The following is a 44,971-nucleotide window of genomic DNA, read 5'->3' on the forward strand; positions in this document are numbered from 1 at the left end:
ATTTGGGTTAACGGTGCTGTTGCTACTGGCTGTGATGCCTACTTAGAGTTATTACCCCATTTTCCACCCTCAGTACAGAATTTTGCCCGTCATCAACCTTTATTTTGGGATGAACGGATACGTCCTCGTGTCCGGCGTTTGCAACCACAACAGCGTGCAACCGTGGGTAAGTATCCCTGTATTATCGTCACCGACTCTACAACTGACCTGAGTCAGTACATGCAACCCGATACAGGTCCCTGGCTGATTCTCTTGCCAGAAAAAACTGACATAAAAATTAATCATGAGCAGTTTCCCGGAATTGTCACTGTTGAAAGCTATCTACTTGCCCAACATAGTGATGGCCCTGGTACTACCCAACTAATTCATAATTTGCGACCCCAGCATGTCATTTTTGTTCATGCTTCTCCTACCTATTTGGCAGACTTGACTAGCTTGGAGGAATTACAAAATCGTTACCACGTGCATTCTCCAGCAGTAGGGACATTGGTAGAATTACTGATTGGTGAAACATTTTTACAACCAGCTGCACCAGAGACGAATTATGAAGGTGAACTCACGGAGCTAGAAACGGTTGTAACGATTGCCCTTCCCGATGCGATTACAGCCGACCCCCGTTGGCAACAATTTGCTGATACAGGTTTAATAGAAGCCCGCTGGCAAGGAGAAGAACTCGTATTGCGGGGGTTGTCACAACGAGAACTTCTTAATCAAAGTAGCGATCGCTATGTGTGGTCTGATGTAGACTGCTGTGGAACCTGCCGACATCAAAGGGGACAACGGTGCTGGAATCCCGCGTCCCCTTTATATAACTTCAAAGTAACCCTTGATGGTTACTGTCCGGCTTTTGAGCGTCTAAGTGATAGTCAATAGTACTTAGTTATTGGTTAGTAGTTAGTAGGTCTACTAACCACTAACCACTAGACCCTTAGTCTGGATTAGAATCTGTGTAACGATTGCGGATACGTTCTACTTCTGGACAGTCTTCGGTCAAAAGAGGTTCAACATTGCCACGTGGCACGGAAGCTAATTTCTGGGTTATGGCACCAATACTTTCAAGGCGAACCATCTCCTCCCAAGAGCAGATTTCCTCATCTTCTTCTGTTTCATAGCGTAGGGTCACTAAATCTCCCTCTATATCGATGATGCGGGCGCGTTCAATCCAGCGTTGCTGGTCCCGCAAGAACACACATACCTCCCGCCCATCGCAACACAGTTGATAAATCTTGCGGTGTAGCATCTACTGCTTCTGCCTTTTTAAATCTAGGTAAATCTGTTAACATCTGGGTTTTATTCCCCAATTTATAGCATTCTTTTCGAGTTGATAAAATTAACCCTTTTAAAGATGCTCTGTTTGACCCGAACCCAAGACTTGCTTGTGGTTATCAACCAATGGAAATTTTAGATCATCAATTTAAAGTTGGCTTGTATTTATTTCACCAACTTAACCCCACCTGTTGAGGGCATCCAGGGAATGTTCACCTCATAGAAGTCACATAATTCAGGATTTGACCTGACCAGGTCGATAGTATTCGCTGGTGAGTCCTTAGTATCATCATGTAATAAAAGATACTCAAAAACAAGCTTAGGTTGCTGTTGTCGAAGTTGCCTAATTGTATTCATTGGCATTGCTGGGAAGTCTGGGGACTCGGCTTTACTTTTATCCCTACGTAATTGATCTTAGCTTATTCTCTAGTAACCTTCATGCTTTTAAACAACTAATGATTAATAAAAAGTCAAAAGCTATAAAGTGAGCCTTTACGGTGACGAGGCAGCATCCTACAGTACGGGTTGACAGTGCTAATTTGCGTTTTAAGAGCATTGTAGCACTTGGCTTACAGTTGTAGCGACAGTCGTTCATGCTTACAGGTTAAGAGTTTCCCTGAGTTTTGTTTATTAGTTTCTTTTGTAGTATTTGGGGCATTCCATGACCAAATTTGAAGAAGCTTCTCGCTTAATACGACCTGCGCGAACAGCATCTAATAATGTTGAAAGGGCGGCTAAATCCTCTGGCTGATAGCTTTTTGTCGCCAGCATTTGATGAAGAAGACCCTCGGATTCAACACTAAGATATCCTGTTTCAAAGGCAGATTCAATAAGTGCGCGGATCATTGTGATTAGAGCATAATTTGGCAATTATTTCTTCTACTGTGGAATAAATTCATTTTGATTGAGTTGATACAGATCGGCAAATATAAGTGATTGGAGTTGAGATTTGATGTGATTTTAATCACAGCTATTTTCTACCCATTGCTTGCCGCTTCTAAGACAGGGGTTTTATATATGTTAGTCTGATTAAAATTTTCCCATATTTGACATATATTCCTTCTATTTTGGTAATTTATAATACCGATAAGTAGATACTGATGCTATGGTAAAGACTTTATTAAACTACTAAAATATTCAAAACTCTTAATTCTATACATCCTGAGGGTGTGATGAACAGATAAGGCTACACCTAGTTCATCGAATAAACAAGCGGAAATCCTCATCTTGTTGACTTAATTGTACCCAATCAAGATTTAAGTTACGGAACTTATGCACCAGACGATCGCAAGCAGGACGTTCGGTAGCATAATGACCAGCATCAACTAAAATTAGACCGCGATCGCGGCTTTCTTGAAACTGATGAAACTTACAATCAGAAGTGAGATAGACTTGAGCACCAGTTTTAACGACAGCCGAGATAAAACTTGCTCCCGAACCCCCTAAGACCGCTACTTTGTCAATTTTTTGCTGCAAATCTGCTGTGGGAGAAACAATTAGAGAGGGAGGATTTAGTCGAGATTGAATTTTTGTGACTAAATCCTGCAATACTAAAGCAGGTTGCAAAACACCAACACGCCCATAACCCAAACCTGCTTGTGTAGGTACTATTGGAGAAACTTGTTCCAGTTCCAAGATTTGCGCCAAAACATCAGCAGTACCATCTTGAACTTGATCAAAATTAGTGTGGGCAGTGTAAATACCAATATTGTGGGTAAAAGCTAACCGTGCCATTTCCGCAATGGGGTTCCCACTGCACAAAGACTTTGGCGGATTAAAGATGAGGGGATGGTGGGCAAAAATTAGATTTACAGAGATACCAGCTTTTTGATAGGCGATCGCTTCCTCCATTACTGCCAAAGTCGGCGTCAGACAAACTAGAATCTTTGCTTGTTCCTGTAACACACCCGGTTCAATCTGCCAACCACAATTATCCCAGCTTTCTTGCCAAGCTGGATTTGCCCATTCTTCAAACCAAGCTATTAAATCAGCGATTTTCATTTGTCAATGGTCTTGTCATTGGTCATTGGTCATTTGTTACTATTTATTCTCCTCCCACTCCCCCCACTCCTCATACTCCCCCCACCTCCCCATCACCCCATCACCCCACTGCCCCTAATCCCCAGAGGGGGCCCCGAGTTCCCCACTTGGCTACCCAGAAATATGAACTACTAATTCCCTATTGTGACTATGTTGGCGATGTTCCCAAATGTAAATCCCTTGCCAAGTTCCTAAAACTAAGTGTCCTCTGTTAATGGGGATGGTTTCTGATGTGTGAGTAAGGGCGGTACGTATATGTGCTGGCATGTCGTCTGGGCCTTCAGTATCGTGAATATACTGAGCTGATTCTGGCACGAGTTTTGCCATAAAATTTGCTAAATCTCTAAGTACATCTGGATCAGCGTTTTCTTGAATCAGCAAACTAGCAGAAGTATGGCGCAAAAACAAAGTGCAAAGTCCCGTTTCAACTCCTGACTCTGCGACTATAGCTTCAATTTTCGTGGTGATGTTGTGCAAAGATTTACCGGTGGTGGAAATTCTGAGCAACTTTTGGTAGTGAGCCATTTGAAATTATGAATTCTCGGCTTGTACTAGAGGAACAATAATCTGCTAACTCTAATTTATCATTCATAATTTTCCTCAAGTTCTGATTAAAGACTTTTAGAAAGTGCACATGAATACGGTAATTACTTATTGAGTATCTGTGCATTGTTACATACTAGTGGAAATTACGGTTGTTCTGTTGTTGCCCGCTAGTTAAACTGGGGGTAATTAGTGAGTGATTATGCTCACTTTTGGCATCAACAGATTCATCAGGGACATCTACGAATAAAATTCCTCTGCCCTGTAAGAGCGGAGGATTTTTAATATTAATTGGTTATTTGTTCGTGGTTAGTGGTTAGTGGTTAGTAGTTAGTAGTGAGTTATTCCAAACAACCATCAACAATTAACCATCAACCACCAAAAAAACTTAAAACCTCATGGGCAATTGCTTCATTACCATCCTTTGCAATGGGTTCTGAAGAAAGTGGTTGTTGCAGTGGTTGCAGTAAAAAATCCCAATTACCATCAAAAAATTCTGATGGTGTCAGGATTTGATGCTGATTGTACTGAGAAATTCCTGCTAACAGAAAGGCTGCTTCTGCAAAATCATTACGGGTAATAGATACAATCGGTACACCTAAGCGAGTGGCTTCTGCAAAAGTACTGAAACCAGGCTTAGAAACAACTCGCCCACAAATAGGCATAAAATCCACAGGGCGGTATTTATGATCTTTAATTTTTATGATATTGGACAAGTCTGGAGCAGATTGGTCAAAGGTAATAAATTGCCAGTCTGGAAATTTTTGCAGATGCTTGTAAGGAATTTGTTGTAAGCCCAAACCACCAAAAGTAAGTAAGATAGTTTTTTCTTTAGGTGCAGTAATCCCCCAAATGGCTCGAATTTGCTCGTCAGAGTAATGGGGAGAGCCACCTGTTAAACCAACATCAGTAATATTGCTGAATGCTTCCATTGGTTCATAAAAAGGAAGACGAAATAAGCGATCGCATTGACCATAGCAATCACTAATCCAATCAGCAACCTCACTAAAGATCTCACCCCAACTCCGATAAATAAAATCAAAGCCGAAATTACTCATCATCCAGCAGGGAACGCCAGCAGCTTTGGCAAATTTTGTCGCTAAAAAGGGAATATCTGCCAAAATTAACTGCACACGATTTTGGCGAATAAAGTTGACTTCTGAAGCAATAATAGAGTTTTGATTCTTTTTAATCTCTAGCAACTTTTCTAATGTCGTTGCTTTATCCATAGCCAAGCTATCTTTTTGCACCACACCTACATCAAATCCACGGGGACGATGAATAAAATCACCTTCAATGTAAGACTCTAGTAACCACCGTGGAGCAGTTGACACAATAATTAGCAAGATGTCTGGACATAACTTTTGGATAGTGGCTGCAACCGCTGCGCTGCGAGTCGCATGACCAAAACCGTGATTGGTAATTGCTATGTATAAAATTGGACGTTTCATCGAAGATTGGGGATTGGAGATCTGGGACAAGGGAGGTAGGGGGAGTGTGAGGAGTGTGTAGACGCGTAGCAGCTTTCTGTAAGGGTGGAGTACTAAATAACCACTATTGTACAGACGCGAGGAACATCGCGTCTCTACGCACTAACCAACAACCACTAACCACTAACCACTAACTACTAACCATTCCTCAATTCCTTCAATTAGTTGGTCGATTTCCAACTCAAGTGTAAAGTAGTGGACGCAAGCACGTACACAACTGGGGTCAGCAATTGTGCGAGTGAATATTTTTCTTGATTGTAAGAACTCTACTAATTGTCGATGGGCTTGGGGAGTGTTTTGGGTGAGTTGAAACGAGACTAAACCACTCTCAGGAGGTGAAGTGCGCAAAGGAATAACATGAGGTAATGCTCCTAAGCGTCGCCATAGGTATTCGCTGTGATTACAAATTTGCTGATAGCGTTCTTGTGCTGTTCCCCATTGCTGATGAATAGCGATCGCTTGCTTCAACCCTGCGTAAAGCGGATAATTAGAAGTCGCAACTTCATAACGTTTTCCGTCTGAATGCCAATCTACAGGCTTACCTTGACTGTCTGTGAGAATGCTACGCCAACCGATAAATGTGGGTTTTAAACTATCTCTCACTTCTGGTCGCACGTATAAACCGCCCACACCGCCAGGCCCGCACAACCACTTGTGACCAGTGAATGCATAAAAATCTACCTCTAATTCAGTTAAATTTAATGGCAATGAACCAACAGACTGGGCAGCGTCTACTAAAAGTCTAGTTTGATTATCTATGCATAATTTGGATATTTTGTCAAGTGGTAAAACTTGACCAGTATTCCAGAGGATATGACTTAAAACTAGCAAACGGGTATTTGAGCGTAAGTGTTGGTCAATAACTGCTACTGGATCACCCTGATTTAACGTTGCCATCAAAGGACAAATGGTAACTTCAACTGCGAATCTGCGTCCGATTTCTTGCGCTATAGCCACAATACCTGGATGTTCACAATCTGTTAATAACAAGTGATCTCCTGGGTTCCAGTCGATACCCCACATAGCAATATTGCAACCAACGGTGACATTCTCAGTAATTGTAATGGTTGCGGGAGGTACATGTAACTCAGCAGCGATCGCCACTTTAATAGCTTTTGTTTCCTCATCAATCCAACTACCTACCTCAGTACCAAAAGGTCCGATTTCCTGTATATGAACTTGAGATTGACTAATCGCATCCATTGCCACTTGGGGCATCGGGCCTTGACCACCGTAGTTAAAATAAGTTTTATTCTCTAAAGCTGGAAACTGCTGTCGATAAAGATGCAACCTGTTCATAGTCAATAGTTAATAGTCAATGGTCAATAGTCATTTTCTCCCCACACTCCCACACTCCCACACTCCCGATTCCACTTCACTGCAAACGTAACACCCAGAAATTGTGTAGAATTTCTGGGTGTTACTAGTAGGCTTTTAGATTTCCTACCTTAGTTTTTGAAGTTATATCTATGTTCTCACAAGCTGATTTTATCCAATACGCCCAATGGTCAGGTATTGCCACCTTGGTCTTTGCTGCTTTGACATTTTTGGGTTTTATTTTTAAATGGGGCCTGCGCTTTCGGCTAGTGGGTACAACAGGCTTTATGCTGGTGCTGACAGTTGGTTTATTTTCTCTTTCCCTAGCACCTCTAACACGCACAGTCATTCCGGGAGCAGTACGGTACAATTTGGTGTACGATAATGGTTCAACACAAACTGTAATTGCTATCCCCCCTCAGATTAGTCCCACGCAATTAGAAGCTACTTTACGTCAAGCAGCCAGTGATTTATATTCTTATGGTCGCTTAGGGAGACCTGGTGACAACCAGTTGACTATTCGCGCCCGTACAATCATACACCCGGAAGCAGGAGTGTCAATACCACTTTATTTAGGTCAAATCAAGCGATCGCTTGCTAGTCGTGAAGATCCCCAAATGGCAATCGACATTTACCAGGATAAATTTGCCCAACTGCCAAAATCCAACACCTCATCATAAGAATGGGAAGTGTAATTCAGTTATCAGTTATCAGTTATCAGTTATCAAATTCTATTACTTACTACGGCTGGTACTGAATTCTAACCACTAACAACCAACCACTATTGTACAGACCCGATGTTCCTTGCGTCTCTACTAACAACTAACCACTAACCACTAACTACATATATTGTGGAATTTGGCTTAAAGTTCGCCAAGTAGCTTCATCAATAATGCCGGTGTCAGGGAGATTATTACGTACTTGCCAGCCTTGCACGGCTGACTCTGTAATTGCTCCAAACTCACCGTCAACGTAGCCTATGTAGTCTTGAGTAGATTTCAGAATACGTTGTACCTTCTTCACTAATTCTCCCCGGCTGCCTTTTTTCAATTCCGGTAAATTAACTGGCCCGCCTGTGTATAATGCTTGCCAAGTATTATCGTCAACAATGCCATTTTCTGGCAAAAAAACTCGGCGCTGAAATTGTTTGACGCTTTCTTGTGTAATTTCTTCAAAAACGCCATCAATTTTACCAGTATAAATACCTAAACTAGTTAAAAGTTGTTGTAGCTCCTCCACCGCTGCACCATTGGAACCTAATTGTAACTCTGGTTTATTTAGCTTGGGCTGTAATATGTTTGGTATGCTGTTACCGCTATCACTTGTCAATTGCATATTCCTACTCCTTGGGAGCGGTATTTATTACAGTGTAATTTTTTAAGCATCAACTTGCATCACTCAAGTGGGGTACTAATACCCTCTATCAAACTATCTACCCAAGGTGGTGCTGAGTTCTCTTTAAGAATGGTATTTTTTTGTGTCTTATAATACATAATTAATTATTATTTGGTTAAGATATTAATCTACCTATCAAAACTGCTACAAAACTTTTAATTAGGGCAGGTTGTAAAACCTGCCTTTACGGTAGTAGGCAGTTTGAAAGATTATGAACAGTGTTTTATATTTAAAAGTTTTCCAAAATATCTAGAAATGTTACTGTTAATTCATTAGTTATATGCCTATTCATTTTTCAGAAAAGTTGTCTACTCAAACTCCTGCTTTGTTAATGCTGCTAACGGTAGCACCAGCAAAAGTGATTCGTGGCTCTCAAATCTTGACACAGGTATCCAACGAAATCACCCGCCTGGGTCATCGTCCATTGATTGTAACTGGGAATCACACCCAAAAAGCTATCCAACCCCATCTGCAACCACTGTTAGAACATCAGCAGTTACAATTTGCCCTTGCTGAGTATACTCCAGACTGTAGCGAAGCGAGCTTAAAATCCTTAAGAAAAGCTGCAAAGGAACATCAAGCTGATGTAATTATCGGCATAGGTGGCGGAAAAGCGCTGGATACAGCAAAATTACTCGCGCATCAGTTGCATTTACCAGTGGTAACAATTCCAACTTCAGCAGCTACCTGTGCCGCTTGGACTGCCCTGTCCAACGTATATTCTGAACAGGGGGCTTTTTTATATGATGTGGCGTTGGATCGCTGTCCCGATTTATTGATTCTTGATTATGATTTGATTCTGACTGCACCACCACGCACTCTAGTAGCGGGTATTGGAGATGCGATCGCAAAGTGGTATGAAGCTTCAGTTAGTAGTGGAAACTCAGACCAAACTTTAATTATTGCCGCTGTGCAACAAGCACGGGTATTGCGAGATATCCTCTTGCAAAAGTCTGCTGCTGCTCTCCAACAACCCGGAAGCGAAGTTTGGCAACAAGTCGTAGACGCCACTGTTTTATTAGCTGGGGTGATTGGTGGTGTCGGTGGCGCTCAATGTCGCACTGTCGCCGCTCATGCTGTACACAATGGTTTAACGCATATTTGCAAAAGTGGCAGTATTCACGGTGAAAAAGTTGCTTATGGTATTTTAGTACAACTGCGTTTAGAAGAAATGATCCAAGGCAATCAACTAGCAGCAGCAGCACGACAACAATTATTAAAATTTTATGGCGAAATTGGACTGCCGCAGACATTCAGTGATCTAGGCTTGGATTGTGTCACTTTGGGCGAGTTGCAAAAAGCCGCAGAAATTGCCCTCGCTCCCAATTCTGACATTCATAGGCTGCCGTTTAAAGTCACATTGGAGCAATTGATGGCGGCAATGGTTTCTACCACTGCACCAGTAGATAACAAAGACTCTATTCATCGTGTCTCAACGAGAGAAATGAATGAACAAGTTGAACACTGAATTGGGGATCGGGGAGATGGGGGATGGAGAGATTGGCAGATGGGGAAGTATTAGGAGTATGAGGAGTAGTAAATAACCCTTAACCACTAACCATTAACCACTAACCATTAACCACTAACCATTAACCACTAACCACCAACAACCAACAACCACTAACTAATCAATTAACTGCATCGGAACTACATCAATGAACTTGCATTGGATCGCCCCAGCCGAACGCATACAAAAATTACCAGCCTATCCATTTGCCCGTTTGGATGAACTGAAAAATAAAGCGCGGGAACAAGGGCTGGATTTAATTGATTTGGGCATGGGCAACCCAGATGGCGCAACACCGCAGCCAGTTATAGAAGCTGCTGTCACTGCTTTGCATAATCCCAGTAATCACGGCTATCCTCCTTTTGAAGGGACTGCAAGTTTCCGCCGTGCCATCACTAGTTGGTATCAACGTCGTTATGGAGTTGTTTTAGATTCAGACAGCGAAGCTTTACCACTACTGGGCTCCAAGGAAGGATTAGCGCATTTGGCATTGGCATACATCAATCCCGGTGATGTGGTATTAGTACCTTCACCCTCCTATCCGGTTCATTTTCGGGGCCCGGTGATTGCTGGGGGAAATGTCCACAGTTTGGTTCTCAAACCAGAAAATGATTGGTTAATAGATTTGACAGCAATTCCTGACACTGTTGCTCAACAGGCAAAAATACTTTATTTTAATTACCCCAGCAACCCCACCGCCGCAACTGCACCTCGCGAATTTTTTGAAGAAATCGTTGCCTTTGCCAGAAAATACGAAATTCTTTTGGTACATGATTTGTGTTATGCCGAGTTAGCTTTTGATGGTTATCAACCAACCAGCTTGTTAGAAATTTCTGGTGCGAAAGATATTGGTGTGGAGTTCCACACTATGTCTAAAACCTACAATATGGCGGGTTGGCGTGTGGGGTTTGTGGTGGGCAATCGCCATGTCATTCAAGGTTTACGAACACTGAAAACTAACCTGGATTACGGTATTTTCGCAGCCTTGCAAGCAGCTGCCGAAACTGCTTTACAACTACCAGATTCTTATTTACAAGAAGTTCAAACTCGCTATCGTACCCGCCGTGATTTTCTCATTCAAGGTTTGACAGAATTAGGTTGGAATATCCCTAAAACCAAAGCAACGATGTATTTGTGGGTTCCTTGTTCTGAGGGAATGAGTTCCACAGACTTCGCCTTGTGGATTTTACAACAAACTGGTGTAGTTGTCACTCCTGGTAATGCTTTTGGTAGTGGCGGTGAAGGGTATGTGCGAATTAGTTTAATTGCAGATTGCGATCGCTTAGGTGAAGTCTTACGCAGATTCCAACAAGCTAATATCCGTTATCAAGCCGAGGCTGTCGTTTCTAGTTCAAAATAGAAAAGGCATACCTATAACCTGCTTGTGATTAATGCAAACCCCCTCTGCTATCCCTAATACGATTATTTCTGGCTTTCATGCTTTATCCGAACCATTACGGGTAAAGGTGTTGGAATTGCTACGAAATCGTGAACTGTGTGTATGTGATTTGTGCGATGCTTTGGGGGTAAGTCAATCCAAGCTATCCTTTCACCTCAAGACTCTCAAGGAAGCAGATTTAGTCCTCTCCCGTCAGGAAGGACGTTGGATTTATTACAGTCTAAATTTGCCTCAGTTCGCTGTGTTAGAAGAGTATTTAGCAGATTACAGTCGTTTGCAGCAGATATTGCCAGCACGTCGTTGCCAAGACCAATCTTAGGGGTCTGTTGACCTAAGTTTGAGGAGTTAAATAAAAAACCGCAGAGGAAGAGAAGGAGAGGAAGAGAAGGAGAGGATAAAACTAGAAATTGGTTCATCCAGCCAATTTGACTTGCCAAATAGTATTCTGTCAAGTTTTATTCGCGTAGGGAACCCAGATTAGAACCCCACAGGCAGAGCGTACCACCCGTTACAAATGAAAAAACAAGTCAAACTCTCTTGCCTTCTGCCTCCTTGAAAGTAACCTCACCCCGTCAAGAGAGGACACCCCTCTCCTTACCAAGGAGAGGGGAACTCGGGGCCCCCACTCCCCCAAGGGAGTGGGGATTAGGGGCAGGGGGTGAGGTTTTTTCATGCCTGGCGGTGAAATTTTTTCATCGGGACTGCCTTGTTTTTTCTGTTAAGATAGTGCCTCCCGCAACACTGTTAGCTTCTCCGGTAAAATCCGGTAGTAGATCAAATTCCCGCGTCGCTCTTTTGCCAGTAAACCCGCCTCATACATGACTTTGAGGTGATGACTCACTGTCGGTTGCGAAATTCCTAACGGGGAAGCTAACTCACAAGCACAAACCTCTCGATTTGGCTGTGCTGCTATCAAATTCAGCATTTGTAACCGGACAGGTTCACCCAAGATACGGAAAATTGAGGCTAGATGCATCGCCTCATCAGGAGTGAGACGACCAGTAAGCAAGGGAGAGCAACAAGATACGACAGGTTTAGATAACTTCATACTTTTTATATTGACATATATCAATATACATGAATAGCATATTGATATAGATAAATATTGACGTAAATAAATATAAGGAGTTACTGAATTATGCCTCGTCTGCAACTAGCGCTAAATGTGAGTAACATTGATGCAGCTGTCGATTTCTACAGCAAACTATTTGGAACTGAACCAGCAAAGCGCCGTCCAGGGTACGCTAACTTTGCAATTGCTGAGCCACCTTTAAAATTAGTGTTGTTTGAAAATCCTTCAGCTACTGGCAAATTGAACCATTTGGGAATTGAAGTGGAGTCATCAGCACAGGTTGAACAAGCAAGCGACCGCTTGCAGCAAGCCAATCTGACGGTCAGGTCTGAAAACAACACAACTTGCTGCTATGCCTTGCAAGATAAAATTTGGGTTACAGATCCAGATGGTGATGAGTGGGAAGTCTATACTGTTCTGAAAGATTCTGCAACGTTTGCTTGTAAGTAGGGAACAGGGGAAAATCGGACATCCCTGTGTCCGAGTTCGAGGCAGTTCTCGTGAAGTTTTTTCATTGGGACTGCCTGTGTTTGGTAATTCCTCTGGAAAACATATCAAGAAAAATTGATATGTTTTGTAAAATGTAGTCTAGTTATCATTGACAAATCAACTTTTTTTGAAATGATAGGAAGTATAACTATCACAAGAAGCTATGAGGTGAAACATGAGCGCGACAGGAGAGAAATTAGCGATCGCGCTTGGGATGTTGGTATTAGCTACTAGTTGCACGACAAAATTCAATACATCTGCGCAAAGTTCTCCATCGGCAAATGTCACTGAAGTTACTAGTTCACAAACAGTTGCAGCAATAACAATAGATGGTTCCAGTACCGTTTATCCAATTACCCAAGCAATAGCAAAACAGTTTCAAGCAGAATCCCAGGATCAAACCCAAGTAAAAGTGGACATTTCCGGTACTAGCGGTGGGTTTGAAAAATTTTGTGCTGGAAAGACAGATATTAATAATGCCTCACGACCAATTCTCAGTGCGGAGATGAAAGTATGTAATAAAAATGGCGTGAGGTTTATAGAACTGCCTGTAGCTTTTGATGCTCTGACTATTGCTGTCAACCCTCAAAACACCTGGGCAAAAGACATTACCACCACAGAACTAAAAAAAATGTGGGAACCAGAAGCCCAAAAGAAAATTACCAAATGGAACCAGGTACGTGCATCTTGGCCGGATCGCCCACTGAATTTGTATGGTGCTGGTAACAAGTCTGGTACATTTGACTACTTCACAGAAGCAATAGTTGGTAAAGTCGGAGCCAGTCGCACTGATTATACAGCCAGTGAAGATGATCAAGTCTTAGTAGATGGCATAAGTAAAGATCCGAATGCTTTAGGATACTTTGGCTTTGCCTACCTAGAAGAAAATCAAAACAAGTTAAAAGCATTACCTGTTGATAGCGGCAAAGGTAAAGGTGCAGTAGTGCCTTCTCGAGAAACAGTGGAAAAAATTCAATATCAACCTCTGTCTCGACCACTATTTATTTATGTTAATGCTCAGTCTGCTCAAAAGAAACGAGCAGTTAAAGATTTTGTTGATTTCTATATTCAGAAAGCACCAACAACAGTAGCTTCTGTGGGGTATGTACCTTTACCAGAAGAAGGTTATCACCTTGATAAAGTTCACTTTACCAGAGGCAAGGTAGGAACAGTTTTTGAAGGGGAAGCAGAGGTGAACCTCAGCATTGGCGAGTTGTTAAGAAAACAAGCCAAGTTTTAAGAATTAGCATTTTATTTGAGAGTGATACTGATGGGAACAAATCGTTCGCAAGCTAGTACAGTGCGTGTGCAAGCAGGGAGTAATCTCAGTTTTTTTGAAAAATACCTCACAGTTTGGGTAGTTTTGTGTATTTTGGCAGGAATTGCTCTGGGTAGATTATTTCCAGGGATTGCGATCGCACTAGATGCAATGAGTGTGTATCAAGTGTCCATTCCCATCGCAGTTTGTTTGTTTTTCATGATGTACCCCATTATGGTGAAGATTGACTTCACTCAAGCAGCAAATGCCATCCGTGCGCCCAAACCTGTTATTCTCACCTTAGTAGTGAACTGGTTAATTAAGCCATTTACAATGGTGGCATTTGCCCAGTTTTTCTTAGGATGGTTATTTCGTCCTTTGATAGCAGGGACTGAGATCATTCGTGGCAGTGAAGTAACATTAGCGAACTCCTACATTGCTGGCACAATTTTATTAGGAATTGCCCCTTGTACTGCGATGGTGCTGATGTGGGGATATCTTTCCTACGGTAATCAGGGACATACGCTAGTGATGGTGGCGGTGAATTCCCTCGCAATGTTGTTTTTGTATGCACCGTTGGGTAGATGGTTACTAGCAGCGAATGATTTAACAGTACCTTGGCAAACAATTGTATTGTCAGTGCTGATTTATGTAGGCTTACCGTTAGTAGCGGGAATGTACAGCCGTTACTGGATTTTAAAATATAAAGGTAGAGAGTGGTTTGAACGAAAATTTTTAAAGTATCTCACTCCAGTTGCCATTACCGCCCTACTACTGACTTTAGTATTGCTGTTTGCCTTCAAGGGAGAATTAATAGTTAACAATCCCTTGCACATCTTGTTAATAGCCGTACCTTTATTTATCCAAACAAATTTCATTTTCCTAATTGGTTATGTAGCGGCTTTGAAAATGAATTTATCTTATGAAGATGCTGCACCTGCTGCATTAATTGGGGCTAGTAATCATTTTGAAGTAGCCATTGCTACTGCTGTTATGCTATTTGGTTTAAACTCAGGTGCTGCACTCGCCACAGTGGTAGGAGTTTTAATCGAAGTACCGGTGATGTTGATGCTGGTTGAGTTTTGCAAGCGCACCGCAGCTTGGTTTCCACGGGAACCAGAAAAAGCAACATTGCCAGATCCACGTTGTATTAGTCCTTTTAGTTAAAAATTTGCTGGGGAAGCTAATACCCTAACAAGATTTTGGATTTTGGATTGCTAAAAGCTTCAAACCACAGAGGCGCTGAGGACACAGAGGAAATGAAGACCTTTGACCATCCACCGAGAATATTGTTTTTATATGGCTCTTTGCGAGAGCGTTCCTATAGTCGTTTATTAGCAGAAGAAGCTGCACGCATTATTGAAGGTTTTGGTGCTGAGATTAAGTTATCGGAGTTCATAAAAGTTTTCACCAGTAAGTAAGTCGGCACAAATAAAGCTAATTAGTAGGGGGTCGTCATTTGTCATTGTTAAGAGCTTCAAATATACCAACAATCAACAATTAACAATCAATCAAACCATGAAAAAAATAATGTTTGTTTGCAAAAAAAATTCTCGTCGCTCCCAAATGGCAGAAGGATTTACTCGTACATTAGGGCAAGAAAAAGTTGCCGTCACAAGCTCAGGTTTAGAAGCTTCTCATGTCGATCCAATGACAGTCCAAGTCATGTCAGAAATTGGCATTGATATTAGTAATCAAACTTCTAAACCTCTCAGTGATTTTAATCCAGAAGATTACGATGTTGTGATTTCTTTGTGTGGCTGTGGAGTGAATTTGCCAGAGGAGTGGGTGATTAGAGAAGTATTTGAAGACTGGCAATTAGAAGATCCAGAAGGAGGATCAATCGAAACCTTCCGCCGTGTCCGCGATCAAGTCAAAGAACGAGTAGTAAAATTGCTCGCAGAAATCAGCTAAAAAAATAATAATTATTTAAAGTTTGTAGTCGATGCTGAAATGCTCACTACAAACTTTTTGTTTTATGTCTCAAGAAAGATGTAATTAACAAAGTTTAAAACTTAATATACTAAATCAGTATAATTTTCAGTTTCTTGTTAACTGTGATTAATCAAAATCAAGAAAATATAATTAACTCATCAATTGAAACTCCTTCTAGTAATAGATATACATTTAGTTGGTTTGACTGGTTTTGCTTATGGTATCCTCCCGGTTGGCTAATTTTATTTAATCGCCATTGGCAGCATTACCATTGCGATCCTGATGGTTGGAATTGGCTAGAATACATCTTATTTTTAATTCCTGGTGGTTTCTATTTAGCAATATTTATTCGTTGGTTGCGTCTTGGATGTCGAACACCACGACAAGAAGTTAGTGAATTTGATCCTAATTATCAACAGCTTTTTAGTCAGGAAATCTTGGCTCCTATCGTTGAACATTATTTTCATGGTGAATTATATCAATTAGAAAACTTACCAAATACAAAACCAATTCTGGTAGCCATGAATCATGCCGGAATGTGTTTTCCTTGGGATTTTTTATCCTTGTGTTATTTATTAGGTAAAGAGCGAGGATGGATCTTAAAAACTTTAGCTGGTGTATCTCTATTTGATCATGCTTGGATGATTTGGTGGTTGCCGCCTAGATGGTCAACAGTTTTAGGTGGTGTGAGAGCGGAGCTAAATGAATTTAGCACAGCTTTGCAAGATCAAACAATTCTTTTATATGCACCAGAAGGCTTACGCGGGCCAAGAAAAGGTTGGCAAAAACGTTATAAATTAGAAAAATTTGATGTGAGTTTTATACAATTGAGCCAACGTTTGCAAATCCCAATTTTACCTGTTATTTGTATTGGCAATGAAAATCTTCATCCTTGGTCTACTAACCTGCAAAAACTACAGAGATTATTCAAATTACCATTTTTACCTTTATCGCCTTTGATGTTGGCATTCATTCTGTTTCCATCCATGGGTGTTTGGGCAGCTAAAAGTCATCTACGTTACTTTATTCAACCTTTAGAAACAACTCATCTACAACAAAATGATAAAAATAGTTCAGTTAATAAACGTGCAGTAAGTTATCAACAAGCACAAGCATTACGAGACAAAATGCAAAATCAAATTAATAAACTGATTAAAAAATAAGTAGCCGTCATGAACTGCGTATACCAAAAATAATGAAAAATGATTAACAATTACCAGTTACCTATTACCTATTACCTATTACCGACCCCAACGGATAATACAAGTATTCAAGCTGACATGATATTAGTTATCTAAATCGATAAAATTAAGATAGACATTTCCTATTCTACACAATCAATTAGCTTGATACTTAATTTAAGTGATACATACATTCATGTTAAATTCTTGGAAGAAAAGCTTGTTTCAATTTTGACATTAAAAATTTTATGTTTGTAAAGAGCATGTGCTATTCATGCCAATCATACAAAAACTTCAAAGACTAGTAATAGGTTTGTACAATTTATAACGAAATGTGAGTACTCAGAAATGCCAAGATTGTAGCAGAAACATATTTCAATTCTTATGCCAGAACTACGCCAATCTTCTATTGCTCAGCACTACCACGAACGTACTAAGTATGAGCCTCAAACTATTGCTTTTAAAAGTAGGGGTTTAGACTGGGCAAAGCAACCAGTGCCGTTTAAAGAGTATAAAATAGGTTCTACCTTTGACCTTAAGCCCTATATTCAAAATCAGCCAGAAGCTTTTACCAATAATCCACAAGCACAATGGTGGCAAAGATTATCACGGCTTTTGTTTTGCAGTTATGGATTAACTGCGAGAATGCCTTCAATGGGAAGCGCAGTATATCTCCGTGCTGCGCCTAGTGCTGGTGGGTTATATCCAGCGGAAGTGTATGTAGTTTCTCGTGGTGCGTCGTTGTTACCTCCAGGACTGTATAACTATCAGTGTCGGAGTCATTCTTTGATGCATTTTTGGGACAGTGACGTTTGGCAAGCTTTACAAGAAGCTTGTTTGTGGCATCCGGCTTTAGAGAGTACTCAACTGGCAATTATTATTACTGCGGTTTTTTATCGTTCTGCATGGCGCTATGAGGATAGGGCATACCGTCGTATTTTTTTAGATACGGGACATTTATTAGGTAATATCGAGTTAGCTGGTAGTATTACAGACTATCGTCCTCACTTAATTGGTGGCTTTGTGGATGAGGCGGTAAACGAGTTGCTTTATATTGATTCTCTACAAGAAGGAGCGATCGCAGTTCTGCCTTTAGCAGATATGCTAGATATTCAGCAGAACTTACCAACATGGCGAACTGCTTTACCTTCTGCTACAGAAACTAATTATCCTAAAATTCCCGATGGCGAGTTACTAAAATATTTCCATCAAGCAACCCAAATCCAACCAGGAACTGCTGGTAAGCTCAATTTACCTGAGGTTAAGCAAGAAAAATCATTAGAGGATAAATACAATTTTCCTTTTTGTCAAAAAATTTCTACTGTAACAGCGCCAGTGAACTGGGGTGAAAAGCTAATAGATTTAGAAAGTACGATTCTCAAGCGTCGTTCTACTCGTGCTTATACGGGTGAAGATTTAACATTTGACGAATTAAAAGCCTTACTCGATTTTACTTACCAACCTCAAAATTATATCGACCAAGGCTTTGATATTTCTCCAGACTACTTTGATCTCAATTTAATTGAAACATTTATTGCTGTTTCTGGAGTTAATGGACTAGAGTCTGGTTGTTATTATTACGCACCCAAAGCACAAGAATTACGTCAAATTCGCTTCAAAAATTTCCGGCGTGAGTTACATTTCCTCTGTTTAGGACAAGATTTAGGACGAGATGCAGCAGTGGTATTATTTCATACAGCTGATCTCAAAGCAGCCATTGCCCAGTATGGCGATCGCGTTTATCGTTACTTACATATGGATGCTGGTCATTTAGGTCAAAGACTCAATCTAGCAGCTATTCACCTCGGCTTAGGCGTTAGCGGTATTGGTGGCTTCTTTGATGACTTAGTAAATGATGTTTTAGGTATTCCTGCGGAAGAAGCAGTTTTGTATGTAACTACTTTAGGAAGACCAAGGTAGCTGTTTATCAACTTTAAATTGATGGATAAAAAAGTAGCCCACAATCTCACCCTCAAATAAATTTAGGGCAAAAACCCTAAGTTAGCTGAAAGCTAAGTTGGCTAGGAGTTTGGGCTTATTGCTGTGAACTTTAGTTTTTAGATTTCCTACTTGGTGACTTTGTGCCTTGGTGGTGTAAAAAATTGAACCACTAAGACACCAAGACACAAAGAAAAGTAGTTTACTACTTTCTGATATCGGCGATCGCTCCTTTAGTCATGGCTGCGATCGCTTTATCTGTAGCTTTGGGCAAGTGATAATATTTACCTCCCGCTGTTTTGGCTATTTCTTTGGCAAAGCCAGTGGAAACAAATTTACTTTCGGTATCAATCACCAGCAGTTGCATTCCTAAAGCCCGGATTCTCGCAGCAATATCCAACAACTCGGCTTTGATATCTGGCTTTTCTCCCGGTTCTTGCGGTTCACCCAAAGAACGCGATAAAGGAATGTTACCTCGCCCATCAGTAATTGCCACGAGTACGACTTGCCCGATATCTCCACTCATTTGGGCATTCAAGCCGACGCGGACGGCTTGCGTCAAACCATGTGCTAGCGGGGAACCGCCACCACAGGGTAATCTTTCCAGGCGGTTTCGGGCTAAGGCGATCGAACGTGTCGGTGGTAATAATACTTCTGCTTGCTCTCCCCGGAAAGGAATTAAGGCTACTTGATCACGATTTTGGTATGCTTCTGTCAATAGTTGCATCACCGCGCCTTTGGCAGATTGCATTCGATTTAATGCCATCGAACCAGAAGCATCGACGATGAATATTACCAATGCTCCGGCTTTGCGAGCCAAGCGCTTGGAACGAATATCACCTTGTTCAATATATACCCGCTTTTGTGTATCTCCTTGATGACGAGCGCGTCGTGCTTTTTGATACGGTGCTGCGGCTCTCATTGTGGCATCTACGGCAATGCGGCGGACTTTGCCTTTGGGTAGCATTGGTTTGATGTAACGCCCGCGGTCTTCGGAGAAGATTAAACTACGACTACCGGATTTACCGTGTCGCTGTGCCATTTGAGCAAAATAAAGCACACTTTGATCAAGAACAACTCCTTCCGGGTCAAAGATAAATTCTTCGGGAATGCTGGGGGGTTCTTGTTGTTCTTCGTTATCTTCCTCTTCTTCTTGTTCTTGATTTTCGTCGTCGGGTTCTTGTTCGTCTTGGGGTGGCGGTGGCGGTGGTGGGGGCTGCTGTTGGTCGGGTGGGGGCATCTGGATCTGAGTTGCGCGTGGGACTATGACTAATTCCACTGCGCGACGCAAATCATCAGCATTAACTTGGGTGCGTCCATCCAACGCTGCTGAGGCTTTGGCAACACGGACTGCGAATAATTCCGCCCGATGTCCTTGGACTCCGCCCCGGATTGCTTCTTCTACCAAGTAGGTGATTTGGTCGTGGGTAATGCAGACATCTTTTAGCCATTCCCGCGCAAAGATAATTTGGGTTTTAAGGGCGTCGATATCTTCACTGTATTGCTGGAGAAATTCTTGGGGAGATTTGGAGTAGGCGATCGCAACTTCGACTGCTTGCACTCTTTGGTCTAGACCCAAGACTCCATCAGCGGAAAGAACAATGGCAATTCTATCGAGTAAATGTTCTCGTAACGCCCCTTCTTCTGGGTTGTAAGTGGCAATAAATAATGGTTTACAGGGATGTTGAAAACTTATACCTTCCCGCTCAATTTGGTTACGTCCCTCGGATAATACTGTTAACAGTTGGTTGCTAATTTGGTCATCTAATAAATTGATTTCATCGACATACAGGACGCCTCGATGAGCGGCGGCGAGTAGTCCTGGTTGAAAAATAGTTTCCCCTTGTTTCACCGACTGTTCCACATCCACAGAACCGATGAGTCTATCTTCGGTTACTCCCAGAGGAATTTGGACAAAGGGTGCAGGGATAACTTCAGTTCCTATTCCGTCAATTGGGAGAGAGGGGTACTCTGCTAGTAGCTTATCATCCCATTCTTCTGGGTGATTGGGGTCGCAATTGCTGATCGAACCTTTGACCACTTCAATTGGTGGTAGTAGGGCGTGGATCGCACGCGCCATGACAGATTTTGCTGTACCGCGACGACCTGCGATCGCTACTCCCCCCAACCCCGGATCGACTGCTGCTAAGAGTAAGGCTAGTTTGATAGCTTCTTGACCGACAACAGCGGCCAAGGGAAAGGTGGTAGTTGTAGGAGTGATAGTAGGCGCAGGCATAGTTTTTATAATGGTTTATCTAGGTTTTTAGCTTACCAAATCTGGGACATGTGCGGAGGTGGGGAGATTAGAATAATTAGCGTTCGCCTAACTGAATGTCGTGGTTGGACTGAGCAGCAGTGAGACTATTGTTGACAAAAGCCAGACTTTTATCACCCATTTTGACTAACTTGTGGTGAAGTCAATTCATTAGTTACCTGTCAATACAAATCAGACTGAGATCAATTATGTTGATGTTTGTGTTAATTACAACGAATTTCGCAGCAAGATAAACTATAAAAATGCACAAACTACTCATATTTAACAATGATAAACTTCTACGCCGCGCCCTAACCCATCGTTCCTACGTCCATGAAAACCCAACAGAAGGCGAACACAACGAACGCTTGGAATTTCTCGGTGACGCTTTACTCAATTTCCTCAGTGGTGAGTATCTTTATCGCCGTTATCCTGATAAAGGAGAAGATGAATTAACGCGGCGGCGATCAGCGTTGGTAGATGAGAAGCAATTAGCCAAGTTTGCGATCGAGGTAGGTTTAGATTTACGAATGCGGTTAGGTAAAGGTGCAATTCTCGATGGCGGTTTTCAAAATCCGAATTTACTCAGTAGTACCTTTGAAGCGGTAGTTGGTGCTTACTATTTAGATAATAATTCTGATATCGAGGCGATTCGGAAAGTTGTAGAACCACTGTTTGATGCTGTACCAGAAAATATTGTTGAAATTCGTGCTAGTGTTGACTCGAAAAATCGCTTTCAAGAATGGGTGCAAAAGAACATTACCCCTACTCCACCTAAGTATGTCACAGAACAGGTAGGGGGTTCTTCGCACGCGCCTGAGTTCGTTGCTAAGGTATTTGTGGGTGAAAAAGTTTATGGAGTAGGTAGGGGACGCAGCAAAAAAGATGCAGAGAAGACTGCTGCGGAAGATGCTTTGGCGAAGGTGAAGGAAACCTCAAAAAATCTACTCTAATTTTTGGAAATCACGCTGCACCTCATTCCACAAAGCTTTATTGTGGGGGTCTGTTTTGAGGGCTTTTTTCAAATATATTTTGGCTTTGAGTGGCTGATTTTCTTTGATTAACACCCTTCCCCAAATTTGATAAGCGATCGCTTGCCATTGACGTACTTCTGCGTCTTCTGGTAAACGTGCTGCTAAAGCTTCTGCTAAGGCGATCGCTTGCGGAAACCTTCTTTGTTTCAAAAATATTTGCAATTGTTCGTAAGTTTGCCACTTCAATTGTTGTTCTTTTTCCGACACTTGAGGCGGTTGTGGCGTCGGTTTAGTTTTTGGTGTGGTTTTCGGCTTTTCTGTAACAGTAGGTTCTGGGCGAGTTACAGTTGCTGTCTGAGTGGGCTGGGACACTATTTCCTGTGGATTTACCACCTGCAATAGTAACCTGTATGCCTCAGTCAAGGCAATAAACTTATCTTTGGCTTTGTTGTCATCTGGATTGATATCGGGATGATACTGCTGCGCCAATCGTCGATAAGACGCTTTAATGTCAGCAAAAGAAGCACCCGACCTTAAACCCAATAAACGGTAGCAATCTCCAAGATCCATCGTGATCTACAAGAAGCATTAGTATCAGCTATCAGCATATAGCTTAATCCTGGAAGTACCCAATCATAAAGACCAAATTGCCATTTTTAGGGAAGGGGAGATGGGGAGGTGGGGAGATGGGGAGAGTGTGGGGAGTGGGGGGAGTGTGAGGAGTGTGAGGAGAATAATATAGTAACTAATTCTCCGTGTCTTCCTTGTCCTCCTTGTCCCTAGTTCCCGATCACCAATCCCCGATCTCTAATTCGGGCGTTCCTCAATTACTTTGTCAATCAAGCCATATTCTTTTGCTTCCGCAGCAGACATGAAAAAGTCTCTTTCGGAGTCTTTTTCGATTCTCTCTAGCGGTTGACCAGTATTTTGGGCGTAAATTTCGTTCATCTGCCGACGGATACGCAGAATTTCTCTAGCTTCAATTTCAATATCACTTGCTTGTCCGCGCATACCACCAGGAAGCAAGGGTTGGTGAATCATGATCCGGGAGTGGGGTAAAGCTAGGCGTTTGCCTTTTGTACCACCTGCCAGGAGAAAAGAACCCATGGAAGCAGCTAAACCTACGCAAATTGTCACCACATCAGATTTAATGTGTTGCATAGTGTCGTAAACTGCCAAGCCAGAGTCGATCGCACCACCAGGAGAATTTATATATAAATAAATATCTTTGCCTGGATCTTCGGAATCCAGATATAACATGATGGCGATAATCTCATTGGCGAGTTTATCATCAATTTCTTCCCCTAAAAAGATGATGCGATCGCGGGCAAGACGACTGTAAATGTGAATCCACTGCGTGAATTGTTCACCCGGCAATCTGTAGGGGACACTTGGATAGCCAATCGGCATATTTTACTCCGTTTGTCAATATTAATTGGTTAGTTGTTGGTGGCTGGTGGTTGATTGGGAAGAACAAACAACAAACAACAATCAACAAACAACTATTTAGAGAATTCCAGCAGTTGTTGCTGGGGTGGTAGTGATTTCGGATTTTTCAAAAACTCGGTCTATCAACCCATATTCCACAGCTTGCTGGGGAGTCATATAAAAGTGGCGATCCATATCCTTCACGATTTTTTCTTTGGGTTGTCCCGTGTTACGTGAAAGAATGTCTACCATTGCCTCTTTATTTGTGATGACCTCTTTAGCCTGGATCTGAATATCCGTTGCTTGTCCTTGGGCATAGCTTCTGGGCTGGTGTAAGACAATGCTGGAATGGGCCAAACTAGCACGACAACCTTTAGTACCAGCACTCAGAAGTACCGCTGCCATACCGACTGCTTTACCGATACAGATAGTATGGATAGGGGGCTTAATGTACTTCATCGTGTCATAGATGGCGAAAGCTTCGGTTTCAAAACCAAATAGCCGTGCCATTTGACCGGAACTGCCATCGGAAGTACCCGTAGAATTAATGTAAATTTTAATAGGCTTATCTGGGTCTTCAGACTGCAAATACAGCAGTTCGGCAATGATGAGTTTTGTCACCTCTGCAAATAGGGGAGTTCCCAGGTAGACAATTCGCTCCTTTAATAGTAGAGAGGGCAAATCTGGTGGCGGCGTGCGGTAGAAGTTATCGCCGTAGTAGGGGGCTTGCACAGCCTTGATGGGAGAAACGTCCATAGGAACTGTTGCTTGAAATAATGCCGTTAACTGTAATACATCCTAACGCGATGCTAGCCTTGTTGGAGGTGTGGATTTCTCACTAAGTTAGTTATTAGTCCTTATTGTTGTTTGGAATGACCACCAACTACCAAACACTAACAAATAACTATTTTGCTAAATATCTTTTCCGTAGAGGGGATATTGTCCCCTGAAGTTATTTATAAATATGTATATCCTGGATGGAAACCTGAGGTTATGAAGGTTAGTTTGCTGCCGACACTAAATGATGGCAATTTGGATGCCAATCAAATGAACAGCCAACGTCAGTTGGCAATTTCCCTATCTGCGATCGCAGAAGCTAGTGATCGTAATGTACCACTGAATTTATGCCTAATCCTTGATCATAGTGGTTCGATGAGTGGGCGACCGCTAGAAACTGTCAAGAAAGCGGCTAACCAAATTGTTGATCGCCTTAAGGAGGGCGATCGCCTGAGTGTGGTTGTTTTTGATCACCGCGCTAAAGTATTAGTACCTAATCAAATTGTTAGTGACCGAGAAGCTATTAAACAGAAAATCAATCGCCTAGCTGCGGATGGTGGTACTGCGATTGATGAAGGATTACGTTTGGGTATTGAGGAACTAGCAAAGGGCAAAAAAGAAACTGTTTCTCAAGCCTTTTTATTAACAGATGGCGAAAATGAACATGGAGACAACAAACGTTGTTTGAAATTTGCTCAGTTAGCCGCAGGCTACAATTTAACTTTGAATACTTTGGGATTTGGTGACAATTGGAACCAAGATATTCTCGAAAAAATTGCCGATGCTGGTGGTGGAACTTTATCTTATATTCAACGGCCAGAACAAGCTGTAGATGAGTTTGCTAGGCTTTTTAATCGGGTTCAAGCTGTGGCATTAACTAATGCTTATTTGCTGTTTTCTTTCATGCCAAAAGTGCGGCTAGCAGAACTCAAACCTGTAGCTCAAGTGTCTCCAGATACGATTGAATTACCAGTACAACAAGAAGCTGATGGGCGTTTTGCTGTGCGTTTGGGAGACTTGATGAAGGACACGGAAAGAGTGGTTTTAGCCAACATGTATTTGGGACAGTTCCCTGCTGGTAAACATATAATTGCTCGTGTGCAGGTACGCTATGATGATCCCGCACAAAATCAGACTGGGTTACTTTCAGAAAATATACCTGTGGAGGTGAGTGTGGTTCCAGCTTATCAAGGTGAAGCGAATCCAGAGGTACAACAGCATATTTTGGCGTTAGCTAAGTATCGGCAAACACAGTTGGCTGAGGCAAAATTACAACAAGGCGATCGCGCTGGGGCTGCAACGATGTTGCAAACTGCTGCTAAAACGGCTTTGCAAATGGGAGATGTGGGTGCAGCGACGGTGTTACAAACTTCTGCGACGAGGTTACAATCCGGGGAAGAGTTATCGGAAAGCGATCGCAAGAAAACTAGGATTGTCTCGAAGACGGTTTTGCAGGATTAGTTGTTTATGGGGGTGGGCTTTTTGCCTACCCTATATGAGAAACAAATGAACCGCGAAGACGCTAAGTGCGCGAAGAGAAGAAGATGAAGAGTAGAGGGTTTGATCATGTGGCGATTATTTGTTCTGATTATGAATGTTCTAAGAGGTTTTATACGGAAGTTTTAGGTTTTCCTATTATTAATGAGAGTTTTCGGAGGGAGAGGAATTCTTATAAGTTAGATTTACGGGTGGGGGAGAATTATCAAATTGAGTTATTTTCTTTTGCTAATCCTCCGCAAAGAGTTAGTCAGCCGGAGGCTTGTGGTTTAAGACATTTAGCTTTTCAAGTGGAGAATATTGAGGAAGTTGTCAGTGAGTTAAAAGCTAAGGGTGTTGAAGTTGAAGAGATTAGAATTGATGAGATTACAGGGAAGAAATTTACTTTTTTTCAAGACCCCGATGCTTTACCTTTAGAGATATATGAACGTTAGAAATATAGTAATTTTATCAATATTCATCTGTGTTAATCTGTGTCCATCTGTGTTCGTTTTTTCTCCTCTCTTGGACTAAATTACAAACCTCTACTACCGCTTTTTATTAGCCTTCCATGTCCCACCATAAACATAAAATGGGTTATTTTCACTCACAGAAAACCAACATTGAGGACAAACAAACACCCATTCACCGCCTTCTTTGTGTTTGATACGATAAAGAACTGATGCGGGTTGATTGCATTGGGAACATAGTTTGATTCGATGCGATCGCGCCATCGTTTTATTCTCTATATAGCAGGTCGGCTTTGAGACCATTCAGAAATATCTGCACTATTCCCTCATCCCCGTTCCACTCACCCCCTAAATATTTTGCTAAAGACTGACAAATATCTGCTTTTACTTTCTGTTCGGATATGCTTTCAGGGGATGTTTCTTCAACTATGGGAGTAGTATCGCTACTTTTTTCAACTTCGGTAATACTAGAAATAATCTCAAATTTCTCATCTATGTAACAAATAGAGTCTTTGTATTCGATCAAAGTTTGCAGATAAGCTGTTTGCAAAGCTGTTTGCCATCTGCTGCCAAATTCCTGAATAATGGATTGACCAAAGTACTGTTCCCAGTTTTTGAGAAAGCCTGAGTCTTCTCGGAGTTTTGTAAGTCTTTTATACTCTAAGTCTCTAATTTGATACTTAATCCCCAGCCGAATTACATCAGCTACACTCAGACCTGTTTCTCTAGCTACTTGTTTTAATAATTCATCTTCTTCTTCTGTGAGTCTAATTCTATATTGCTTTACTCTTTTCATTTGGCTATCCAATGGATATCTTTTATGATTTCTACTATAGCTTTAAACTATCAAAGCAGTTAATCTAACGTAGATGGCGATTAGTGTTAAATAACCACTAACCAACAACTACCAACCACCAACAAATAACAATGTCGCTTGTCATCTTCCTAATTTCACTGGTGTCACGTACTTTAGCAATTACTGCTTCTCTTAATACTGATGAGAGATTATGGATTTATCGTGGTAGTCAGTTTATTAGACGTTTGTTTGAGGGAGATTTAACTCATACAATTCTCAAGCATCATCCAGGGGTTCCCAATATGTGGCTAACTGGTAGTGGGATGTTGGTGAATTGTTGGCTAAACAATTTTTTTCCTGGGTTTCTGGGTGTGGATTTACCTCTGGATGTTGGGGGTTGTCTGAATTTAGAACAATTTCCGATTAATTTGTATATTATTCCTCGTTTAGTACAAGCAGTGGTGACTTCTGCTTGTATGGTGTGTATATATTTACTTATAAGGCGGTTGTTAGGGCAAGCGATCGCTTTGTACACGATTATTATTTTATTATTAGAACCGTTCTTTTTGGCATATCAGCGTTTTATTACTACTGATGCGCTACAGGCTGATTTTGCTATTCTGGCTGTGCTGTTATTTCTACTTTATTTGCAAAAAGATGGGAAACGGAAATTTGCTTTAGCTTCGGGGGTATTTCTAGGACTAGCAACGGCGGCAAAAATCACAGCATTGTTTTTATTACCTGCGATTGCAATTATTATCGGATTGATTGAGTTAGGAGTTTGGCAAGAAACTTTTCCTTCAAGAGGCTGGAAACAGCAGTTGCGAGGTTTTCGACTTTGGCTGGCGACAATTTTAGTTACATTTATCCTGATTTTTCCAGCCATGTGGGTTTCACCTGGATATGTTCTTGACAGGATACGTGATGGTGTTTTGCAAGAGTCAGATCGGGGATTTCTGTTTTTCTTAGGACAACTTACCCACTCCCCAGGAATTTTATTTTATCCCCTAGTGCTGGTATATCGTCTTTCACCAATATTGCAATTTGGTTTGGTGGCTAAAAGTCTAGTATTGCTGATACCCAAGCTACGGCGTCGGCAAAAAAATATGCCTGCTATCGCTGCGATCGCCTTAATATCTATCTGGGTGGTACTGATATTGTCAGCCAGTGACAACAAAATCGACCGTTACATCAATCTTTGTTTACCAATGTTGGCGATACTTGCGGCGGTTGGTTGGTTGGAAATCATTGCTGGGGTGACAGTTTGGCTAAATAAACTCTCTGTTTCAATGGAAAAGAGTAGGGAGTGGGGTTGTCTAATGATCTTTGCGTTGCAACTAGTCTTACTTTTCCCCTACCATCCCCACTACTTGACTTACTACAATCCTTTGTTTGGTGGTGCAGTGGCAGCCCAAAATATATTTATGATTGGTCAAGGGGAGGGTTTGGAACAAGCCGCCCAATGGTTGAACCAGTCTCCCAATGTCAAGGAAATTACAGTAGCGAGTTGGTATAGTCGCTATTTTTCTAGTTATTTTCACGGTCCAGTTTTACCAATAGACAAGCGTATTCCCTCTGGAATTCAACCTTGGACACAGGCTAATCGAGTAGTATTCTACAAGAACCAATTGCAACGTCAATTGCCAGAACCCAAGATGTTAGCTTATTTTGCTAAGCAGCAACCTTTATATACCGTACGGCTGCAAGATATTGACTACGCATGGGTTTATCCTGGACCATTAGCTTTAGCTGAAGATGTAAAGCGCATCCAATTTCCCTTATCTTTGTCTTTTGGCGAACAAGTACGCTTGTTAGGTTACGACTTAAATAAAACTAAAATATCTGCCAATGATGAATTGATAGTCACATTCTACTGGCAATTTTTTGCACCACCGCCAGCAGATGTTTCCATTAAAATAAGTTTGCGCGATCGCCAAAATCATATTTCCAATTTTTCCAGCACACCCCTAATAGATGGGTACATAACTCCAGAAAAGATCACCGCAGGTACAACAATACGAGATGTCCATAAGCTGAAAATTTCTCCCAGTACATCACCGCAACACTATCAGCTACAGGTGGAGGGGTTCTCCTTCAACAAAGGACAAGTGATTGGTGAAGTTGAAGTGGTGAAGTGATGGAGAGGTATGAGGAGTATGAGGAGTATGAGGAGTAGTGAACAACTACTAACTACTAACCACTACTATTGAGTGACTATTTTTTGCCAATCAGCAGATGATAAGCGATAAATTGTCGTGACAACTCTTCCATAATTAGAAAAAGTTTTTACAGGCTGATATCGTTCTTGCCAATAACTTTGGTCTTTATCTAATATTTTTTTGTTACCATTTTGAGGATTTTTTATAAATATTATGTAGATATCACCAGGAACTTTGTCATTATATGGATGTAATTCTATATTTTTATAATTTTTCGGAATATAATATCGTGTGATACTTGGCTTTTCATTAGTAATAAAGTAACCATTTCTGCCCGTATTTTCTAAAAATGAGCCTACTTTTTCCCAATGCCTATAATAGGGAAATCCAAATAAACTTTGTCTACTTTGTCTTTTTATTTCTAAAAATAAGACCCTTTTATTTTCCCAAGGATATTCTTTCTTGTTATCTATAAATAATACATGAGATAGTAAAAAGGACGGTACATATAACAAAGTTAAGCAAAAACTCTTAATATATCGAGATTTTGCAGGAAATTTATTGTAGATAAAACTTTGAAAAACTTCCAGCCCAAAAGCCATTAAAACAGAGAAAGGCAAAATATAGGTATAGATATGCGTACCAGGATTACTAACTAGAGTTTCCAAAACTAAGAGAGGAAACAATAACCACAAGACTACTGGAAAATTTTGTTTAATTTTCAATAGACCTAATAAACCCAAAACAGCATATACATATATAATAAACAACGGATTATAAGTCATAAATGTTCGGGTAGAACTAACCGATTGCTTGCTTATTCTTTCCAACCAGTAAGCCTTAGTAGATTCTGATACGGAGAAAAAGAAGGGTAGATAAAATATAGATATTGATACTAAAAAAATAGTCCCTGCTAAAACTAAATACAGGAGTTGCTTATTTTTATGGGAAGGCTCACAATCAAGATACCATCTGTAAATTAAGTAAATTACAAATGGTGTAATAAATATACCATCGTAGTGTGCAAGAATAGAAATTACCCAGCAAAACATACCTAAATACAAACCATAAATTCTCCATCTTGTAAACTTTGTGGACAAACTGATTAGATATAAAGTCAACACAGAAAATAAGATTACAAATGATTGATACTGAACAATTCTTGTCAAAGCTATAAATAATCCATTAATTGCAATAAATAAAGATGAATAAAGAGCTATTCTCTTATTAAATTCTAGTTTGATAAACTTGTAAAAAAAATAAATAGCCAATATACCCGCTATGGCAAAAGGTAGCCTAAGTAGAAATTCATTATCATACTCAGGATTAAAAATACTCATAATATATGTAATCAAAAATTGAATTGGTCCTTTTCTTTGATTGAGTAAAAAATCAATCATATTTTGCCCTACTTGTGGTCTATATAGTGCTTTAATTTCATCACCTTGATAATTCGAGTAACCTAAATTAATCAACCTCAACCATAAACTCACAAATATTAAACACACCACAGGAAGAATATTACTTACTTTTTTCATTTTGCTAAGCCAAAAACTTGAAAACTTAACTTGCATTATTATGGCCGACAAGATAACCATCTTACAAGCCGTTGCAATACTTTTGGTATGACAAAAAACCCAGCTTTTAAACCGGGGTAGTATAAATAATTTAACTAAACTCCTAGCAAACACTCTACAAACAAACTCTGCGTAACTCTGCGCCTACTCCGCGAACCTCTGCGTTTAAAAACACTACTTAACTTCCCTACTCTTCTTCCTTCTCATTCACATTTCTTACATAATGATTAGGACGTTTCCCTGAATTACGCACATTCACAATTTTATTCAGTAAATCAAACCAAAATGGCGCACCCATTGCAATAGCAATACCACTAAGTAACCAGCCAGGAATCAAAGCTAAAATTTTGAGATAGGGGAAAGTAGTTTTTGATTGGCGTGTCCATCTAATTTGTTGCTCTAAGTTAGCATCACCCCAACCAAGTGGTAAAGAAATATTTGTTAAAACTTCGTCTGCTTCTTGCCTAAGTTGATCTAAATCAACTGTACTATTCCGTAGTACTATTTCTCCAGCACTATTGGTAATAGTATCCCGGAGAGCAGAATCTTTCGATAATCTGCTTATCATATGAATTGCATCTGCATTTGCAGTGATAGCGATCGCTAAACCTATTAAAATCGCTGCTCCTTTAGCATTACGTTTATATACTCCAGATGCTCTTTCCATTGAACTATCAAATGTATGTTCAATTTCTAAACGCAATGCATTCATTCCTTCTTCTGTGTTTTTAACTCTTGCTTGAGCGCGCTTTGCTAAAACGGCAAGATTTTGAACAACAGATGGTGGTAAATTTTCAATGACTGTAGTTTCAATTGTCTGGAATGCCTTCTTAACTCCCTGGTGCGTTTCGCTGTCTTGATCTTGAATTGCTGCTTTGATTTCTTTATATATATCGCTAGTTTGGTCAATTGTTTGTACAACTTCATTAATATTTGGTTGTAACCCTCCTAGTAATATTGCTTGCTCAATATCATCAAAAATATCTTTTTTTAAAAACTTTAGTCTTCGTAAAGCTTTTCCACATAAATCATACTCAGGCATCTCTGCTTGAAAAGATTCTATATATCTATCAAAACTTTCCGCCATACGATTCAGGCTTGTTTGCAAGCTAGCTTTTTTTTGGTGAAAGTTCCAACAAGTTTTTTCAAATTCTGAACGGAGTTCCGCAAATTCCTTATAAATATTACTAAAAAAATTGGCAAGGCTTTCATCACCACTTGTTTGTTCTTGTAATTTAATAATAATTTCTTCGATTTCAGCTAGTCTTTCTTCTTTAAATTTTTTCAACCTGGATTCTGTTAGTTTTTGCACCAATGCTGGTATTTGTAGTGTTTCCACAAGAGTTGTTGCAAAAATATCAGCAGGAATATAAGAAGGACCACTATGTTTCTTTTCTCCAAAAATACTTGTGCTTTTATCTGTCCCGGGTCTAGGTTTTTTCACCATCCGATATAGTGAACCAATTGCCCAAGTAATCTTACGAGGTATGGTGACAAATAATCCTTTTGCTTCTTGATTAATATTTTTAACCAAGGGATTATCATATATTCTATTTGCAAGTTGGATGACATGAGCTTCTTCTGCACTTTCAACATCGCCCGCTAATAAAATTTCAATTGATTTTTTTAAGTGTTCAGCACGCCATTGAAACACAGTAGCAATTAGTTCTTGTATTTCTGAGGCTAATAAACTCAAAATTAAGTAAATAAAGATTAAACCAATTGCTACATCTAAAATAAAAGGTAGATTCATTTATTTTCTCCGCGCTCACCAAATCAAGATTTATAGCTAGTGTTTTTCGTGTCAAATTTTTTTCAATCAATGCTCTTGAAATCAATTTAAGAGTAACGTCAGAAAAGTTGTCAAAAAATATTATGATTAATTAGCAAAAATTGAGTTAATTTAAAAACAAGGAGGAACTTCAGACTCTATTTGTTGCAAAATGGCAACACACAAAGATGCACAAACATCTTTTTGTTATCGAACCAGCAAGCTAAATTATTATCCTAGAATATGCAAGAAGGAAGCTTTACTTGGGGTCGTCTAGAAAAGCAATATCGATCGCTAAACAAATGGATTGATTGGACATGGATAATAGTGCTACTGGTAGCAGCTGTATTACTTTTTACCATAAATCTAGGCGGATTACCGCTACGAGACTGGGATGAAGGAACCGTGGCACAGGTTGCCAAAGAGATTTTGCACGCCCCTGCTGGCTCAATGAGTTGGCTTTACCCAACTCTGGGAGGTGAACCGTACCACAACAAACCACCGTTAATGCATTTGCTGATTGCTGGGGCTTACTGCTTGGGTGGCGTAAACGAGTGGACAGCGCGCTTACCAGGATCAATTTTAACAGCACTATCAGTACCATTGCTGTATTGTGTGGGTAGAGAAATATTTCGTCAACGTTCTTGTGCTGTTTATAGCGCTCTAGTTTACTTAACAATGCTGCCAGTGGTGCGTCATGGGCGCTTAGCCATGTTGGATGGGGCAGTGGTATGTTTTTTTATATTAATGATGTTGTGTGTGTTGCGATCGCGCCGCGATTTACGCTATTGCCTTGGTGTGGGTATCGCTTTCGGCTTAATCTGCCTCACTAAGGGTATGTTAGGTCTACTGTTAGCTGCTGTCGTAGTCGCATTTCTGTTTTGGGATACACCACGACTGCTGACTAGTGGTTATATGTGGGTAGGAATTCTCATAGGTAGTTTACCCGTGGCTTTTTGGTATCTAGCTCAATGGTGGGAGTATGGTCGCACCTTTACCAATGTTGGTATGTTCAGCCAATCTCTCAATCGCATTTGGTCATCGGTTGAAGGCCATTCCGGCCCACCCTGGTATTATCTATTGGAAATTCTTAAATATACTTGGCCGTGGTTAATTTTTTTACCGTCCAGCTTGCATTTAGCCAGAGAAAACCGTAACCTCAGTTGGGCAAAACTTGTGTTGGTATGGATGGGAGTTTATTTAGTTACTATTTCTCTGATGGAAACAAAACTTCCTTGGTATGTATTTCCTATTTATCCTAGTCTCGCCTTGGTAATCGGAGCGAAACTAGGGGAAATTGAAGATTTACCTGTGCTATTGTCTTACCCACGATTTTGGGTAGTAAGTTTAACTTTGCTAGCTTTGGTCGCGACTGCTGGTAGTATTTATTTCAGTTTCGTACCAACAGCAAAATCTGAATTACAGTTACAGCTGATTTTTGCAGCGGTAGCGATGACAATGGCTCTCGCAGCGATTTTGGCAGAACGAGGCGATCGCCAATTTCTCAAAGTTTTGTTTTGGGGGTCTTATGTTTCCCTATTCTTATTTATGAAATCTAATTACTGGGTTTGGGAATTGGCAGAACGTTATCCAGTTCAACCAGTGGCCAACATGATCCGCGAAGCAACACCATCCGGCGCCAAAATTTATACATCTAACCCTGAACACCGTCCCTCATTGAATTTTTATAGCGATCGCAATATTGTTCCTGCTTCTTTTAAAGAACTGCAAGATTATTGGCACAATCAAAAACAACCTTATTTATTGCTTGACAAGTCCGCCGTTTATGCTCTTCAACTTGATTCACTCAAGGTTATTGACCAAGCAGAAGGGTGGAAACTAGTGACAAAAGATATTAAATAGTTGTTTGTTGCTTGGTTGTTGTTTGGTGTTGGTGAGTCCAGCCCACTACCAAAGGCAGTTCCCGTTACGTAGACGCACTCATAGGCTTGTTGTAGAGTAGGGTTTTTCCAAACAACAATCAACAACCAACTACCAACAATCATCAAGTATATTTTTTGATATATTCATACTGAAAACTGTGGAAGAGGATATGCATCCCAGGGACATCATTCACTGGGATTTTCTTCCCTCCTCTATTTCTATTTTTGGTGACGAGGTGTCACTGTTACGATTTTGCTGATACATAGAAATCATACCAAAAACAATAGCGCTTCCTACAACCACAGCTAGCAAAGGACTTTTGAAGACAAAAAAATCCCGAATGATCCTGGCTAGAGGTCGGCTTTGACGGCGTAATGTCGAGGAAACCATTATCTGTCTTAAGGTGAACGGATCACGGACATAGTGACCACTTTTACAAACAACTAGCCTTTGGTGACAATACGGGCAGCTAAACAATCCAACATAACTTTTAACTGGGGTAGGCGTAGAATTCTGGCAAATGGGGCAAGTTAAATAATGATTATCAAAAGTGTGTGTATTCATCTACCTCGTCCGCTTAGTCCACTTACTGTCTTCATAACAATAGCTATATTGAATTCCTGCTGAAAAAGTGTGTAGATTTCCCCGACCATAATTCTCTCTCATTTAAGCATTATCGCCACATTAATGTTGCACACTAAAAAATTTTTAACCAAAGCTTTGTAAATTTCTCAAACATATGTAGATACTCTGCCCAAATTGACTTTTTCCAGTAGTAGGGTAAAGGTGAAGGGGGAATGGTAAAAGTCATTATTTGTACTTTTAATCTTTTTCCTTTTTCCTTGACCCCATTTCGTGACTTGTCTGGTTGCTAAATGATCACTCACAATGAAAAGTAAGACATAAAAATTTAAATTTTTTATTAGATTTACTCCTCACTCAATGACTCTCCTGCCTCCGACAGAACTCAGGAAGGTGACTGAAAAACCCACCTTTGGTTTCCCTTCCTTCCGTTTAACCTATTTAGTTAATCGTTTTCAACCATCCCCAGAAACAGTTGTGTTACTTCTGGCCTTGCTTATTGGCAGTGGTAGTGGTATGGGTGTGGTAACTTTTCATTATTTAATCGGGCTGATCCATCATTTGATGCTGGAAAATCTAATGAGTGTGATCGGTGTTTGGGGTGCTTGGACTTTAGCTTGCGTTCCTATTTTAGGTGGACTAATTGTTGGTTTAATGCGCTGGCGAACCCAAGACTTTGGCCCTGGACTTTCATCATTGATTGCTGCTTCTCAAAAGGGAGAAATCAAACGACAGTTGCGTCCAGTTACCAAAATGTTAGCAGCAGCTGTCTCCTTGGGAAGTGGTGCTTCTTTGGGGCCAGAAGGGCCTAGTGTAGAAATTGGTGCCAATTTTGGGATGCTGCTGTCTGTGGTGTTACAAGTATCACAAGAACGTCAGCGTCTATTATTAGGTGCTGGTGCAGCTGCTGGTTTAGCAGCTGGATTTAATGCCCCGATCGCAGGTGTTTTTTTTGCATTAGAAGTTGTATTGGGAGCAACATCATTCGCTACTTCTGCGGTAAGTGTAGTGCTACTAGCAGCAGTAGTCGCAGCTTTAATTTCTCATATTGGTTTGGGAGGACAACCGGCTTTTGCCTTACCTGTTTACCAAGTCCGTAGTCCATTAGAATTACCACTCTATCTTGGTTTGGGTTTATGGGCGAGTTTGGTGTCTTTGACTTATACGCAATTAATTCGCCTGGCAAAAGCTTGCTTTGCAGGTAAAGCTCCTGGTTTTTCTATATTGGGAAAAATACCATTACCTATTCATCCTATTATCGGTGGACTGATTGTTGGTGTTACCGCTTTATATTTACCGCAAATTTTAGGTATTGGTTATGAAACAGTAGAAGCGATGCTGCAAGATGTGGAGTTTTCATTGCAGCTGTTAATTTTGTTGTTGCTAGTAAAACTGGTTATCACAGCAATTAGTGTTGGCAGTGGTTTTGTTGGTGGTGTATTTGCACCAGCAATGTTTTTGGGTGCTTCTTTAGGTTCTGCCTATGCAAAAATTTTGGCAAATGTAGCACCTGCAATCAGTGGTTTTATGGCAGCCCCCCCTGCTTATGCAACGGTAGGAATGGCTGCCGTACTTGCTGCTAGTGTCAGAGCGCCATTAACAGCAATTTTATTGTTATTTGAATTAACGCGGGACTACCGCATTGTGTTACCGTTAATGGCGGCTGTCGGTTTAAGTGTTTGGTTAGTGGAGCGGATAAAGCCCAATTCAAACTCCAACTCCAATCTTCAACAAATAGGTCTTTCGGAATTAAAAGACGAGCAAGCAGAAATTTTACAGCAAATTCTTGTTCAAGAAGCTATGCATCCTTGTCCGAAAAAACTGCCAGCAACCATGACAGTGATCGAAGCAGCTTTAGAAATGACACGCGATCGCACCCGCAGTGCTTTAGTAGTAAATGAACTAGGGCAATTAGTTGGTATCCTCTCTTTAGAAGATATCAACCGTACCCTTTCTGCTTGGCAAAACTACCCAGATTCATCAACTGCAAATCAAGGTAATCTATCCAATCAAACCCTAATTGATATTTGTACCACTGATATTCTCTATGCTCATCAAGATGAACCCTTATCTGAAGCCTTAGATCGCATGTCTCTTCGCGGCTTGCATCAGTTACCAGTAGTAGCGTCAGATGACCCCGAACAAATTTTAGGATTACTAGAACGGGAACAAATTGCTTTAACCTGTAATGTGGCAGTCACCCGTAAAGCTCTTTGTCACTATCTACCATCGGTAACAATAACAGATGTAGTCACTAGTCATTAGTTATTAGTCAATGATCAATAGTCAATGGTCAATATGATTGACTATGACTATTGAATTTGGACTTTTGACCATTAACTATATTATGCTGTTGCTTCTAGAACTTCGACCTCTTCTCTTTCATCTGAGTCTATCTGTCTCAGACGAATGTGTTTTTTACCCAAAGTAATGATAAACTCATCTCCGGGTTTGAGATTCATCTGTTTTGTGTAAGCAGAACCTATTAGTAAGTTACCGTTAGACTGCACACTAATTCTGTAGCTAGCACTGCGTCCACCACGACCATTTGCGCTAGGTGCGCTATCTAACTGAATGCCTTCAGCATCAATGAGAGCATTCAAGAATTTCATCATGTTGACGCGCTCTATACCATTTTTAGTCACAGTATAGTAGCCACACTGTTTAGCTTTTTCTTCTTTGCTCAGATTTTCTAGTTCTTTGACTTTCTTGAGCAACTCTTCGCCGGTTAGGGGTTCAATTTTTTTCTGTTTAGCCATCAACTTAGAGCGAAAATGAACGAACGATTGAGTGAGTTGAATCGATTTTATTTTAGCTGACCTTGAGGAAGTGATAACACAATCCTTTTATTTTTATATCAGCTACCGCAAAGTATATTACACAATTCAGCAAATTTTTGCAGGTCTATTAATATTTACTATGCAATCTAATTTAAATAATATGGCTGAAGCTGATAACTATCTCTAGTTTATGAAAGACTGCTACACTGTAATCTATGTTTGTTTAAGTTTCCTAAAGCATAGCTAAAATTAGTCTACTTACACTTGTTTGATTATTGGCACACAGAACGATAAGTAAAACTGATCCTTAGTTATTGGTTGGTGGTTGGTTGAAACACCAAACAACAAACAACAAATAAAAACTTTACGAAAATGAAACTAACTACCAAAGGACATTACAGTGTCAAAGCTTTGCTAGATTTGAGTTTACAACCGAATTATGGGCCTGTTTCCACGAAAGCGATCGCCTCTCGTCAAGATATCCCAGCTCCTTACCTAGAAAAACTGCTAATAGAAATGCGTCGTGCTGGGTTAGTAAAATCTATTCGCGGTAGCATCGGCGGATACCAACTAGCAAGGAAACCAGCACAAATATCTTTAGGCGAAATATTAGAAGCAGTTGGTGAAACAATAGAACCTTTACCTCATCATCAAGCTTCTCCAGGACAAGCAGAAGATTGGGTAACATTTACTCTTTGGCAAAGGCTGCACCAAAAATTGAAAGAAGCATTGTACAGTATTACTTTGGCAGACCTTTATTACGATGCTCGCAGTTGGCAAGCCTCCCTTGGTGAAGAAGCCAGTTTTATTATTTAGTCATTAGTTATTCGTTGGTTGTTGGTTATTGGTTGTTGGTTGGAACACAAAACAACATACAACATAACAAATGACAAATGAATTCTGTGATTGTTTTAATCCTTGCAGCTTATTTAGACTATATCATTGGCGACCCTTGGGGATGGCCTCATCCTGTACGAGTAATGGGGTGGATAATTTCTCGCTTCAGCAAATTTGCTTTAAAATATTGTCACAATCCTCTCATACAACGTTTAGCAGGAATATTATTAGGTATTTTCTTGGTCATTGGTAGTGGCATTGTTGGCTATTTAATAATACAAACTACTAAATCCCTACACCCGTTGTTGGGAATTGCCATAGAAATTATTCTCCTAGCTAGTTGTTTTGCTGCTAAAAGTTTGCGAGCCGCAGCCCAAACAGTTTTACAACTTTTAACATTAGGAAAAATCCAGGATGCTCGTTGTACCCTGAGTAACTATGTTGGTCGAGATACAGAACATCTCACAGAATCAGAAATTTTACGAGCAGTTCTGGAAACAGTCACAGAAAATGCAATTGATGGAGTCACAGCTCCTCTTTTTTATGCAATAGTTGGTGCATTTTTGCCATTTATTGGCCCAGTTCCCTTGGCTTTGGCATATAAAGCCAGCAGTACCCTAGATTCAATGGTGGGTTATCGACAAGCACCCTATACCTATTTGGGCTGGTTTAGTGCACGGTTAGAAGATGGTTTAACTTTGATTCCTTGTCGATTAACAGTAATAACCATAGCACTGCTGTCGGGTAAACCTTTGCATGTAATCCACATTTGTCAGCGCGATGCACCTAAAGATCTTAGTCCCAATTCTGGTTGGAGTGAGTGTGCTTATGCTGCTACCTTGGGTGTACAGCTCGGAGGAACTAATTGGTATCGCGGCGTAGCTAAACATAAACCTTTATTGGGAGATGCTACTCATCCAATTACCCCGGCTAGTATTGAGCAAGCATTGCAAATAACTCGATGTTGTTTTTTGTTATGGTTAGGGGTAATGACTCTGTTGTTATTTGCCATAAACAGGTAATCATGAAAGTAGGGAGTTGGAAATTGATAGCTTGATTACTTCTGATTAATTCCTGATTCCCTATGACTCGGTTGTTTAGGATAAAAATCGCTCAGGGGATACTGGTATATGGCTATTTCTACCGTTTCTACCAAAGCTAAAGTAGTTGAGATTCTCTCATCTGAGGAACTTCGTCGAACTGTAAATCGTCTTGCTTCTCAAATTGTGGAAAAGACGCGCGATTTATCTCAGTTAGTACTAATTGGTATATATACCAGAGGAGTACCCTTAGCACAACTACTGGCACGTCAAATTGAAGCACTAGAAGGTCTATCTGTACCGATAGGAGCCTTGGATATTACATTTTATCGCGACGACCTCGACCAAATAGGGCTACGAACTCCAGCAAAGACCGAGATATCTTTTGATTTGACAGATAAAATTGTTGTACTTGTGGATGATGTGATTTTTAAGGGAAGAACAGTTCGTGCTGCTTTAAATGCTGTCAATGAGTATGGCAGACCAGAGGTAATTCGTCTAGCTGTACTCGTAGATAGAGGTCATCGTGAGGTTCCAATACATCCAGATTTTGTTGGTAAGCAGCTACCTACTGCCAAAGAAGAAATTGTCAAGGTTTATTTACAAGATATAGATGGAAGAGATGCTGTTGAACTGATTGCAGATTAATTGATAACAAATAAGCTCTCCGACTTTTTTAAAAAAGTCCGGGAGCTGGCGTTGTATAAGATAAAGATGGAGAATAAACCGCCATACACGCGAAGCGGGTTCCCGAAGGGTAGACGCCAAGAACGCCAACAGTTAAGTCTTTTCATTGTCACAAATCAAATAGAATTGCTATAGCTGCCTTTGACTTGCTGAATCAGGTTGTAGTTGTGCAAATAATTTTTGCCACTCTATAGAACTAGCGCGATCTTCTCCCTCTTTGACTTCAAAAGTAATGTTACACGCCTGCGGTTGTTGTAGCGCTTGCAAACAAATTTCTGCCACATCTTCGCGACTAATTTTTCCCCTGATATTGTCGCCTTGCTCAAATATCAGTGATTTGCCACCTACTTCTTCGGTCAATGCACAAGGTCTAATAATTGTATAGGGAATCCCACTTGCCCGTAAACTGTCTTCGCCTTTTAATTTCCAAGTCAGAATGCCTCCCAATTGATCGTTTAATCTGACTGCTGGTGGTTCTTCCTCCAAATTAATTCCTGGACGTCCTGGACGAGTCACCCCTGCAGAACTAACAAGAATAAATTGTGGTAAAGCTTCCCCTCCGTAAGCTTTGATTGATTCAACTTGTAAGGCAAAACCACCAGGAGAAAATTGTGGATTTAATTCACCATCATATTCAAACTTGCTCAACATTAACTGGAATGAGGAAATTTGATTCGTGGCAATTTGTGGACAATCTTGCAAAGTTTTAGCCCTAAAGACAGGAACTAAATCCGCAAACGGAATGCGGACATCTATCCAAGTATTTGCTATGGTGTCAAAGGAATAACTATAACCAATACCATCCCATTTTGTGTCTGCACGGAGAAAGAATTTATAACGCTTGCCATCGCCTCTCACACGTAATTTTATACCTTCGTAGCCAGATAAATTAAAAGCAGGAGAGAAATTTTTAGTTCTGACAGAAGCAAAGCCACCAGAGTTAGCAGTGGAAACATTACCAGCAAATAAAGCTGTACCTTCTACTAATTGAATATTACTTTCACTGACTCCACCCATGACTACATCATCTACTGCACCCCAGATATTTTTCATTTCTGTGGATGGGTTGGTGAAATCAAATAATATTTTTTCTCCGGAAGCAGGTAGATATTTCGCAGCTGCTTCTACCAAGTTTTTCACGCCTCGATACTCCACATTTTCTGGAGTGTCGCCGACTATTTCTGGCTGATAAAATTTCACACCTTGATAGTATTTTTCTCGTTCTGGTGTATCTCCTTCTTTTGGCTGCACCCGCACTGCTGTACAACAAATGATGGCTTGGATGTTAGCCATTACTAGGGGTGTTAACGTTTGTGGATTAGTAATATCTGCAACTACTAATTCAGTATTATCACCAATAATTGACCGCCCTCTCTCAATATCACGTACAAGCGATCGCACTCGATAACCTCGTTCAACTAGTCGCCGTACTACTCGCTTCCCAACACCACCCGTCGCACCTGCTACTAGTATTACACCCACTTGCTTTGCTCCATTTGGTTGATTTTGATTATCCTTGGTACGACCTTGGAATAAATCTTGTATCCAGTTGATCAAAGGTACAACTTCAAAATAGGTAAGGGTTTCGATAAATCTTCCTAAGTCCCATTGAGAGCGATTTTTATTTGTCATAATTGTATCCTTACTGTTGTGGATTTTTACTTCGTAATCGGATACTTTCAACAGTGTAAAAAATAGCGGATATAGTTAGAAGAATTAAATTAAATTGTACTAATTCTTTGCTCGACCATCTATTATTGAAAAATAGAATAAAACCAGCAATAAAAAACACTATTATTAATACTATATCTTGACGACGAAATAAATTGGGACGTACAAAAGGCATAGCCGATAAAGCAAGGGCTGCAATAATTAAAATTGTGCCAATTAGATTAAGTGGGTTTTTAAACATTTCTAATACAAACTAAAGGGGATAGGGGATAGGTGATAGGGGATAGGGAATAGGAACTGGAAAATTTAAAAAATCAAATCGATGAAGAATTATGTTTTATTTTTTGACTTTATTATTTTGCCTTTATTCCCTTAATTCCCAGCCCCTAATTCCTAGTCACTATTTATTTATGCTACGCAAACGAATACACTCCACAGCAGAAAATATACCTGCTCCTGCTAGTAAAAACTGGGTGATTGGTATTTCTTGATTGCCATAGGATTGATATTCTTGAAATAGCAGCAGTATGCCACACAAACAGAAAACTACAGCAAAAACAGCGTCGTAATCTTTTGCTAATCTTGGATATGAAGAACGCAGGAAGAATAAACCGACTCCAAAAGTTGCTAAACCAATACCTAACAAGATAATCCAGGTGGGTGCTTTAAATAAAAATAATCCTGCCGCACCGACAAAAGGTAAGAATCTAGCTACAGAAAGAGTTTTGTTGATCCAAGCGGGTGGCGGTGTAACTTGAGAAGAGAGTGTGGAGTAGTCAGTGACACCAGAAGGGGGTACTGATGTTTGTGGGTACATATTCATCAGCTGCGGCATAGTTGATTGGGCGTTGGCAGATGAAATTTGTGGTTGTGTTGATGGAAACGGATGTTGTAACTGCTGAAGATCCTGCAAGACTTCTGTCGCAGATTGATAGCGATCGCGGTAGTGGTAGCGCACCATTTTCTGTAAAATGGCTATTAGTCTGGGAGAAGCTTGGGCTTGGTTAGGCCAGATAATCTCCCCAGTTTCAGGATTTTCCTGCAACTGAGTCGGCAAGATTCCCGTAAGCGCTTGGATGGCAATGATCCCAACAGCATAAATATCGCTATTTGGGCGTGGTCTCCCTTGGGCCTGTTCTGCCGGCATATAACCAGGAGTGCCAATTGCAACAGTCGCAGTCATTTGACTAGGAGATGCAGCGAGTTGCGATCGCATTTGTTTCACAGCACCAAAGTCAATTAAAACTAATTTCTCGTCCGAATCACGTCTAATTAAATTATCAGGCTTGATATCACGATGAATCACATTGTATCCGTGAACAAATTCCAACACTCCCAAAACATCCTGTAACATCTGAATAACTTGGCTTTCTGTCCAAGGTTGACCACTTCGCATTTCTGCACTGAGTGGGTGTCCAACAATCAACTCTTGCACCAGGCAAAATTCTTCGCTCTCTTCAAAATAAGCTAACAGACGAGGAATTTGGTCATGATTTCCCAGTTGTTCAAGTATCTCAGCCTCACTATTAAATAAGCGTCTGGCAGTCTGCAAATAATAAGGTTCGGAACTCGCAGGCTTCAGCAGCTTAAGAACGCATTTAGGGTTGCCTGGTCGGCGGGTATCTTCAGCAATATAAGTTTCACCAAATCCTCCGGCACTCAGGACTTGGATAACTCTGTAACGACCGTCTAGTAGCTTTCCTAACATGGTGGGCTGATGGAGTGTTTTTATTCATCTTGCCACACGATGACAAAATGTTTACTAGCGGAAATAATAAGGGAAAAGCGAGAATGGAAAGATAAAGGGTAATAAAAAGGAATGGTTAATTGTAAAGAATACCATTGACCAATAACCAATGACTAATAACTGATGAATATGCTTCAGTTTCAACCTCCAGGCTTCGGGCATAAAACAATTAACACCTCTTTAGGGTCAATGGTTTACTACACCCAAACTGCTGCACCTTGGTGTGATGTCGAGACCGAAGATTTACCACCACTAATATTTCTTCACAGTTTTGGTGGTGGGTCTTCTGCTTATGAATGGTCAAAAGTTTATCCTGCTTTTGCAGCTTCTCACCGCATACTGGCACCAGACTTAATTGGTTGGGGAGATTCTACTCATCCAGTACGGGATTATCAAATTAATGATTATTTAACAACGATCACAGAATTTATCAGACATACTTGTTGCCCACCTGTAAAAGTGGTGGCGTCTTCCTTAACTGCTGCTTTGATGATTCGACTAGCTATTGCTCAACCTTTTTTATTTCAAGAGTTGTATTTAGTCTGTCCTTCTGGTTTTGATGACTTTGGGCAAGGTGCAGGACGCAGACTACCGCTTCAGGTGATTAACACTCCACCGTTGGATAGTTTAATTTACGCTTTGGGTGCTGAAAATGAAATTGCAGTAAATAACTTTTTGCGAAGTTTTTTGTTTGCTAAACCAGAACGAGTTTCACCTGAAATAGTAGAGGCATATTTATTTTCTGCTCAACAGCCAAATGCTAAATTTGCAGCTTTGGCATTTTTGCGGGGGGATCTTTATTTTGATTTAAGTTTGTATATTGAACAGCTAAATATTCCCACAGTAATTTTTTGGGGGAAAGAAGCACAATTTACAAGTGTGAAATTAGGGCAACGATTAGCAAAGTTGAATTCCAGATCAATTCGAGATTTTCATGTCATTCCGAATACAGGAGTGCTACCACATCTAGAACAGCCAGAGGTGGTGATTGGGTTATTACAGCAATATTTCGTAGATAAGTAGGAATTACGCCTGATGTGAATTGAATATGGAGACGCAATATTCCTTGCGCCTGGTAAAAAATGTTTTTTTAGAAATCGACCACCGATACACACCGATAAACACAGATAACACAGATGGATCTTTCATGGGTGGTTGGGTGGTCATTGGTTTGTTGAGTATTTCCCATGATCTATTAGCGCCTTTGTTAATTCACATTAGACGTGAATTA

42 protein-coding genes and 1 pseudogene (1 of these 43 running past the window's edge) are annotated in these 44,971 nt (G+C 40.6%); 23 read left to right on the plus strand and 20 right to left on the minus strand.

Annotated elements, in window-relative coordinates:
• Nucleotides 1-873, plus strand: the 3' portion of a protein-coding gene (locus tag NIES592_RS07080; RefSeq protein WP_062244036.1) for an MBL fold metallo-hydrolase. It extends 798 nt beyond the left edge of the window; the window shows 873 of its 1,671 coding nt (coding positions 799-1,671); its start codon lies off the left edge, out of view; its stop codon occupies nucleotides 871-873.
• 55 nt (nucleotides 874-928) lie between these two features.
• Here the strand turns inward: NIES592_RS07080 and NIES592_RS07085 are convergent, their stop codons facing one another.
• From NIES592_RS07085 to NIES592_RS07115, 6 genes are all read right to left on the minus strand, one after another.
• Complete coding sequence (locus NIES592_RS07085; protein WP_016868657.1) at nucleotides 929-1,240, minus strand: DUF6679 family protein; 312 nt, start codon at nucleotides 1,238-1,240, stop codon at nucleotides 929-931.
• 656 nt (nucleotides 1,241-1,896) lie between these two features.
• Nucleotides 1,897-2,112 carry a hypothetical protein gene (locus NIES592_RS07095; protein WP_009457737.1) on the minus strand — a complete coding sequence of 72 codons (216 nt, stop codon included), beginning with the start codon at nucleotides 2,110-2,112 and terminating at the stop codon, nucleotides 1,897-1,899.
• A 351-nt stretch (nucleotides 2,113-2,463) separates the two neighbouring features.
• A complete protein-coding gene (locus NIES592_RS07100; RefSeq protein ID WP_062244041.1) occupies nucleotides 2,464-3,267 on the minus strand; it encodes a Nif3-like dinuclear metal center hexameric protein in 804 nt (267 codons plus the stop codon).
• A 150-nt stretch (nucleotides 3,268-3,417) separates the two neighbouring features.
• Entirely contained in the window at nucleotides 3,418-3,831 is a 414-nt protein-coding gene (locus tag NIES592_RS07105; RefSeq protein ID WP_062244051.1) for a secondary thiamine-phosphate synthase enzyme YjbQ, read from the minus strand.
• A gap of 389 nt (nucleotides 3,832-4,220) precedes the next feature.
• The gene (locus NIES592_RS07110; protein ID WP_062244062.1) at nucleotides 4,221-5,300 is read right to left on the minus strand and encodes a glycosyl transferase; all 1,080 of its coding nucleotides are present in this window, start codon (nucleotides 5,298-5,300) and stop codon (nucleotides 4,221-4,223) included.
• A gap of 162 nt (nucleotides 5,301-5,462) precedes the next feature.
• Nucleotides 5,463-6,638 carry an aminotransferase class V-fold PLP-dependent enzyme gene (locus NIES592_RS07115; protein WP_073555287.1) on the minus strand — a complete coding sequence of 392 codons (1,176 nt, stop codon included), beginning with the start codon at nucleotides 6,636-6,638 and terminating at the stop codon, nucleotides 5,463-5,465.
• 170 nt (nucleotides 6,639-6,808) lie between these two features.
• Between NIES592_RS07115 and NIES592_RS07120 the strand changes: the two genes are divergently transcribed.
• Complete coding sequence (locus tag NIES592_RS07120) at nucleotides 6,809-7,336, plus strand: Ycf51 family protein (protein ID WP_073555288.1); 528 nt, start codon at nucleotides 6,809-6,811, stop codon at nucleotides 7,334-7,336.
• A gap of 160 nt (nucleotides 7,337-7,496) precedes the next feature.
• Here NIES592_RS07120 and NIES592_RS07125 read toward each other — a convergent pair whose 3' ends face one another.
• The gene (locus tag NIES592_RS07125; RefSeq protein ID WP_073555289.1) at nucleotides 7,497-7,991 is read right to left on the minus strand and encodes a peptidoglycan-binding domain-containing protein; all 495 of its coding nucleotides are present in this window, start codon (nucleotides 7,989-7,991) and stop codon (nucleotides 7,497-7,499) included.
• A gap of 340 nt (nucleotides 7,992-8,331) precedes the next feature.
• Here NIES592_RS07125 and NIES592_RS07130 point away from each other — a divergent pair, with 340 nt between their 5' ends.
• The 3 genes from NIES592_RS07130 (at nucleotide 8,332) to NIES592_RS07140 (ending at nucleotide 11,276) form a co-directional block, all read left to right on the plus strand.
• Nucleotides 8,332-9,519, plus strand: a complete 1,188-nt coding sequence (locus tag NIES592_RS07130) for an iron-containing alcohol dehydrogenase family protein (protein WP_073555290.1) — start codon at nucleotides 8,332-8,334, stop codon at nucleotides 9,517-9,519.
• Between the two features lie 187 nt (nucleotides 9,520-9,706).
• Nucleotides 9,707-10,918, plus strand: a complete 1,212-nt coding sequence (locus NIES592_RS07135; RefSeq protein WP_009457753.1) for an aspartate aminotransferase — start codon at nucleotides 9,707-9,709, stop codon at nucleotides 10,916-10,918.
• Between the two features lie 31 nt (nucleotides 10,919-10,949).
• On the plus strand, nucleotides 10,950-11,276 hold the full coding sequence (locus NIES592_RS07140; protein WP_073555291.1) for an ArsR/SmtB family transcription factor: 327 nt from the start codon (nucleotides 10,950-10,952) through the stop codon (nucleotides 11,274-11,276).
• A 399-nt stretch (nucleotides 11,277-11,675) separates the two neighbouring features.
• Here NIES592_RS07140 and NIES592_RS07145 read toward each other — a convergent pair whose 3' ends face one another.
• On the minus strand, nucleotides 11,676-12,005 hold the full coding sequence (locus NIES592_RS07145) for an ArsR/SmtB family transcription factor (RefSeq protein ID WP_062244109.1): 330 nt from the start codon (nucleotides 12,003-12,005) through the stop codon (nucleotides 11,676-11,678).
• 90 nt (nucleotides 12,006-12,095) lie between these two features.
• On the opposite strand from NIES592_RS07145, the gene NIES592_RS07150 reads away from it, so the two are divergent.
• The 7 genes and pseudogenes from NIES592_RS07150 (at nucleotide 12,096) to NIES592_RS07180 (ending at nucleotide 18,812) form a co-directional block, all read left to right on the plus strand.
• Nucleotides 12,096-12,479 carry a glyoxalase/bleomycin resistance/extradiol dioxygenase family protein gene (locus tag NIES592_RS07150; RefSeq protein ID WP_062244114.1) on the plus strand — a complete coding sequence of 128 codons (384 nt, stop codon included), beginning with the start codon at nucleotides 12,096-12,098 and terminating at the stop codon, nucleotides 12,477-12,479.
• Nucleotides 12,480-12,693: 214 nt separating this feature from the next.
• Nucleotides 12,694-13,758: a PstS family phosphate ABC transporter substrate-binding protein gene (locus NIES592_RS07155; protein ID WP_073555292.1), complete on the plus strand. Its 1,065-nt coding sequence runs from the start codon at nucleotides 12,694-12,696 to the stop codon at nucleotides 13,756-13,758.
• Between the two features lie 30 nt (nucleotides 13,759-13,788).
• On the plus strand, nucleotides 13,789-14,943 hold the full coding sequence (gene arsB, locus NIES592_RS07160; protein WP_062244115.1) for an ACR3 family arsenite efflux transporter: 1,155 nt from the start codon (nucleotides 13,789-13,791) through the stop codon (nucleotides 14,941-14,943).
• A 92-nt stretch (nucleotides 14,944-15,035) separates the two neighbouring features.
• Nucleotides 15,036-15,161: pseudogene (locus tag NIES592_RS24395) on the plus strand (NADPH-dependent FMN reductase); the annotation flags it as partial.
• Between the two features lie 133 nt (nucleotides 15,162-15,294).
• Nucleotides 15,295-15,690 carry an arsenate reductase, glutathione/glutaredoxin type gene (arsC, locus tag NIES592_RS07170; protein WP_178379489.1) on the plus strand — a complete coding sequence of 132 codons (396 nt, stop codon included), beginning with the start codon at nucleotides 15,295-15,297 and terminating at the stop codon, nucleotides 15,688-15,690.
• A 143-nt stretch (nucleotides 15,691-15,833) separates the two neighbouring features.
• Nucleotides 15,834-16,874 carry a 1-acyl-sn-glycerol-3-phosphate acyltransferase gene (locus tag NIES592_RS07175; RefSeq protein ID WP_073555294.1) on the plus strand — a complete coding sequence of 347 codons (1,041 nt, stop codon included), beginning with the start codon at nucleotides 15,834-15,836 and terminating at the stop codon, nucleotides 16,872-16,874.
• A gap of 402 nt (nucleotides 16,875-17,276) precedes the next feature.
• On the plus strand, nucleotides 17,277-18,812 hold the full coding sequence (locus NIES592_RS07180; protein WP_073555295.1) for a SagB/ThcOx family dehydrogenase: 1,536 nt from the start codon (nucleotides 17,277-17,279) through the stop codon (nucleotides 18,810-18,812).
• Nucleotides 18,813-19,035: 223 nt separating this feature from the next.
• Here NIES592_RS07180 and bchD read toward each other — a convergent pair whose 3' ends face one another.
• Nucleotides 19,036-21,066 (minus strand): magnesium chelatase ATPase subunit D, encoded by a 2,031-nt coding sequence (gene bchD / locus NIES592_RS07185; protein WP_073555296.1) that lies wholly within the window; start codon nucleotides 21,064-21,066, stop codon nucleotides 19,036-19,038.
• 281 nt (nucleotides 21,067-21,347) lie between these two features.
• Here bchD and rnc point away from each other — a divergent pair, with 281 nt between their 5' ends.
• Nucleotides 21,348-22,037: a ribonuclease III gene (gene rnc, locus NIES592_RS07190; protein ID WP_073555297.1), complete on the plus strand. Its 690-nt coding sequence runs from the start codon at nucleotides 21,348-21,350 to the stop codon at nucleotides 22,035-22,037.
• Here rnc and NIES592_RS07195 read toward each other — a convergent pair.
• From NIES592_RS07195 to NIES592_RS07205, 3 genes are all read right to left on the minus strand, one after another.
• Nucleotides 22,029-22,628: a J domain-containing protein gene (locus tag NIES592_RS07195; protein ID WP_073555298.1), complete on the minus strand. Its 600-nt coding sequence runs from the start codon at nucleotides 22,626-22,628 to the stop codon at nucleotides 22,029-22,031. The two genes, rnc and NIES592_RS07195, sit on opposite strands and share 9 nt — an antisense overlap.
• A 237-nt stretch (nucleotides 22,629-22,865) precedes the next feature.
• Nucleotides 22,866-23,468 (minus strand): ATP-dependent Clp protease proteolytic subunit, encoded by a 603-nt coding sequence (locus NIES592_RS07200; protein ID WP_073555299.1) that lies wholly within the window; start codon nucleotides 23,466-23,468, stop codon nucleotides 22,866-22,868.
• Between the two features lie 96 nt (nucleotides 23,469-23,564).
• Nucleotides 23,565-24,242, minus strand: a complete 678-nt coding sequence (locus NIES592_RS07205) for an ATP-dependent Clp protease proteolytic subunit (protein ID WP_009457780.1) — start codon at nucleotides 24,240-24,242, stop codon at nucleotides 23,565-23,567.
• A gap of 237 nt (nucleotides 24,243-24,479) precedes the next feature.
• Between NIES592_RS07205 and NIES592_RS07210 the strand changes: the two genes are divergently transcribed.
• Both NIES592_RS07210 and gloA2 read left to right on the plus strand, forming a co-directional pair.
• A complete protein-coding gene (locus NIES592_RS07210) occupies nucleotides 24,480-25,724 on the plus strand; it encodes a vWA domain-containing protein (protein ID WP_016870874.1) in 1,245 nt (414 codons plus the stop codon).
• 83 nt (nucleotides 25,725-25,807) lie between these two features.
• Entirely contained in the window at nucleotides 25,808-26,194 is a 387-nt protein-coding gene (gene gloA2 / locus NIES592_RS07215; protein WP_073555300.1) for an SMU1112c/YaeR family gloxylase I-like metalloprotein, read from the plus strand.
• A 283-nt stretch (nucleotides 26,195-26,477) separates the two neighbouring features.
• Here the strand turns inward: gloA2 and NIES592_RS24980 are convergent, their stop codons facing one another.
• Nucleotides 26,478-27,005: a hypothetical protein gene (locus NIES592_RS24980; RefSeq protein WP_062244148.1), complete on the minus strand. Its 528-nt coding sequence runs from the start codon at nucleotides 27,003-27,005 to the stop codon at nucleotides 26,478-26,480.
• Nucleotides 27,006-27,136: 131 nt separating this feature from the next.
• On the opposite strand from NIES592_RS24980, the gene NIES592_RS07230 reads away from it, so the two are divergent.
• Nucleotides 27,137-29,143, plus strand: a complete 2,007-nt coding sequence (locus tag NIES592_RS07230; protein ID WP_178379490.1) for an ArnT family glycosyltransferase — start codon at nucleotides 27,137-27,139, stop codon at nucleotides 29,141-29,143.
• 65 nt (nucleotides 29,144-29,208) lie between these two features.
• Here the strand turns inward: NIES592_RS07230 and NIES592_RS07235 are convergent, their stop codons facing one another.
• A complete protein-coding gene (locus NIES592_RS07235; RefSeq protein ID WP_256678072.1) occupies nucleotides 29,209-30,738 on the minus strand; it encodes an ArnT family glycosyltransferase in 1,530 nt (509 codons plus the stop codon).
• Nucleotides 30,739-30,928: 190 nt separating this feature from the next.
• The gene (locus tag NIES592_RS07240) at nucleotides 30,929-32,494 is read right to left on the minus strand and encodes a hypothetical protein (protein WP_062244154.1); all 1,566 of its coding nucleotides are present in this window, start codon (nucleotides 32,492-32,494) and stop codon (nucleotides 30,929-30,931) included.
• Between the two features lie 261 nt (nucleotides 32,495-32,755).
• On the opposite strand from NIES592_RS07240, the gene NIES592_RS07245 reads away from it, so the two are divergent.
• Entirely contained in the window at nucleotides 32,756-34,375 is a 1,620-nt protein-coding gene (locus NIES592_RS07245) for an ArnT family glycosyltransferase (RefSeq protein WP_073555301.1), read from the plus strand.
• A gap of 210 nt (nucleotides 34,376-34,585) precedes the next feature.
• On the opposite strand, the gene NIES592_RS07250 is transcribed toward NIES592_RS07245, so the two are convergent.
• Nucleotides 34,586-34,960, minus strand: a complete 375-nt coding sequence (locus NIES592_RS07250) for a hypothetical protein (protein WP_071846717.1) — start codon at nucleotides 34,958-34,960, stop codon at nucleotides 34,586-34,588.
• A 378-nt stretch (nucleotides 34,961-35,338) separates the two neighbouring features.
• Here NIES592_RS07250 and NIES592_RS07255 point away from each other — a divergent pair, with 378 nt between their 5' ends.
• Nucleotides 35,339-37,243 (plus strand): chloride channel protein, encoded by a 1,905-nt coding sequence (locus NIES592_RS07255; RefSeq protein ID WP_073555302.1) that lies wholly within the window; start codon nucleotides 35,339-35,341, stop codon nucleotides 37,241-37,243.
• 80 nt (nucleotides 37,244-37,323) lie between these two features.
• On the opposite strand, the gene NIES592_RS07260 is transcribed toward NIES592_RS07255, so the two are convergent.
• Nucleotides 37,324-37,737 carry an AbrB family transcriptional regulator gene (locus NIES592_RS07260; protein ID WP_009457795.1) on the minus strand — a complete coding sequence of 138 codons (414 nt, stop codon included), beginning with the start codon at nucleotides 37,735-37,737 and terminating at the stop codon, nucleotides 37,324-37,326.
• 393 nt (nucleotides 37,738-38,130) lie between these two features.
• Between NIES592_RS07260 and NIES592_RS07265 the strand changes: the two genes are divergently transcribed.
• The 3 genes from NIES592_RS07265 (at nucleotide 38,131) to pyrR (ending at nucleotide 40,283) form a co-directional block, all read left to right on the plus strand.
• Nucleotides 38,131-38,574 carry an Rrf2 family transcriptional regulator gene (locus NIES592_RS07265; protein WP_009457797.1) on the plus strand — a complete coding sequence of 148 codons (444 nt, stop codon included), beginning with the start codon at nucleotides 38,131-38,133 and terminating at the stop codon, nucleotides 38,572-38,574.
• 77 nt (nucleotides 38,575-38,651) lie between these two features.
• The gene (cbiB, locus tag NIES592_RS07270; RefSeq protein ID WP_073555303.1) at nucleotides 38,652-39,617 is read left to right on the plus strand and encodes an adenosylcobinamide-phosphate synthase CbiB; all 966 of its coding nucleotides are present in this window, start codon (nucleotides 38,652-38,654) and stop codon (nucleotides 39,615-39,617) included.
• Nucleotides 39,618-39,725: 108 nt separating this feature from the next.
• Entirely contained in the window at nucleotides 39,726-40,283 is a 558-nt protein-coding gene (gene pyrR, locus NIES592_RS07275) for a bifunctional pyr operon transcriptional regulator/uracil phosphoribosyltransferase PyrR (RefSeq protein WP_073555304.1), read from the plus strand.
• Nucleotides 40,284-40,451: 168 nt separating this feature from the next.
• On the opposite strand, the gene NIES592_RS07280 is transcribed toward pyrR, so the two are convergent.
• The 3 genes from NIES592_RS07280 to NIES592_RS07290 all read right to left on the minus strand — a co-directional run bounded on the left by NIES592_RS07280 (nucleotide 40,452) and on the right by NIES592_RS07290 (nucleotide 43,701).
• Nucleotides 40,452-41,954, minus strand: coding sequence for a CIA30 family protein (locus NIES592_RS07280; protein ID WP_073555305.1), 1,503 nt, complete (start codon nucleotides 41,952-41,954; stop codon nucleotides 40,452-40,454).
• Between the two features lie 10 nt (nucleotides 41,955-41,964).
• Complete coding sequence (locus NIES592_RS07285) at nucleotides 41,965-42,234, minus strand: Ycf66 family protein (protein ID WP_062244170.1); 270 nt, start codon at nucleotides 42,232-42,234, stop codon at nucleotides 41,965-41,967.
• A gap of 159 nt (nucleotides 42,235-42,393) precedes the next feature.
• The gene (locus tag NIES592_RS07290; RefSeq protein ID WP_073555306.1) at nucleotides 42,394-43,701 is read right to left on the minus strand and encodes a protein kinase domain-containing protein; all 1,308 of its coding nucleotides are present in this window, start codon (nucleotides 43,699-43,701) and stop codon (nucleotides 42,394-42,396) included.
• 168 nt (nucleotides 43,702-43,869) lie between these two features.
• Between NIES592_RS07290 and NIES592_RS07295 the strand changes: the two genes are divergently transcribed.
• Entirely contained in the window at nucleotides 43,870-44,763 is an 894-nt protein-coding gene (locus NIES592_RS07295; RefSeq protein ID WP_062244174.1) for an alpha/beta fold hydrolase, read from the plus strand.
• Nucleotides 44,764-44,788: 25 nt separating this feature from the next.
• Nucleotides 44,789-44,971, plus strand: a 183-nt coding sequence (locus tag NIES592_RS07300; RefSeq protein WP_073555021.1) for a hypothetical protein, incomplete at its 3' end; no start/stop codon positions are given.

The sequence above is a fragment of the Fischerella major NIES-592 genome, from assembly GCF_001904645.1.
Taxonomy (GTDB): domain Bacteria; phylum Cyanobacteriota; class Cyanobacteriia; order Cyanobacteriales; family Nostocaceae; genus Fischerella; species Fischerella thermalis.

Coding starts and splice junctions, on each gene's coding strand:
- NIES592_RS07085 (WP_016868657.1), bottom strand. CDS start 1,240: ATGCTACACCGCAAGATTTATCAACTGTGTTGCGATGGGCGGGAGGTA.
- NIES592_RS07095 (WP_009457737.1), bottom strand. CDS start 2,112: ATGATCCGCGCACTTATTGAATCTGCCTTTGAAACAGGATATCTTAGT.
- NIES592_RS07100 (WP_062244041.1), bottom strand. CDS start 3,267: ATGAAAATCGCTGATTTAATAGCTTGGTTTGAAGAATGGGCAAATCCA.
- NIES592_RS07105 (WP_062244051.1), bottom strand. CDS start 3,831: ATGGCTCACTACCAAAAGTTGCTCAGAATTTCCACCACCGGTAAATCT.
- NIES592_RS07110 (WP_062244062.1), bottom strand. CDS start 5,300: ATGAAACGTCCAATTTTATACATAGCAATTACCAATCACGGTTTTGGT.
- NIES592_RS07115 (WP_073555287.1), bottom strand. CDS start 6,638: ATGAACAGGTTGCATCTTTATCGACAGCAGTTTCCAGCTTTAGAGAAT.
- NIES592_RS07120 (WP_073555288.1), top strand. CDS start 6,809: ATGTTCTCACAAGCTGATTTTATCCAATACGCCCAATGGTCAGGTATT.
- NIES592_RS07125 (WP_073555289.1), bottom strand. CDS start 7,991: ATGCAATTGACAAGTGATAGCGGTAACAGCATACCAAACATATTACAG.
- NIES592_RS07130 (WP_073555290.1), top strand. CDS start 8,332: ATGCCTATTCATTTTTCAGAAAAGTTGTCTACTCAAACTCCTGCTTTG.
- NIES592_RS07135 (WP_009457753.1), top strand. CDS start 9,707: ATGAACTTGCATTGGATCGCCCCAGCCGAACGCATACAAAAATTACCA.
- NIES592_RS07140 (WP_073555291.1), top strand. CDS start 10,950: ATGCAAACCCCCTCTGCTATCCCTAATACGATTATTTCTGGCTTTCAT.
- NIES592_RS07145 (WP_062244109.1), bottom strand. CDS start 12,005: ATGAAGTTATCTAAACCTGTCGTATCTTGTTGCTCTCCCTTGCTTACT.
- NIES592_RS07150 (WP_062244114.1), top strand. CDS start 12,096: ATGCCTCGTCTGCAACTAGCGCTAAATGTGAGTAACATTGATGCAGCT.
- NIES592_RS07155 (WP_073555292.1), top strand. CDS start 12,694: ATGAGCGCGACAGGAGAGAAATTAGCGATCGCGCTTGGGATGTTGGTA.
- arsB (WP_062244115.1), top strand. CDS start 13,789: ATGGGAACAAATCGTTCGCAAGCTAGTACAGTGCGTGTGCAAGCAGGG.
- arsC (WP_178379489.1), top strand. CDS start 15,295: ATGAAAAAAATAATGTTTGTTTGCAAAAAAAATTCTCGTCGCTCCCAA.
- NIES592_RS07180 (WP_073555295.1), top strand. CDS start 17,277: ATGCCAGAACTACGCCAATCTTCTATTGCTCAGCACTACCACGAACGT.
- bchD (WP_073555296.1), bottom strand. CDS start 21,066: ATGCCTGCGCCTACTATCACTCCTACAACTACCACCTTTCCCTTGGCC.
- rnc (WP_073555297.1), top strand. CDS start 21,348: ATGCACAAACTACTCATATTTAACAATGATAAACTTCTACGCCGCGCC.
- NIES592_RS07195 (WP_073555298.1), bottom strand. CDS start 22,628: ATGGATCTTGGAGATTGCTACCGTTTATTGGGTTTAAGGTCGGGTGCT.
- NIES592_RS07200 (WP_073555299.1), bottom strand. CDS start 23,468: ATGCCGATTGGCTATCCAAGTGTCCCCTACAGATTGCCGGGTGAACAA.
- NIES592_RS07205 (WP_009457780.1), bottom strand. CDS start 24,242: ATGGACGTTTCTCCCATCAAGGCTGTGCAAGCCCCCTACTACGGCGAT.
- NIES592_RS07210 (WP_016870874.1), top strand. CDS start 24,480: ATGAAGGTTAGTTTGCTGCCGACACTAAATGATGGCAATTTGGATGCC.
- gloA2 (WP_073555300.1), top strand. CDS start 25,808: ATGAAGAGTAGAGGGTTTGATCATGTGGCGATTATTTGTTCTGATTAT.
- NIES592_RS24980 (WP_062244148.1), bottom strand. CDS start 27,005: ATGAAAAGAGTAAAGCAATATAGAATTAGACTCACAGAAGAAGAAGAT.
- NIES592_RS07230 (WP_178379490.1), top strand. CDS start 27,137: ATGTCGCTTGTCATCTTCCTAATTTCACTGGTGTCACGTACTTTAGCA.
- NIES592_RS07235 (WP_256678072.1), bottom strand. CDS start 30,738: ATGCAAGTTAAGTTTTCAAGTTTTTGGCTTAGCAAAATGAAAAAAGTA.
- NIES592_RS07240 (WP_062244154.1), bottom strand. CDS start 32,494: ATGAATCTACCTTTTATTTTAGATGTAGCAATTGGTTTAATCTTTATT.
- NIES592_RS07245 (WP_073555301.1), top strand. CDS start 32,756: ATGCAAGAAGGAAGCTTTACTTGGGGTCGTCTAGAAAAGCAATATCGA.
- NIES592_RS07250 (WP_071846717.1), bottom strand. CDS start 34,960: ATGAATACACACACTTTTGATAATCATTATTTAACTTGCCCCATTTGC.
- NIES592_RS07255 (WP_073555302.1), top strand. CDS start 35,339: ATGACTCTCCTGCCTCCGACAGAACTCAGGAAGGTGACTGAAAAACCC.
- NIES592_RS07260 (WP_009457795.1), bottom strand. CDS start 37,737: ATGGCTAAACAGAAAAAAATTGAACCCCTAACCGGCGAAGAGTTGCTC.
- NIES592_RS07265 (WP_009457797.1), top strand. CDS start 38,131: ATGAAACTAACTACCAAAGGACATTACAGTGTCAAAGCTTTGCTAGAT.
- cbiB (WP_073555303.1), top strand. CDS start 38,652: ATGAATTCTGTGATTGTTTTAATCCTTGCAGCTTATTTAGACTATATC.
- pyrR (WP_073555304.1), top strand. CDS start 39,726: ATGGCTATTTCTACCGTTTCTACCAAAGCTAAAGTAGTTGAGATTCTC.
- NIES592_RS07280 (WP_073555305.1), bottom strand. CDS start 41,954: ATGACAAATAAAAATCGCTCTCAATGGGACTTAGGAAGATTTATCGAA.
- NIES592_RS07285 (WP_062244170.1), bottom strand. CDS start 42,234: ATGTTTAAAAACCCACTTAATCTAATTGGCACAATTTTAATTATTGCA.
- NIES592_RS07290 (WP_073555306.1), bottom strand. CDS start 43,701: ATGTTAGGAAAGCTACTAGACGGTCGTTACAGAGTTATCCAAGTCCTG.
- NIES592_RS07295 (WP_062244174.1), top strand. CDS start 43,870: ATGCTTCAGTTTCAACCTCCAGGCTTCGGGCATAAAACAATTAACACC.